Origin of the sequence: Syntrophothermus sp. (genome assembly GCF_013314835.1) — a bacterium.
In the GTDB taxonomy this organism is placed as follows: Bacteria; Bacillota; Syntrophomonadia; order Syntrophomonadales; family Syntrophothermaceae; genus Syntrophothermus; species Syntrophothermus lipocalidus.
Window position 1 is genome coordinate 1 of sequence record NZ_JABUEX010000018.1, and the last position, 51,787, is coordinate 51,787.

Annotated in this window: 49 protein-coding genes; 8 read left to right on the forward strand and 41 right to left on the reverse strand. The window is 50.8% G+C overall.

What is annotated here, in order from left to right; genetic code table 11:
* Window positions 1-22 precede the first annotated feature (22 nt).
* Genes HPY90_RS07160 through HPY90_RS07175 form a run of 4 tightly spaced genes read right to left on the reverse strand, consistent with a single transcriptional unit; the run spans window position 23 to window position 4,332 of the window.
* Window positions 23-1,378 (reverse strand): putative manganese-dependent inorganic diphosphatase, encoded by a 1,356-nt coding sequence (locus HPY90_RS07160; protein WP_287192929.1) that lies wholly within the window; start codon window positions 1,376-1,378, stop codon window positions 23-25.
* Between the two features lie 21 nt (window positions 1,379-1,399).
* Window positions 1,400-3,160 carry a B12-binding domain-containing radical SAM protein gene (locus tag HPY90_RS07165; protein ID WP_287192932.1) on the reverse strand — a complete coding sequence of 587 codons (1,761 nt, stop codon included), beginning with the start codon at window positions 3,158-3,160 and terminating at the stop codon, window positions 1,400-1,402.
* Between the two features lie 33 nt (window positions 3,161-3,193).
* A complete protein-coding gene (locus HPY90_RS07170; protein ID WP_287192934.1) occupies window positions 3,194-3,673 on the reverse strand; it encodes a hypothetical protein in 480 nt (159 codons plus the stop codon).
* Window positions 3,670-4,332, reverse strand: a complete 663-nt coding sequence (locus HPY90_RS07175; protein WP_287192937.1) for a hypothetical protein — start codon at window positions 4,330-4,332, stop codon at window positions 3,670-3,672. Before HPY90_RS07175 ends, HPY90_RS07170 begins: the two co-directional genes overlap by 4 nt.
* Window positions 4,333-4,677: 345 nt before the next feature.
* Between HPY90_RS07175 and HPY90_RS07180 the strand changes: the two genes are divergently transcribed.
* Window positions 4,678-5,415, forward strand: coding sequence for a HesA/MoeB/ThiF family protein (locus HPY90_RS07180; protein WP_287192940.1), 738 nt, complete (start codon window positions 4,678-4,680; stop codon window positions 5,413-5,415).
* A 4-nt stretch (window positions 5,416-5,419) separates the two neighbouring features.
* On the opposite strand, the gene murB is transcribed toward HPY90_RS07180, so the two are convergent.
* Entirely contained in the window at window positions 5,420-6,319 is a 900-nt protein-coding gene (murB, locus tag HPY90_RS07185) for a UDP-N-acetylmuramate dehydrogenase (RefSeq protein ID WP_287192943.1), read from the reverse strand.
* Between the two features lie 267 nt (window positions 6,320-6,586).
* Window positions 6,587-7,858 (reverse strand): nickel-dependent malate racemase, LarAH6 family, encoded by a 1,272-nt coding sequence (gene larAH6 / locus HPY90_RS07190; protein WP_287192946.1) that lies wholly within the window; start codon window positions 7,856-7,858, stop codon window positions 6,587-6,589.
* 190 nt (window positions 7,859-8,048) lie between these two features.
* Between larAH6 and HPY90_RS07195 the strand changes: the two genes are divergently transcribed.
* The 4 genes from HPY90_RS07195 to lexA all read left to right on the forward strand — a co-directional run bounded on the left by HPY90_RS07195 (window position 8,049) and on the right by lexA (window position 12,243).
* The gene (locus tag HPY90_RS07195) at window positions 8,049-9,452 is read left to right on the forward strand and encodes an FAD-binding oxidoreductase (protein WP_287192948.1); all 1,404 of its coding nucleotides are present in this window, start codon (window positions 8,049-8,051) and stop codon (window positions 9,450-9,452) included.
* A 43-nt stretch (window positions 9,453-9,495) separates the two neighbouring features.
* A complete protein-coding gene (locus tag HPY90_RS07200) occupies window positions 9,496-10,770 on the forward strand; it encodes a (Fe-S)-binding protein (RefSeq protein WP_013175266.1) in 1,275 nt (424 codons plus the stop codon).
* Window positions 10,771-10,829: 59 nt separating this feature from the next.
* On the forward strand, window positions 10,830-11,537 hold the full coding sequence (locus HPY90_RS07205) for a tRNA 2-thiocytidine biosynthesis TtcA family protein (protein WP_287192952.1): 708 nt from the start codon (window positions 10,830-10,832) through the stop codon (window positions 11,535-11,537).
* Window positions 11,538-11,613: 76 nt separating this feature from the next.
* Complete coding sequence (gene lexA, locus HPY90_RS07210; RefSeq protein ID WP_013175264.1) at window positions 11,614-12,243, forward strand: transcriptional repressor LexA; 630 nt, start codon at window positions 11,614-11,616, stop codon at window positions 12,241-12,243.
* An 83-nt stretch (window positions 12,244-12,326) separates the two neighbouring features.
* On the opposite strand, the gene glnA is transcribed toward lexA, so the two are convergent.
* Window positions 12,327-13,703, reverse strand: a complete 1,377-nt coding sequence (gene glnA / locus HPY90_RS07215) for a type I glutamate--ammonia ligase (RefSeq protein ID WP_502707196.1) — start codon at window positions 13,701-13,703, stop codon at window positions 12,327-12,329.
* A gap of 117 nt (window positions 13,704-13,820) precedes the next feature.
* Entirely contained in the window at window positions 13,821-14,996 is a 1,176-nt protein-coding gene (locus HPY90_RS07220) for an RNA-guided endonuclease InsQ/TnpB family protein (RefSeq protein WP_287192955.1), read from the reverse strand.
* Window positions 14,997-15,025: 29 nt separating this feature from the next.
* On the opposite strand from HPY90_RS07220, the gene tnpA reads away from it, so the two are divergent.
* A complete protein-coding gene (gene tnpA / locus HPY90_RS07225) occupies window positions 15,026-15,424 on the forward strand; it encodes an IS200/IS605 family transposase (protein ID WP_287192958.1) in 399 nt (132 codons plus the stop codon).
* 53 nt (window positions 15,425-15,477) lie between these two features.
* On the opposite strand, the gene HPY90_RS07230 is transcribed toward tnpA, so the two are convergent.
* From HPY90_RS07230 to HPY90_RS07300, 15 genes are all read right to left on the reverse strand, one after another.
* Window positions 15,478-15,957: a DUF456 domain-containing protein gene (locus HPY90_RS07230; protein ID WP_013175262.1), complete on the reverse strand. Its 480-nt coding sequence runs from the start codon at window positions 15,955-15,957 to the stop codon at window positions 15,478-15,480.
* A gap of 22 nt (window positions 15,958-15,979) precedes the next feature.
* Window positions 15,980-17,206 (reverse strand): methionine gamma-lyase family protein, encoded by a 1,227-nt coding sequence (locus HPY90_RS07235; RefSeq protein WP_287192961.1) that lies wholly within the window; start codon window positions 17,204-17,206, stop codon window positions 15,980-15,982.
* A 137-nt stretch (window positions 17,207-17,343) separates the two neighbouring features.
* A complete protein-coding gene (locus tag HPY90_RS07240; protein ID WP_287192964.1) occupies window positions 17,344-18,243 on the reverse strand; it encodes an AAA family ATPase in 900 nt (299 codons plus the stop codon).
* Window positions 18,244-18,357: 114 nt separating this feature from the next.
* A complete protein-coding gene (gene hfq, locus HPY90_RS07245) occupies window positions 18,358-18,609 on the reverse strand; it encodes an RNA chaperone Hfq (RefSeq protein WP_013175259.1) in 252 nt (83 codons plus the stop codon).
* A gap of 44 nt (window positions 18,610-18,653) precedes the next feature.
* Window positions 18,654-19,586 carry a tRNA (adenosine(37)-N6)-dimethylallyltransferase MiaA gene (gene miaA / locus HPY90_RS07250; RefSeq protein ID WP_013175258.1) on the reverse strand — a complete coding sequence of 311 codons (933 nt, stop codon included), beginning with the start codon at window positions 19,584-19,586 and terminating at the stop codon, window positions 18,654-18,656.
* Window positions 19,583-20,377, reverse strand: a complete 795-nt coding sequence (locus HPY90_RS07255; RefSeq protein ID WP_013175257.1) for a class I SAM-dependent methyltransferase — start codon at window positions 20,375-20,377, stop codon at window positions 19,583-19,585. The genes miaA and HPY90_RS07255 overlap by 4 nt, the downstream gene beginning before the upstream one ends.
* Window positions 20,378-20,599: 222 nt before the next feature.
* A complete protein-coding gene (mutL, locus tag HPY90_RS07260) occupies window positions 20,600-22,315 on the reverse strand; it encodes a DNA mismatch repair endonuclease MutL (protein WP_287192970.1) in 1,716 nt (571 codons plus the stop codon).
* Window positions 22,316-23,719: a histone deacetylase family protein gene (locus HPY90_RS07265; protein ID WP_013175255.1), complete on the reverse strand. Its 1,404-nt coding sequence runs from the start codon at window positions 23,717-23,719 to the stop codon at window positions 22,316-22,318. It abuts the gene before it with no gap.
* The gene (locus tag HPY90_RS07270; RefSeq protein WP_287192974.1) at window positions 23,719-25,392 is read right to left on the reverse strand and encodes a hydantoinase/oxoprolinase family protein; all 1,674 of its coding nucleotides are present in this window, start codon (window positions 25,390-25,392) and stop codon (window positions 23,719-23,721) included. Before HPY90_RS07270 ends, HPY90_RS07265 begins: the two co-directional genes overlap by 1 nt.
* Before the next feature lies 1 nt (window position 25,393).
* The gene (gene mutS, locus HPY90_RS07275; RefSeq protein WP_287192976.1) at window positions 25,394-28,024 is read right to left on the reverse strand and encodes a DNA mismatch repair protein MutS; all 2,631 of its coding nucleotides are present in this window, start codon (window positions 28,022-28,024) and stop codon (window positions 25,394-25,396) included.
* Window positions 28,025-28,199: 175 nt separating this feature from the next.
* Window positions 28,200-28,583, reverse strand: a complete 384-nt coding sequence (locus tag HPY90_RS07280) for a YlbF/YmcA family competence regulator (protein WP_013175252.1) — start codon at window positions 28,581-28,583, stop codon at window positions 28,200-28,202.
* 44 nt (window positions 28,584-28,627) lie between these two features.
* Window positions 28,628-29,971 carry a tRNA (N6-isopentenyl adenosine(37)-C2)-methylthiotransferase MiaB gene (gene miaB / locus HPY90_RS07285; protein WP_013175251.1) on the reverse strand — a complete coding sequence of 448 codons (1,344 nt, stop codon included), beginning with the start codon at window positions 29,969-29,971 and terminating at the stop codon, window positions 28,628-28,630.
* Between the two features lie 186 nt (window positions 29,972-30,157).
* Window positions 30,158-30,784: a DUF47 domain-containing protein gene (locus HPY90_RS07290; protein WP_013175250.1), complete on the reverse strand. Its 627-nt coding sequence runs from the start codon at window positions 30,782-30,784 to the stop codon at window positions 30,158-30,160.
* 96 nt (window positions 30,785-30,880) lie between these two features.
* Window positions 30,881-31,750: a DegV family protein gene (locus HPY90_RS07295; RefSeq protein ID WP_013175249.1), complete on the reverse strand. Its 870-nt coding sequence runs from the start codon at window positions 31,748-31,750 to the stop codon at window positions 30,881-30,883.
* A 17-nt stretch (window positions 31,751-31,767) separates the two neighbouring features.
* Window positions 31,768-32,646 (reverse strand): radical SAM protein, encoded by an 879-nt coding sequence (locus HPY90_RS07300; RefSeq protein WP_287193035.1) that lies wholly within the window; start codon window positions 32,644-32,646, stop codon window positions 31,768-31,770.
* A gap of 165 nt (window positions 32,647-32,811) precedes the next feature.
* Here HPY90_RS07300 and HPY90_RS07305 point away from each other — a divergent pair, with 165 nt between their 5' ends.
* Both HPY90_RS07305 and HPY90_RS07310 read left to right on the forward strand, forming a co-directional pair.
* Window positions 32,812-33,003: a small, acid-soluble spore protein, alpha/beta type gene (locus HPY90_RS07305; RefSeq protein ID WP_013175247.1), complete on the forward strand. Its 192-nt coding sequence runs from the start codon at window positions 32,812-32,814 to the stop codon at window positions 33,001-33,003.
* A 91-nt stretch (window positions 33,004-33,094) separates the two neighbouring features.
* The gene (locus HPY90_RS07310) at window positions 33,095-33,298 is read left to right on the forward strand and encodes a DUF1858 domain-containing protein (protein WP_287192984.1); all 204 of its coding nucleotides are present in this window, start codon (window positions 33,095-33,097) and stop codon (window positions 33,296-33,298) included.
* A 27-nt stretch (window positions 33,299-33,325) separates the two neighbouring features.
* Here the strand turns inward: HPY90_RS07310 and HPY90_RS07315 are convergent, their stop codons facing one another.
* The 18 genes from HPY90_RS07315 to HPY90_RS07400 form a co-directional block, all read right to left on the reverse strand.
* On the reverse strand, window positions 33,326-33,568 hold the full coding sequence (locus HPY90_RS07315; protein WP_041432762.1) for a hypothetical protein: 243 nt from the start codon (window positions 33,566-33,568) through the stop codon (window positions 33,326-33,328).
* On the reverse strand, window positions 33,568-34,797 hold the full coding sequence (locus tag HPY90_RS07320) for a Ger(x)C family spore germination protein (protein WP_287192988.1): 1,230 nt from the start codon (window positions 34,795-34,797) through the stop codon (window positions 33,568-33,570). The genes HPY90_RS07315 and HPY90_RS07320 overlap by 1 nt, the downstream gene beginning before the upstream one ends.
* On the reverse strand, window positions 34,794-35,894 hold the full coding sequence (locus HPY90_RS07325) for a GerAB/ArcD/ProY family transporter (protein WP_287192991.1): 1,101 nt from the start codon (window positions 35,892-35,894) through the stop codon (window positions 34,794-34,796). The genes HPY90_RS07320 and HPY90_RS07325 overlap by 4 nt, the downstream gene beginning before the upstream one ends.
* A 286-nt stretch (window positions 35,895-36,180) precedes the next feature.
* On the reverse strand, window positions 36,181-37,746 hold the full coding sequence (locus HPY90_RS07330) for a spore germination protein (RefSeq protein WP_287192994.1): 1,566 nt from the start codon (window positions 37,744-37,746) through the stop codon (window positions 36,181-36,183).
* Window positions 37,747-37,953: 207 nt separating this feature from the next.
* On the reverse strand, window positions 37,954-38,394 hold the full coding sequence (locus tag HPY90_RS07335; protein WP_287192997.1) for an MgtC/SapB family protein: 441 nt from the start codon (window positions 38,392-38,394) through the stop codon (window positions 37,954-37,956).
* Window positions 38,395-38,401: 7 nt separating this feature from the next.
* Window positions 38,402-38,845: an acyl-CoA thioesterase gene (locus HPY90_RS07340; protein WP_013175241.1), complete on the reverse strand. Its 444-nt coding sequence runs from the start codon at window positions 38,843-38,845 to the stop codon at window positions 38,402-38,404.
* Between the two features lie 159 nt (window positions 38,846-39,004).
* A complete protein-coding gene (gene guaB / locus HPY90_RS07345; RefSeq protein WP_287193001.1) occupies window positions 39,005-40,453 on the reverse strand; it encodes an IMP dehydrogenase in 1,449 nt (482 codons plus the stop codon).
* A gap of 88 nt (window positions 40,454-40,541) precedes the next feature.
* On the reverse strand, window positions 40,542-40,784 hold the full coding sequence (locus HPY90_RS07350; RefSeq protein WP_287193004.1) for a thioredoxin domain-containing protein: 243 nt from the start codon (window positions 40,782-40,784) through the stop codon (window positions 40,542-40,544).
* Window positions 40,785-40,980: 196 nt separating this feature from the next.
* A complete protein-coding gene (locus HPY90_RS07355) occupies window positions 40,981-41,856 on the reverse strand; it encodes a C40 family peptidase (protein ID WP_287193007.1) in 876 nt (291 codons plus the stop codon).
* A 210-nt stretch (window positions 41,857-42,066) separates the two neighbouring features.
* Window positions 42,067-43,545, reverse strand: coding sequence for a methyl-accepting chemotaxis protein (locus HPY90_RS07360; RefSeq protein WP_287193010.1), 1,479 nt, complete (start codon window positions 43,543-43,545; stop codon window positions 42,067-42,069).
* Between the two features lie 54 nt (window positions 43,546-43,599).
* Entirely contained in the window at window positions 43,600-44,559 is a 960-nt protein-coding gene (locus HPY90_RS07365; protein ID WP_287193013.1) for a PHP domain-containing protein, read from the reverse strand.
* Window positions 44,560-45,489 carry a dipeptidase gene (locus HPY90_RS07370; protein ID WP_287193016.1) on the reverse strand — a complete coding sequence of 310 codons (930 nt, stop codon included), beginning with the start codon at window positions 45,487-45,489 and terminating at the stop codon, window positions 44,560-44,562.
* A gap of 90 nt (window positions 45,490-45,579) precedes the next feature.
* Complete coding sequence (locus HPY90_RS07375) at window positions 45,580-45,840, reverse strand: stage V sporulation protein S (RefSeq protein WP_013175234.1); 261 nt, start codon at window positions 45,838-45,840, stop codon at window positions 45,580-45,582.
* Window positions 45,841-45,965: 125 nt separating this feature from the next.
* On the reverse strand, window positions 45,966-46,751 hold the full coding sequence (locus HPY90_RS07380; RefSeq protein WP_287193021.1) for a TIGR00282 family metallophosphoesterase: 786 nt from the start codon (window positions 46,749-46,751) through the stop codon (window positions 45,966-45,968).
* Between the two features lie 166 nt (window positions 46,752-46,917).
* Window positions 46,918-48,456: a ribonuclease Y gene (rny, locus tag HPY90_RS07385; RefSeq protein WP_041433436.1), complete on the reverse strand. Its 1,539-nt coding sequence runs from the start codon at window positions 48,454-48,456 to the stop codon at window positions 46,918-46,920.
* Between the two features lie 198 nt (window positions 48,457-48,654).
* A complete protein-coding gene (gene recA, locus HPY90_RS07390) occupies window positions 48,655-49,677 on the reverse strand; it encodes a recombinase RecA (RefSeq protein ID WP_013175231.1) in 1,023 nt (340 codons plus the stop codon).
* A gap of 69 nt (window positions 49,678-49,746) precedes the next feature.
* Window positions 49,747-50,307, reverse strand: a complete 561-nt coding sequence (gene thpR / locus HPY90_RS07395; protein WP_287193028.1) for an RNA 2',3'-cyclic phosphodiesterase — start codon at window positions 50,305-50,307, stop codon at window positions 49,747-49,749.
* A gap of 1 nt (window position 50,308) precedes the next feature.
* Window positions 50,309-51,583 (reverse strand): competence/damage-inducible protein A, encoded by a 1,275-nt coding sequence (locus HPY90_RS07400; protein ID WP_287193031.1) that lies wholly within the window; start codon window positions 51,581-51,583, stop codon window positions 50,309-50,311.
* Between the last annotated feature and the right edge of the window lie 204 nt (window positions 51,584-51,787).

Consider the following 51,787-nt stretch of genomic DNA (forward strand, 5'->3'; position numbering starts at 1 on the left):
AGAACTATCAACATAACCTTTTCTAGAACAGAGACTGTTCGGCCAGCACCTTGTATATCAGGGGAACCACCTGCTTTTTCCGCGACATCACTCCTTTTAGGAACACTGTTTCTTGCTCCAAAGGAAGGCTGAAAGCCGATGCTGCAATCTCTTTCCTTGGACCTGCCGCGAACAATTCGGTCCCCTCGGCGAAGACATCGGTAACCATCAGCAACAGCAAGTGATAACCCCGTTTATTACAAATTCCCTCCATTGCCTCCAGTATATCCCGTTTTCTCTTGCGCAGAGCATCTAGGTCGATGGTTTCTACTTGAGAAATAGCAAAAACCAGGTCCCCGTGTTGGTACTCTTTCAAGTCCTGCAAAACCGTGTTCTGAATAGGTTCATCCTCGACGCGAACCGCGCGGCGAAAGATTTCTTTCCCCCAGCTGTCCGGTTCCAACCCCGCTATCTTCCCTAAATACTTGGCAATCTCCTTGTCTTTCCCCGTGGTGGTAGGTGACCTGAATATCATCGTGTCTGATAGTATACCGGACAGCAGCAACCCCGCAACCGGGGGTTCAATCTCAACGCCATGTTGTCGGTAAAGCTCGGCTACTAAGGTGGATGTAGCCCCGACCGGCTCATTCCTGAAAAAAATCGGTGAAACAGTCTGGAGATCCCCTACCCTGTGGTGATCGATGATTTCCAGTATCTCCGCTTCTTCTATCCCCTCAACCGCCTGTTTCTTCTCGTTGTGATCCACCAATATGACCTTCTTACGTTTCATTTGCAGTAAATGGTGACGCGAGATGATGCCGGCCAAGCGGTTTTCCTCGTCTACCACCGGGTAGTTTCGGTATCTGGTAGCGAGCATTTGCTTCTTCGCTTCCTCTACCGTTTCCGACTTTTCAAACAGCACCAGGTTTTGAGTTTTCATTATCTCCGAAACTTTGGTTGAAAGGACTGAGGAAAGAACTGAAACCACCTTCTGCGGGTCTTCCTCTTCTTGTCCCAGCCGGTCTAAATAAATCTGGGCCACGTCCCCTACTGTTAACAAGCCCAAAAGCCTCGCTTTCGAATCTACTACCGGAAGCGTCTTTATGTTGTGAACCCGTATGAGGCGTCCCGCTTCCCGAAGGGTTGTTTCTGGAGGCACGGAAAACACGGCTTCATCTTCAAGTAAATCCTCCACTTTGGTCCCCACGTCGGTAACCAATTCTGGCGGCTCTAATGCGAAAAAGTCGAGTACGAACCTGGTTTCAGCATTCACCTCTCCCGCCGCTGCCGGGACAAAGGCCCCGTGGTTCAATTTTGATTTAAGCCGGGCATAGGCTATGGCCGAAGCTATGGCGTCTATGTCTGGATTCTTGTGCCCAATGACATACACTGGCTTCATGAGTTAAGCCCCCTTCCTTTTTCAACAGATCCGATCAGGAAACCCGTTTACACTTAGTTGGCCAAGGTCACAAGGATTGTCGCCTTTTCTAAAAAGAACTAAAAAATAGGGCCCCGACAGCTCGCGCTCTCGTAGCTCACTTAAAAAAAGCACGTCTTCCGTGAATACTTCCAGGTGAAGCTGGCGCTTCAGTTTACCCAGTGCAACATCCTGCATCGTTGAAAAGTATCTTAGCCTGTTATTTTCTTGCCGCAAAAAGTCATCAAAGAATTCTTTTTGCCCCGGTAGCTCGATCCTGGTTAGTCCGTCAGGTAGTTTCTGTGAATGATAATTCAAAAGGTAATCAAACTTGAGCAGTTCGTTCACAGGTCTGATCAGATCTGGCCTGCGCTGTGATACGAACTGCATTAGCATAGAGTATAAGCTGCTCTTGTTATGCTGCACCCGGTGCCACCGCTTGTCTTCCCAATACCCAGCAAACTCTTCGTAAAATCTGAAGGCATCGTCTTTCCACCCGTGTTTAATCATGTAACGCAGGCTGTGGGCGAAATCGCCGCTGTTATAATACTTCTCTACCAAGTCCTCTATGCGCTTAAGCCGGACCATTTCACCATAGGTTATGTAGGCATTCTGCAAGACTTCATACGGTGGCTCAAAACTGAACTTGTAACCGTACTCGTAGCTCTTGTCTCGTATAGCCGATCCTTTAAGCATCTTCAAGAACCCGAGTTGGAGGTGATCAGGACATAGACGGTAAACCTGATTGAAAGAATTGGCCACGGAATGGTAAGTTTCACCGGGCAAACCGGCGATAAGGTCCAGGTGAATGAAGATATTGCGCTGCTGACGGATGCTCTTGACGTTACTCTCCAGCAACTCCCAGTTCATAGGCCGGTTCACCGCCTGGAGAACCTCGGGATTGGTCGACTGAACCCCGATCTCGAACCTGAAGACCCCAAGGGGAACGGATTTAAGAAATTCGATTGTCCCCTGGTCAAGCCGGTCGGCTACGATTTCAAAATGACACGAGGTTTCTTTGGCCTCTTGGATAAGGAAATCCATTATCTCCCGCATCCGTTTCGGGTTGGCGTTGAAAGTGCGGTCCACAAACTTTATTTCCTTTGGTTTTATTTGGAGTAGTTTTCTCAAGTCTTCTTTAACTCTTTCTAAAGTAAACCACCGAACCCCACGGGTGGTAGACGAAATGCAGTAACTACAGTTAAAAGGACATCCACGCGAAGTCTCGTAGTAGACTATCCGCCCGTTGAGGTTTTCCGTTTCCTTCTCGTATGGGAATGGAATACTGTCAAGGCGAGTTATGGGATTCCGGTCTTCTGAATAAATGACCCTATTCCCCTCTCTCCAGGTTACGCCTCTTACCAGCCCCGATCCCCTGTTGTCCAAAGAACGGAGTAACTCTAAAAACGTTTCTTCCCCTTCACCCCTTACGATACCGTCGATGAAAGGATGGGCTTCCAACAGGTCCACAGAGTCGAATGACACCTCCGGGCCGCCGAGTATTACCACGCAGCCGGGCAAAACCTGCTTCAGGTCGCGTGTTAAGCGAAAGACCCCTTCTATGTTCCAGATGTAGCAGGAAAACCCTATGATATCGGGCTTTTCCCGGTAGATCTCGGCCATGATGTCGGGCAGGTACTCATTGATAGTAAACTCCCTCACCACTATGTCGGGAAAGTCCGATTCACAGTAAGACTTCAAATACCGAACAGCCAGGTTGGTGTGGACGAATTTGGCGTTAAGCGCTACCAAGAGAACCTTCACGTGTAGTCATCTCCTGTTCCATCATCGGCCCTGTCAGGCCTGTTTCAATCCCTCCCGGGGGCTTGTTTCCGTCCACCTGCGTGCTCTGTAACCCGCCATCAACAACAACGCCAGATACAAGGGCGAGAGCAAGAAGAGAGCGAAGAAGTAAGACTTGAACCCATCGTACACCGGGAACGAGAATAAAGACAACCATGGCAACGCCGGAGTATGCCACAACTGAAAAGCAAAGGTATAGTCGCCGGACACGATTCCGGTTCCCCAGTAATATTTGATGTTGGCCACAGTAAGGAAAAAACCCGGTGACTGGGCAACTATCCCGGCTAGCAGGGTTTTCAGTTCCCATCTCACGGGCTGACGACCTATCCTGACACCAGCCTGCCATATGACCCAAAGATACGTCAGCGAGAACAGCAGGTCCAGCCCAGGGAAATAGCTCGCCAACCAAACGATGAAGATGAAAAACAGGTGAATCACAAAAAGACGTAATCCCCACCCAAGCGTTTCTCTCATGGCATAAGCCCTTCCCTGGCCACTACAACTACGTTAGGACTGTTGTAGATGGAATCTGGAGTAATCCATAAATCCTGCCCGGAGTCGAGGTCAATACCCTCCCGGTGATAAGCTCCCCAGATGAATTTCGTGCAGTTCCAGTAGCGTTCGCCCGGCTTGAAGGCTCCAGGGTAAAACACCTTGCCCTCTTGCTGGCAAGCATACTCGACCGCTTTTTTGCGAGCTTGCTCCGAGGCCTTAACCCGCAGTATACATATCCAGTCGTACTGGTGGTAATGCTCCACGGCCTGCCTGGTTATCCCGCAGTCCACGTACCCTTCCATGACCTGTCCTTCACCCAGGTAAAGCCCGGCATGAGTAAAGTGCCCGTACGCCCCGCCCGGCTTACCCCCCAACAAGATATCTCCCGGCTGAAGCAACGCGAAATCTAGGCTATTTCCAGTTCCCCCAAAATGTCCACTCCCGACCCGTCCTTGGAAGGCATTGCGGACATATGCGGCGGCAACTGTTTCCGGTAGTCTCTTCACGTAACCGGTATTGACCGAAAGTATGGAGCAGATTAGCAAAACCAGGGTCAAGCTCAATACCACAAGGTAGCGCCTGAAAAACCAATCAGCAACCGCCTGATTGAAGCTAGACACCGCCCGCCATCGTTTCACTGCCAGACACCCCGATTCCCCGGTCTGTACTGCCAACATTTTAGCAGATTGGCGGCCAGAAGGAAGTGCCTTTCCACGCGTAGCTTGCTAAATACGACGTTCCAGTCCTGGTCCCTGCCCTATCACAGCCATCTCGTCGGCCATAACAAGAAATATATATTTGAACCCATTTGAGAAGTTCTTTGTGGCTCTGGCGCTACCATGCTTACCAGGTGTGTTATACTATTACTACTAATTACGACAATATAATTCCAAAGCCCTTGCTTCTAGCCGTGTCAGATCCCGTTAGATTCTCGAAAGAAGCGGCTGGACCGGTAAAGCCTGAAGAAAGGTGTCCTGAGTTTTATGGAAGAACAGCTACAAGAACGTTATCTCCGGCAGTTGGTCATGGATGAGGTCGGTAAAGAAGGACAGGTAAAACTTGCGAAAGCCCGAGTACTGGTAGTGGGAGCCGGTGGCTTAGGTTCTCCGGTGTGCCTTTATCTGGCCGCAGCCGGCATCGGGCATTTGGGAATCGTCGACAGTGATACGGTAAGTTTGACTAATCTTAACCGCCAGATACTCTATACTACTCCGGATCTGGGAAGACCCAAAGTAGAAGCCGCTAAAGAGAAACTGAACATGTTGAATCCCTCGATTGAAATCACTGTCTATCAGGTTCCGTTTTCCGGTGAAACCGCCATGAGGATGGCTCGATCATATGACGCCATGGTGGACGCTACCGACAACCTTAAGACCCGTGAGCTCATAAACAGGGTAGCTTTGCAAATAAGTAAGCCGTTTTTTCACGGAGCGGTCAGCCACTTTTACGGTCAGGTAATGACGGTCATCCCTGGAGCCGGCCCATGCTGGCGTTGTTTTATGGGAGACATTGCGCCCGAATCCGAACCCAAAGGAGTACCCGTCCTGGGCCCAGTGGCGGGAGTCGTGGGTTCCTTGCAAGCTCTCCAGGTCCTCAAATACTTCCTGGGGGCAGGTGACCAGCTCGTGGGTAAAGTGCTCATGTTCGACGGGTTACAGATGACGCTTGAAGCCTTAACCGTAGCCAGGGATTCGAATTGCCCCGCTTGCCAAGGTTACTAGTTTTTTAGGCTTCTCCCACTATCCGGATCTCCGGTTCCAGGTTTAGACCCGTACTTTCCCTCACCCTCGCCTGCACCAGTTCGATCAAAGCCAACACATCTTCAGCGGTAGCGCCTCCGGTGTTGATTATGAAACCGGCGTGTTTGGTGGAGATCTCAGCGCCCCCGATGTGGTAGCCTTTCAATCCTAGTTCTTCGATAAGAGGACCAACAAAGTAGCCCTCAGGGCGCCTAAAGACACTTCCAGCACTGGGAAATTCCAATGGTTGTTTTTGCCGCCTGCGCTCGGCAAATTCGTTCATCTTGGCTGTTATCTCCCGGGTATCGCCGGGTTTCAACAACATACGAGCAGCCAGAATCACGTAACCGTTACGCTGAAAGATACTCTTTCGGTAATCGAAGTCGCACTCACCTGATGTCAAAACGACAAGGTTGCCTTCGCTGTCTAGGGCCGTTACCTCGTATATGACGTTCTTCATTTCTCCATCATATGCCCCGGCGTTCATATAGACGGCCCCTCCCACCGACCCCGGTATGCCCTCCGCAAACTCGAGCCCGCTGAGCCCCTTCTCAGCCGCCAGTTGCGCTACGTGTGAGAGCAGCACCCCAGCCTCGGCATAGATGCTCTGTCCTTCCACTGCCAGGCCAGAAAGACGCTCTGCCAGCTTGATAACAACCCCCCTGATCCCTTTATCGCGAACCAGGATGTTACTCCCGCTACCAATGACCAAAAATGGCACGTCACGATTCCGACACCACGATATAACCTGATTAACCTGCTCAACACTGGATGGAAAGACCATACAGTCTGCCGGGCCCCCAATCCGGAAACTGGTATGGTTCTTCATCGGCTCATCCCACCGAACGTAGGCTTCGGGAATCACTTGCTTGATATCCTCATACATGAATCAATACATCCTCCTGAAACGGACTCGCACTAGAAATAAACAACGGGCTGAAACTTGAAACTCGTGTCAAATTCAATCTCCTTCCGGTCACGCTACATTATACGCAGCCCCAAATTTGCACAGACCCTCACGAAACCTTTGGGTGTCAGCACCACAGACACGGAAAAATGAAATCCCTTTGGGGCTTTCCTGGTTTATTGCACATATCAGCGCCCATCTCTGGGCATCTATGACCGACTGGCTGAACATCACTACAGTTCTGGCTTAGGCCCGTTCTCTTCTTTTGATCTTTATGCCCAAATTGGCAGCTTCTGGTATTATGATGGTCTTAAAGTCGCCTCGGTGTCCATCAATCGCTAAATGCCAGGCTTCCTCCAGACTGCCAGCAGGAATAAGAAAAGCTTTTTCTGCTTTCCAAGCTGGCATCCGGCTCACCAATATAACCCGCATCCGTTCCAAGAGCCGGCAGATCGCGAAAGCCTTGTGTCCCCCTAACTCGAACTCCCGACTAAACCGTTCCATAACATCTGCGGGTGAAGACGCTTCATCTAACCAGCGTTCAAAAACCGCTTCCCCCAGACCTTCCGTGCATTCGGCAACCAAGATAACCGCGCCCCCGTCCTTAACTGCTGGTGCCGCCGCGTCCAGTGCTTTTTGGGCCTGATAAAGGTTTATATCCTTGGGATACCCTCCGCAGCCGGCGATGACGATTTCGGCTGGCTCATCGAGCTCTACTATACGCGCGGCTTCACAGAACCTAACCGCCTCCAACCAGGCCTTTTCCATATCACCCGCTACTGCCAACTCGATGCGTTTGTCGGGAGTTGCTACTACGTTCAAGATAAAGTCCACGCCGACCCGATTTGCAGCTTCCGTCATAACCAGATGCACCGGATTGTCCTCGTAGTTACCCAAACAAGCCCTGGGATCGGTCATCATGGCGTGACTGCGGCTTATCAGGCTACGGCTTGCTACACCGGGGAGAACAGACTTTCTTCCCCCCGAATACCCGGCGAAATAATGCAGGCCAACCAGCCCGGTAGCAATCAAGAGGTCGGCTTCGGCTACTTCCCGGTTGACCTCAAGCTCCCACCCGTTCGCAAGGTACCCTAGGCTGACCAGATGCTTGTCACAATCGTGGTTTATTATCCGGTAACTATCACAAATCTCCCTTCCAAAGACGTAAAGGTTATCCTCATGGGTATGACCCCTGTGAATCCCCGTGGCCACGACTAGAGTTATAGCCTCACGGTCTGCTCCGCCTTCTTCTATTTCTTCAAGCAAAGGCGGTAACATCTCCCGGTAAGGGGTAGGTCGGGTAATGTCGTTTACTATAACGACTACACTACGGGGACGGCGTTTTCGCACCATATCTCTCAATCTCTCCGACCCGATTGGCTTCTTCAGGCAGCTCCTCACCATTTCCAGGCCGTCTACCGCCGGTTCGGGGTCCTGCCCGCGCAGAATCGCTTTTACCCGGTCATCGGGAATTTCCACTTCTTGATGCGTTTTCCCATAAGCCAGTCTTACTAACATACCACCAATCCCCTCCAATACACACGCCGTGGCAACTATACCTAATTATATAACAGGCGGTTTGGGCCTCACAAAGGTTAATTTCCAACCTCGTTTGCGCTGTTTGTGCTATAATATCGTAGTCAAGACCTATACGCTCCTTTCCGAACAAACGAACGAGGTCAGCAAATTGGGTAAAGGAGATGAACCGATGGACAAACGCGTCCTCAAGCAGGAAATGTTAAAGATTCTCCAGCCTGAGCAAGTATTGGCAGACGACCTGGATCTGATGTACTACTCGTATGACAGCTCTTTCCTTACCAAACTAGAAAGGGTGTACCCGGATATCGTGGTACTGCCTCGCGCCACCGAACAGGTGCAGAGAATCGTCCGCTTTGCTTATGAAAACAACATACCGGTGACACCTAGAGGCGCAGGCACAGGAGAAACCGGCGGCGCGGTAGCGTTTAACGGTGGTATAGTCATTGATCTTTCCACCTGGGACGAGATTGTAGAGGTTGACGTTTCCAACATGCAGGTGGTCGTGCGGCCCGGGGTCATACATGCGGACCTGAATAACCACCTGGCTAAGTTTAACCTGTTCTTCCCGCCCGACCCTGGCAGCAGCCTGATGTGCACCATCGGCGGAATGGTAGCCAACAACGCCAGTGGCCTGCGTGCCGTTAAATACGGGTGTACCGAACAGTACGTACTCGGTCTAGAAGTAGTGTTGCCGAACGGTGAAGTGATAACGACAGGCGGCATCAGATCTAAAGCTATAAAAAACGTGTCCGGACTGAACCTAACCAAACTCATGGTCGGGTCGGAAGGCGTTCTGGGTATTATTACCAAGATTCGCCTTCGTTGCTGGCCCAAGCCCAAGGCCCGTGGCATCGCCATGGCCGTTTTCCCCAAGCTCGACGATGCCCCGGCTACGGTCTTGGAAGTCTATCAGGCTGGCATACTGCCTTCAGGTATTGAAATACTTGATAAGTCAGCGATAAAAGCTGTAAACCAGTTTAAACCCGAGATCGGTTTACCTGAGGATGCAGAAGCCATACTTTTGTTCGAAGTTGATGGGAACCCGCCCAGCGTTGAATGGGAAGGGACCAACATAGTAGAAATCGCCAAAAGGCGCGCTACCAAGGTGGAATGGGCTACCGATCCCCAGCGAATGGCCAGCCTGTGGGAAGGTCGAAGTGTAACGGCGACCGCGGCGGCCAGGGTTCGTCCTGATGGCAGCCGGGTCTTTGCGGGCGAAGATATAAGCGTGCCGCTGTCGAGAGTAGCAGAAGCTCTGCGTGCCATTCGTTCACTCGGCGAAAAATACGGGATACCGGTAGTCAACTACGGTCACATCGGAGACGGTAACGTCCACACCGCACCGGTAATCGACCCGGAAAACCCGGCCGAAGCGGAAAAGGCCAATCAATTGGTTCACGAGATACACCTTTTGGCCATTGAGCTAGAAGGCTCCACTACCGGGGAACACGGGGTGGGAGCAGTACGCAGACAATATGCTGAGTTGGAACACGGGGAAGCTCTGAAGGTCATGCGCCTCATTAAGAACGCCGTGGACCCGAAAGGCATAATGAACCCAGGCAAGCTTATCTGAGATTATTTAGCCGTTTATATAACCGAGGGCAGGAGGAGTTAAAGTGAAATTTAAGGAGCTACCTCCAGTAAAAGAACAAATAAGAAAATGTGTACGTTGCGGCAGGTGCAGGACGGTGTGCCCTGTCTTCGCCGAAGTCAAAAACGAGACCGTGGCTCCTAGAGGTCATGTTTTTATGGTACAGATGTTGAGAGACGGGGTAGTCAAACCGGATTCAAAAGTCTATGAACACCTCAGTAAATGTTTGTTATGCGAAACCTGTTCAACTTTTTGTCCATCTGGCATAGACATACACGAACTCAATGCCGCTGCCAGGTCATTCATCACCGAAAACCAAAGCAATCCCGGTAAAAGACTTGTGTTTGACACGCTGTGGACCAGCCCAAAGCTTCTTCGGGCCTCCACGGCTTTTATGTGGAGTGCAAACGTCACTGGTCTGATGAAGCTGGCCCGAGCCTTGCACCTAACCAAGGTTCTACCCGGCGATCTTCCGAAAGCCGAACAGATACTGGACCGGGTCCCTTTCCGCTCGGCCCGCGACCAGCTGCACGAGACCATACCGGCTCAAGGGAAGAAGAAGCTGAGAGTAGCCTACTTTCTGGGCTGTGCTACCAATCTTTTGCATCCGGAGGTGGCCTTGGCTACGGTAAAAGTCCTCACCCAAAGTGGTTGTGAGGTAGTCATCCCCAGGGACCTCAAATGCTGCGGTCTTCCCCACATAGCCAACGGGAAACTCGGTACTGCCCGTTCCTTGCTTCTTCACAACTTTGAACTCTTGAGCAGAGCTAAAGTCGATTATATAGTCACTGACTGTGCTTCCTGCTCTTCGGCTCTATCCGACAAGAACGTAAGGTTTGTGCTGGGGCAGGAAGAAATCGATGCGAACCTCGCCTTGACTGCGGGTAAGGTAGTAGACCTCACCGCTTTTCTGGTTAACGTTCTTGATATCGGACCCGGCAACCTAGTCAAGCGATCTGAGCACCGTCTCACCTATCATGATCCCTGCCATCTGGCCAAAGCTCAGAATATCAGGAAAGAACCGAGGGAATTACTAAGGCTAGTTCCAGGGGTAGAACTGGTAGAAATGGCTGAACCCGACAGGTGTTGCGGCGGGTCGGGCACTTTTGCTTTGACCCACTACGACATGTCCATGAAGATACTAGATAAGAAAATGTCCGCTATCAGAAACACCGGCTGCGACACAGTAGCCACTTGCTGCCCGAGTTGCTCCATGCAGCTCGCTTACGGGTTCAGGCGAAGCCGGGTTAATGGCAAAGTCGTACATCCGGTCGAGCTCCTGGCCCAGGCTCTGCCTTAAAAGCCAGCGCCTTTCAGCGTGGGTTTTGGGGAATCCGGTGGGAGTTGAACTGGCTATCTATGGCACGTCTAGAAAAAGAATTATTCCACAAGGTTAAACGTGCGAATTTAAAGTATCAGATGATTGGTAACGGAGACCGCGTAGCCCTGGGTTTATCTGGAGGCAAAGACAGTCTCGCGCTCCTCCATGCCCTGATACAACTCCGGCGTTACACTCCCCTTCAATTTGACATCATTGCCATCACCGTTGACCTGGGGTTTGGTTCGGACCACAATGGGCTGAAACAACACTGCCGTGAACTAAATGTACCTTTAATCGTGGAACCGACTAACATAGGCAGAATAGTGTTTGAAGAACGTAAAGAAAATAGCCCCTGTTCCCTGTGTTCAAACCTTCGCAAGGGCGCGCTGCACCGCGTAGCCTTGGCCGAAAACTGCAACAAGGTTGCCTTAGCCCACCATTTGGACGATGCTGTAGTAACCTTCTTTATGTCTATGGCTTATGAAGGACAGGCCCGCTGTTTCAAACCCTCGAGTTTCTTGGATCGCACCGGTCTTACCCTGGTTCGTCCCCTGGTTTATGTACCAGAAAACCTGATAATCAGGCTTTGTAAAAAACTTAACCTGCCGGTTGAGTCCAATCCCTGCCCTGCCGCTGGCCAAACTAAACGAGCTCTCATACAGAAATGGCTAGCGGTGTTAGACAATCATCACCCTCAGGCCAAGCTTCACTTCTTGACAGCCATAGAAAAGCTCTACTGGCAATGAGCATCACACGGACGAACACTTGTTTCTGCTGGTAGCCTGTGGTATAATTTTGAAAACTGGGCAAGGGGGTATACCCATGGACAGAACCGACGTTACGACCGATCTCAACGAACGGGAGCAAACGATACTCAGTTTTATAAAAGAAGAAGTACGCCGCAAAGGCTACCCTCCCTCGGTACGAGAGATTGGCAAGGCAGTAGGATTGAAGTCCAGCTCTACGGTCCACGCCTATCTCTGCCAATTGGAGGAAAAAGGCTATTTAAGGAAAGACCCAGCAAAACCACGAGCTATCGAGGTACTTGACTCGGGCTCTGCCCTCTCTGACCCGCAGATAGTGGAAGTGCCGATAGTAGGTAAGGTTGCTGCCGGTACGCCCATTCTGGCTGCCCAAAATCTGGACGGATCTCTGCCCTTGCCCTTAGATCTTCTTGGATCGGGGGAGCATTTTCTTCTCACGGTTCAAGGCGACAGTATGGTAGAAGCTGGGATTCTGGAAGGGGATATTTTGATTGTGAAGTCCCAACCCCGGGCAGAAAACGGGGAAATCGTCGTGGCTATGATTGAGGATGAAGCAACGGTCAAACGTTTTTTCAAACGAGACGGGTACATCGAATTACGCCCCGAGAACAGTCACATGCAACCTATTATCGTAACTGGTCAAGTCGAAGTCATAGGAAAAGTCATTGGCCTAATTAGGAAATTCTAACCCAAATTGACGAAAATTAGGGACGGTTCTCATTTTGCGCAAATCACGCAAATTGGGGACCGTCCCTAATTTGACTGAAGGGATTAGAACTTTGCAAGATACTCCTCTATCTCCCATTCGTGCACGCGACCCCGGTAATCTTCCCATTCCACACGCTTCGCGTACATGAACCGGCTGAAGATGTGTGGCCCCAGAGCATCCTGGATTACCTCGTCGTTGCTCAGTTCTATTAAGGCTTCTCTCAAAGTACCCGGCAAGCTTTCAATTCCTGCTTTTTCCCGAGCCTCCAGGTCCATTTCGTAGATATTCTGGTTCACCGTTTCCGGTGGGTCCATCCGTTTTTCGATCCCATCCAACCCGGCCCGAAGAATAACAGCCAAAGCCAAGTAAGGATTACAGGAAGGATCCGGGTTACGTAGTTCCATCCTGGTCCCTATTCCCCGCCGAGCCGGGATCCTGACCAGCGGGCTCCGGTTGCGGTAGGACCAGGCGATATAAACCGGCGCCTCGTACCCAGGTACCAAGCGCTTGTATGAGTTGACCGTAGGGTTCGTTATGGCAGTCAAAGCCTTAGCGTGGTGGAGAATGCCCGCTATAAAATGAAGAGCGGTTTGGCTCAACTGGTCCGGGGTATTCGGATCATAAAACGCGTTTTGTCCCTCTTTGAAAAGCGAAATGTGTAGGTGCATTCCTGAACCGGCAATACCGTATATCGGTTTAGGCATAAAGGTCGCATGCAACCCGTGTTTCTGGGCTATTATTCTCACTACCGAACGGAACGTTACAATTTTATCCGCAGTATTTAAAGCTTCGTCATACTTGAAATCTATTTCGTGCTGGCCAGGGGCAACCTCGTGATGAGAGGCTTCAACTTCGAATCCCATTTTCTGCAAAGTCAGCACCATCTCGCGGCGGGCATTCTCCCCCAGGTCTACAGGTGCCAGGTCAAAATATCCGGCCCGGTCATGCGTCTTCAAGGTAGGCTTTCCTTCCTCGTCTTTTAGAAACAAAAAGAACTCCGCTTCTGGACCGACATTCATAGAAAAACCGTGCTCCGCAGCTCTGTTTAAAGCGCGCTTGAGTGCGTACCGGGGGCAGCCAACAAACGGGGTATTGTCTGGGTTGTAAACATCGCATATAAGACGCCCGATTGACATCTCCTCCCCTAAAGTCCAAGGAAAGATCATGAACGTATTGGGATCAGGCTTGAGATACATATCCGATTCCTCAATCCGGGCAAAGCCTTCGATAGATGACCCGTCGAACATCAGTTCTCCGTCCAAAGCTTTTCCCAACTGCTCCCGGGTTATGGAAACGTTCTTAGGAACGCCCATTATGTCGGTAAACTGCAGGCGGATAAACCCAACGTTATTCTCTTCAGCCAGTCGTATCACATCATCTTTTGTCACTAATCTCACCTTCCAGCATAATTTACTAAGATAGACTAACACAGATACCATGTATACTCAAGTGACACTCTCAATCCCCTAAAGGGGATGAGCTTCTAAGAAACGCCAGAAGATTGGCCTGTTTCTCACGAAACCCCATTGCTGGGTGGTTGACTCTTCTGGTTTTTCTTAGACCACTTTGGCCCGTGTCGCGGCGACTACTACGTTCCGGGTTTTCCCGGGTCGTAGATACGTGATCTTACTGGGGAACTCGATTTTTTCTCCATAGGCAATGCGGTGCATGTTGGTAGCACCGACTACATCCCGGTGACCAACGAAACCGCACTTCCTGCATTGCCATGTTCTGCCCTTGGGCTTTTGATGATGGCCGCATACCGGACACCGGCTGGAGGTTCCCCTCTCCGTCCCGGTGAAGCTCTCGATGCCGGCCGCTTTTGCTTTGTGTTTAAGATATGAAATGTCTTTCCCGTATTCCCATTGGCTCATGCGCTGGTTGTGTTTTCTTCCGCAGCGGTTGGTGCGAACGCCGTCAGGATTACCGATGTACAGCGTTGTGACGCCTTGTTCTTTGCAAAAATCAATGACTTTCCTGGTGCCTTTATGACGCAAATCCCTAATTTGGCGACTAGTTTTAACCGCAAGTTCGTTCTTAGCTTTCTGAAGTTTTCGCCAACGGCGGGAACCTTTTTGGCATCTGGCTTGCATCCTTGCCAGTTTGCCCAATTCTTTGTCCCGATATCGCTTAATAGAGCGAATACCTCTGCCGGATACCACCACAGCATGACCCGTGTTCGTTACCACAGCGGCTTGATGAATCTGCCCGAGGTCTACGGTTGCCTTAGCTTCCCCTATGGTTTTCTCGATCTCGACTGGAATGGCAACATGCAGTTCATACCCGTTGTTCCACACGATCTTGCAGGCACCGGCATTTTTGGGAAGATCGACCTTTAGCACGATTGACTTCCGACCGCGTCCCATAGGAAGAACAACTCGTCCAGCTTGAATGGATACGGCTTGTTCCGGCCAATACAAAGGATAAAACCTTTTCGTTTTGTAGGGATACCGCATTTTAGGGTTATTCTTTTTCACTTGGCGAGTAGTATCCACGTTGGCAAGGAAAGCGTGACATATCATCTGAATCGTTTGGCTATGAAGCGCATACCGCCCCTTGGCGGCTTTCTGGAGGTCGTCGCGGTTGGGCCATCTGCTCCCACTTTGTCTGGCCTCTCGGTGGATTTGACAACAGTCATTCCACACCCTGGCGGCTTCCATCTGAGCTTCACGAATTCGGGCTTTTACGCTTTGCGGTATGTTGTTCAGCCGGTAGATTCTTACTGTCTCCACATGGTATATTATACCAAAGGAGTGATGGTATGCAAAACGGGAAAACCCGGTGGACACATTATAATATAGCTTATCGATTTGTATGGATTCCAAAATACCGCAGGAGGGTACTTACAGGTGAAGTGCAAGCTGAAACGAAACATCTGATAGGCAAGTGGTGCGAACGACATGGACTTACGTTATTGGCAATAGAAACAGATCGAGATCATGTTCATGTTTTCGTTTCGGCACCCCCAAGGTTTAGCCCGGCACAGATCGCGGGACTTCTGAAAGGATACAGCTCTAAATGCCTGCGAGAAAAGTTTCCGAACCCAAAAAAGAAATGCGGAAAAGATCATCTCTGGACCCAGGCTTATTATGTTGGAACTGCTGGCAATGTTTCAGCGGAAGTTATTCGTAGATACATCGAGGAATGCCAGGGAAAATGACGGCGCTATCATCCCTATCCCCTAAAAGGGATGGGAATTCCCGCGCCGTGTTTTTAAAAAACGACAATAAGAAACCATATTATCATCACTAACCCTATCACTACCTTGGCTGCTACCCCGGTGAAGATACCGACAACAGTACCTACGCCTACCCGCCAGGCCTTGTTGACATCCCGCAATTTCACATATTCCCCGACGAAGGCTCCAATCCACGGCCCTAAGACTAATCCTACCGGTCCGCCCAACACCAGCCCTAATATCCCGCCAACAAAAGCACCCCAGATACCGGCCGGGCTCGATCCAAAAAACTTGGCTCCCAGCAATCCTGCAAGATAATCGACCAGAATACTGAGAACAGTCAGCCCCGCCATTATCGCCAAGAATTTTGGCGTAACCACCTTAAAGCCCTCGTACCACCCGTAACCGGCAATGGCGAGAAATACGACCGGTATTCCCGGCAAAACCGGCAAGAACGTGCCTGCCAACCCGATTAACATAAGCAGAATAGCGATTATCAATACCACTACATTCACTGATACAACCACCTTTCACATCTCACATAACAGACATAATACGCAAAAGAGCATACCGCACGTGCTGGTAGGTCAGACCCCCTTGCAAATAAGCTACGAAAGGAGACCGGCGTGGGCCATCGCATGATAGCTCTATAGACGAACCCTGTACAAACGTCCCGGCTGCCATTACAATCTCGTCTTCATATGCCGGCATAACACTGTACTCCAGCCTTACATCGCTGTCCACCGGGGAACTAGCCTGCACAGCCTGGCAGAACGCCCTGACCTTTTCAGGTGAATCCAGCTTAATGGCCTGGACAATGTCGCCCCGAGGCTCGTCCCAACGGGGCGAAACCTCGTATCCAAGTGCCTCCATTATGTACGCCGCTAAAACCGCCCCTTTTAAGGCTTCACCCACCACGTGCGGGGCTATAAACAAACCTTGATAAACCAGACGCTTGTCCCACATGCTGGGGCCCACTTCCTTTCCTAACCCTGGAGCCGTAAGCTGCGCTGCCACCTGCTCTATCAACTCTTCTCTCCCTACTACGTATCCTCCGCCAGGAGCCAACCCTCCTCCCGGGTTTTTTATGAGGGACCCGACAGTGAGATCCGCTCCAACGTGCGACGGTTCCAAGGGGTCGGTAAACTCACCGTAACAGTTGTCCACCAGACACACGGCATGAGGGGCAACGTCTTTCACCGCTCGAACCGTCCGCCGGATGTCCTCGGTGCTCAGGGCCGGGCGCCAGCTGTAACCACGGGACCGTTGAATAAGTACCACCCTGGTCTTAGAGGTGAACGCCTTGCCCAGCGCCTCTACATCAATCTTTCCTTCAGGGGTAAGAGCAACTTCACGATAGTTTATACCTCTTTCGACGAGGCTGAAACGAGTCTGCCCTTTCGCCCCGATAACTCTAACCAGGGTATCGTATGGCCTGCCACAAGCCGAAACCAATTCGTCCCCCGGCCTAAGAAGAGCAAAGAGACACAGGGATAAGGCGTGGGTTCCAGAGATTATCTGAGACCGAACCAAGGCTCCTTCCCCTCCGAAAACCGCGGCATATATGCTTTCGAGAACTTCTCGTCCCGTATCGTTGTAACCGTAACCTGTAGAAGAATGAAAATGATGTTCCCTCACCCTCGCCCTCTGGAAAGCTTCCAGTACCCGAGCTTGGTTAACAAATGCGGTTTCCTCTATCCTATCAAAGACCTCCCTGACTTTCTTCTCGGCCTCTATTACCAGTTCATGCTTACCATCTCTCATCTATTATTCTCACCTTCCAAGTATGGCTTAAAGCGGCTGATGGTTATCGGGTCGCATCTTGCGGATGACCTCTCCTTTGTACTAACAACCGCTACCAAGAGCGCTTTTTCAGGCATCTATAGCCCCTTTCCCCCGCTTCAAACCATGTCAGGCAAATCTTCGCTTTCCACCATCATCAGTTCCTGCCTGCTGACAACCGGCCTGGCCGCCAAGCGTAGAGCTTGCCATCTAATCGACTTTTCTACCAAATTGCGCACAAACCGGGCATTCCCGCTGACAACCCTTCCGCTCGAATGAAACTGGCTTAAAAGATGTTTCAGCTTCCATCGCGCCCGGCTAGAAACGAGGTAATCCCGCTCTGCAAACATATTTAAAGCTATCTCGAACAGTTCTTCAGAACTGTAATCTGGGAACTCCACCTGTATGGGAAAACGAGAATAAAGTCCTGGGTTTGCCTTTAGAAAGAACTCCATTTCATCCCGGTAGCCCGCTAATATAACCACCAATTCGTCCCGGTGGTCTTCCATTGCCTTGACCAGGGTAGCGATGCTCTCCCGGCCAAAATCCCTAGAACCTCCTTGGGCCAAGGTATAGGCCTCATCTATAAATAATATACCTCCTTGCGCTCTTTTAATCTGCTCCCTGGTTTTCTGAGCAGTATGTCCGATGTATTCGCCCACCAAATCAGCCCGCTCAACCTCTACCAGATGCCCTTTCGCCAGGGTTCCCAGTTCCCGGTATATTTTTCCCAAAATCCTCGCCACAGTTGTCTTGCCAGTGCCGGGGTTCCCTTTCATTACCATATGCATAGCCATAGGTTGCGCCTTTAAATTCTGTTCTAACCGTTTCTTTTGAATCACAGTGAACGCTATCAGTTCCCGCACCAGTTTCTTGACTTCTTCCAACCCCACCATACTATCTAGTTCTGCCAGAGCCCTGCGGCAAGCTACAGATAAGGACGGCAAGAACACTTGAAACTGGTCCGAGCGAGCCCCGCTGATTTTTTCGTCCTGAGCAAACCTCAGAGATATTTCCACCCTGTCACCGCTTTCCTTCCCTGGATTACCCGTAGGTGTCGGGTAATACCTATATATGAAGAACAGCCAAAAGCGGTTACACCCGTTAATTGAAAAACCCGGGCGCTTCCCGGGTTATTCATCGTCGCTCTTATTCACATCCGAACTGAGAATACTTATCTGCCTGACCGGTGCTATAGTGGATATCGCGTGCTTGTAAACCATCTGTTGCCTTCCTTCGAGTTCGATAATCACCGTAAAGTTGTCGAATCCTTTAACCGTTCCTTTTATCTGAAACCCGTTCACCAAGTACATGGTTACCGGGATTCTCTCCTTCCTCAGCTGGTTGAGAAACGCATCCTGTAGATTCAATTGGTTTCTGCTCATTATAACGACCCCCATTTCAGTTTGTTAGCTGATTCATTTTACAACTATTCTACAGCGATGGCCAGAGTCCTGCCAATATATTCACAAATTTTTCGAACTAATCCTTCTGCTTCCTTATACTCTGTAATATCTAACCAAAATATTCGTTTGTCTTTACGAAACCAAGTTAACTGCCGTTTGGCATAACGTCTAGTCTCTTTCTTAATTTCAGCCACCGCCTGCTCCAAACTCATGCCTCCTTTAAGGTATTGTAGTATCTGTTTGTATCCCAAAGCCTGCATAGAATTGAGTGGCAAATCGTATCCTTTGGCATACAGCGTCTTAACTTCTTCTACAAATCCCGACTCGATCATGGCATCGACCCGAGCTTCGATGCGCCGGTAAAGTTCGGTCCTAGCAGCACAAAGCCCAACTACCGCCAGCTGATAAAGCCCCTGGTTTCGGGTTTGAAATTGGGAAAAGGGCCTGCCGGTCAACCGGTATACCTCTAATGCCCTGATGATTCTTTTCCTGTCGTTTGGTTTGATAATACGGGTCGACGCTGGGTCAACACTCTCCAGCTCATTATAAAGCCTTTCCAGACTTTCGTCAGCTTCCTTCTCTAGCTGCTGCCGGATATCCGGATCCGCCAACAAAGGAGAGAATTCGTAGTCATCGACTACCGCCTGGTAATACAGCCCCGTCCCCCCAACGAGAATAGGAAGTTTCCCGCGGTTGTTAAGGTCCTGGATTACCTTCTTGGCTGCACGCTGGTAGTCGGCCACAGTATAAGGTGTGTCAGGATCCACTATATCGATCATGTGATGAGCAACCCGAGTCCTCTGCTCAGTCGAGGCCTTGGCAGTACCTATGTCCATACCCCGGTAAACCTGCATGGAATCACAGGACAATATCTCGCCTCCGAGTCTTTCTGCTACTTTCACCGCAGTCTCGCTCTTGCCCACGGCCGTAGGGCCAACGATGGCTGCCAGTTTCATACTTTTCCTCCTTTTTCTATTATGCCATAGGCCACTCGGCTCGACTCCCCTCCCACCACTTGCTCTATCCCCAGGCGGGCAAACTCCGCGCTGTCCCTTCTCTCCTTCATCACCACTCGGCGCCTGGCTACCCGTAGCGCTTCGTTCAATACCTCACCCGAAAGCGGGCGGTGATCGGCAAATAACCGTAACGGTGAAAGCGGCTGGCTTTGACTCACTGGAACCCTGAACATGGGGTCGAAATACACGATGTCATAACTTTGGCTGGGCTGGCGCCGGAGGAATTCCAGGTGATCTGCGTTAATCACCCTGACCCGCCTTATCGCATTCTGCAGCCACACCATATCCGTCCGGTAATACCTCATGCCGAAACTGACAATAAAAGCCAGAACCCTGGAGCTTTCCAATCCAACGACCTGCCCTTGTTCACCAGCTATATAAGACGCGACAATCGCGTCTGCCCCCAAGCCCAAAGTACAATCCAGGAATTTGTCATTCGCTCTCACCCCGACTACTCGCTCCATTACATCCACGGTGAGACCCTTGCGATGCTGAGAAATCCTGTTCTTAGCCATGCTGGGGTGGAAGAACAGGCGCCCTTGGGGCCCATATAATACCGGTCCTTCTGAGCTCCACACCACCACCCATAAAGCCCCGGTCTCTTTTCTTAATTTGTCTAGACCCCTGCGTCCCCGAGGAATGTACTCCCAGCCCGTCGCCGCCAGGAACTCGTCTAGCCCCTCGCTAAAAGCCTCCGACTGGGTCAAGGTTACCACTATCTTTTCTTTCAACCCTCCTCAATCACCCCTGATGACTACTCTGAGCCACAGATTAACACAGATTTTCATTGATTAGCACTGATGGTTATTAGACGCTGATTTACGCAGACCTTCACGACTTTGATGCAAGTCACCACTAGAGAATGAAAACTTCGGGTTCTTTAGCGGTAACCTAGAAAATCTTTGATTAAGGAAAATCTGTGCGCATCTGTGGCTAGTTTTAGGGACAGTGGTTTACACCCGTTTAAGCTTTTTTTCCACTTCTTTCACAGTCAGAACCGTAAAAGTCGGACGACCATGAGGGCAATGGTGATAATCGTCGCATGACAGCCAGTCCGTGAGCAATCGACTCATCTCTTCAGGTGCCAGACACGTCCCGGCCTTTATAGCCCCTTTACAAGCCAGGGCGGTCCAAACCTTCTCCCCCAGTGACCCGTCCTCGGTTCGCCCTTCAACCAACACCTCCAGTACCCTGTCCAACGCTTCTGCCTCCCGCCCCGAAACCGACGAGGGCACTGACCTGATGACAACACTGTTGTAACCCAAAACATCGAGGTTGAAACCGTATCCCCGAAGCGTTTCCAGGTTGTTTTCCAAAACCTCCATCTTAGAGGCTGGCAAACTGAGACTGACGGGGATCACCAACGGTTGGGTATTTTCCGGGGTTTGGTCTTTTCTCATCCTATCGTACAGCACCCGCTCGTGAGCTGCATGCTGGTCTACCAGCCACAATTCCTCGCCCGCCGAAACGATAACATAAGTGCGCAGCCACTGCCCTAAAACAGTGTAACCGCTTGGCAGTACCTGCGTCTTGTCCGCAAAACTAAAAACGTCACTCTCATCCGTCGGGGGAAGAAGATGCTCCATCTGAACAAGGTTAGTACTTAGAGCGGCGTACCTGCTGCCCAGTTCTGCCACCTTAGATTCGGACAGGCCTGACCCAAAACACGACTCACCCCGCGGCAAATCGTGACGTGTCAAGGCGAGGCGTACTGCCTGCCTTACCAGGTCAAAAATCCCTTTCTCATCTGCGAACTTGACCTCGGCTTTCTGAGGGTGGACGTTGACATCTACGGCATTTGGAGGAACTTGTATGAACAAAACAGCGGCCGGGAACTCCTTCCCTAACAGCAAACCTCGGTATGCTTCGTCCAAAGCCCTGAACAAGAGGGGGCTGCGCACCACCCGCTGATTGACGATAAGAATTTGATCTCGCCTGTTACTCCGGGTAAAGTCGGGACGCGAGACGAGTCCCCATAGCCCGATATCTCCCTCCAATTTCTCTACTTTAACCATCTTTTCCAGATAGTCGATTCCCAAAACCGCGGCTACCGTGTCTTCCAACCTATTATTGCCCGGGGTTTTGAACACCTGCCGTTTTTCATGGGCTAGACTGAAACTTATCTCTGGGCGAGATAACGCGAGTCTGGTTACCGTTTCGTAAACGTGGTTGGCTTCAGTTACCTTCGACTTCAGAAACTTCCTGCGGGCCGGAGTGTTAAAGAAAAGGGCCGACACCTTAACCTGGGTTCCCACGGGGCAAGGCCAAGGACTCACGTCCACCACTTGCCCCCCGGCTATACTAATCCTGCTCCCTTCCCCTTCCCGGCTAGCCGTCAATACCTCCACTTTGGCAACCGCCGCTATGCTGGGGAGCGCTTCGCCGCGAAACCCGAGGGTTCTTATGTTGTACAGGTCCGGCTTGCTAGCAATCTTGCTCGTGGCATGCCGGGTAAAAGCCAAGGCCAACTCTTCCTGTTCCATGCCATGCCCGTTATCACGAACCACGATCTCGTCTATGCCGCCGCCTTTGACACTGATTTCGATCCTGGTAGCACTGGCATCGACAGCGTTTTCCACCAGCTCTTTAACTACAGATGCTGGCCTTTCAATCACTTCTCCGGCCGCGATCAGGTTCACCAAGCTGTCTGGCAACACGTGAATTCGCATTTATAAAACCCGCTCCTGTTTTCTCGTCACATCGAATTGCCGGTAAACGTCGTCTACCCGATCCTGAAGATAAACAAAATCAAACCGCCGGTCAGGCGCGGCTATCATTTTTTCATACAGTTCAACCGCGTCCTTGTGGCAACGGGGACACCCCTGGACCGGAACACTGATGCAATAGACCTGATACCTTTCTCCCACCTGGTGCAGAGCCTGAGAATCTATGGTCCAATACCCGGGACAATCGGGGCACATGCGTAAGTTTTCTTGCTGCTCTTCATGGATGTAATCGGTGTCGTAGAATATCCGGCGGTACCGGCGGGCAAACTGGTCATGCTTTTCCCGGGCGGCTGCCACCAGAGCTTCCCGGTTATCGAAAACTGTAGTAAGCTCGCGGACAATACGTTCTAGTACCCGCATCCGGTCAGAAGACTCCCTGAACTTGTCTGCCTGATAGTCCGGTTCGTACAGGTTGGAGTAGTCGATACCGGCCATAGCCATGAGTATCCCTAAATTAACGTATGGGAGGGCAGTCTCGACCGAGTAACCTCCTTCTAAGACCGCTATGTCCGGAGCCAACCTTTCATTCAATACAGCATAGCCACGGGCTGAAAAACGCATATTAGCGAGTGGATCGGTATAATGGTTATCCTGGCCCGCGGAGTTGACGACCAGTTCGGGCTGAAACTTTTCCAAAACCGGTAGAACCAACTCCTCCAGAACGAAGTTAATACCGGTATCCGTAGTACCGGGCGGCAGCGGGACGTTCAGGGTAGTACCCAAGGCCAAAGGACCTCCTATCTCATCGGTAAAGCCGCTGCCTGGATAAAGAGTTCTCCCGTCCTGGTGGAATGAAATGAAAAGCACGTCCGGGTCATGCCAGTATATATCCTGGGTCCCATCCCCGTGATGCACATCTGTGTCCACTATAGCGATTCTCTTGATACCGTATTTTTTGCGCAGGTACTCGATCATTATCGGCTCGTTGTTGATGTTGCAGAACCCGCGGTTACCGTGAGTAACCCTCATCGAATGGTGTCCGGGGGGTCTTACCAAAGCAAACCCGTTCCTTACCTCGCCGTTCATGAGTGCGTCTGCAATCACCAGAGCCCCCCCAGCCGCAACCAGATGAGCCTCGGTTATCTGGGCTTCAATGCTGGGCACGCAGAAATGGACCCTGGCAATGTCCTTCAACTCGGCCAGCCGGGGTTGGTATTCCCTTATCTGGGGAAGGTCCATAATCCCCTCCTCAAAAAGCTGGTCCCGAGTATAGAGTAACCGTTCCTCCCTTTCCGGGTGGGTCGGAGAAATAGCCCAGTCAAAGGCGGGGAAAAACACGATGCCGGTTTGAGTCGGTTTACCTGCCTTTTCTCTGCTCTGCCAAAAACGCGGTTCCGACCTTTTCATTATTTCACCCCCTTGAACTCGTCGATAACGCCGGGAGCTATCTGAATGCCCACATCGAACAGCTTACCGACCGTGGACCAGCCGCGGATGACGTTGAATTGCTCTTCCAAGAAAAACTCCGACTGTCGAGCATAATGACCGATTCCCCGATCATTGGCCAGTTGCTCCAAGTGCTCACGGGCAAGTTTCTTGACATCTTCCAGCTGCACCCGCGAACCGATGGTCCCGCTGACTCCCCCAATATCTAAAGAGTAGGCCTGTCTCTGGGTATCAGCATGCAGCACAATCGAGAGAGTAGGCCTGGCTACCCCTGCCCCCAGGGCGTTGGCCACTGGCGAGTAACGGTGAATGAAAGCTTCACACCCGAGGCGACGGGCCAGAGTTGGGATAAAAGCTTCCGCCGCAGCTCCGATGCCGATAGCCCGATCGAGCGACACTTTACGCCTGTTTACTATCTCCCATACCCTGTAAGCCGGCTCCTGCTCCCATGACTTGAACATGTCTTTGACATTAGTTTCCAGAAGCTCTACAACCTTTTCTACGACCTGTCTTGCCAGCTCTTCCACAGGCAGCCGGGCTTCACCTGCTACTCGCTCCAGAGCGGCCTGTGACAAGTCAAGTCTTCCCAGTTTCCCACCTTCCAACAAGTTAAAGGCATCGGTCGGCGTAGCTCTCGGCCCGCCAAAACAGGCTGCCACCCCTTCCCGGTCAGGGCCGATGACTACCTCAGACCCATTCCATCTTACGGTGCTGTCGCCCCCTAACGCTACGGAACGAACAGCAAATGCACGGACGTGCGTGTATTTACCGTCTATAACTGCTCCTTTGGAAGCATACAGGGGTTTCCCTTCGAGGATTAAAGCCAGGTCGGAAGTCGTTCCACCGATATCCACAACAACCGAGGTCCTCTTGTCCATAGTAAGCGCGTAGGCTCCCATAGCACTGGCAGCAGGCCCTGAAAATACGGTTTCGCAAGGATACTTAACTGACACCTCCAACGGCATGGTTCCGCCGTCGGCTTTCAGGATATCGCAACCAGTGCCGATTCCGCGCTGGACCAATGCCTCCTGTATTTCCCTGGCAAACCTATCCCAGGTAGACCTCGTCATAGCCGTGTAGTATGTAGTAACCGCCCTGCGCAAGAAATTCAACTGCCCCGAGACCTCGGATCCCAAAAACACTTCGAAGTGAGGATATTGTTCCATCAAGATCTCTCGAGCCTCAGCCTCCAACGAATTATTCCGCTGCGAAAACTTTCCCACTACCGCCACTTTTCTGATGCCGTGCCCCGCGATGTCTTTGCCAACCTCAGCCACTTGAGTTCTTTTAATCGAACTGATGACTCGACCCCGGAAGTCGACAGCTCCCTCCACTGTATAGCTGTTGGGTGCGAGGTCCAAATGCTGCAGATTGAGCCCGGGGCCTGGAATCAGTACTAAAGCCGTTCTTTCACCTTTTCCAGTCGCTAGTAGGTTAGTAACTAGGGTTGTGCTGAGAACCACCCGCTTGATACGCGTGGGGTCGGTGCCTTTGATTAACTCGTCGAGAACGGCCAGGATGCTCTCCTTCAAGTTTTCTTCGTCCGTAGGCTGTTTTACCGAATTGATGACTTCCCCCTCTGCTAAAAGCACCCCGTCAGTGAATGTTCCGCCCACATCGATACCGACTAGCACTTCAACCACCTCCTCGCTTGTTCCTCTTTCCCTTCTTGCTGGGCGCCACCAGCTGTTCGCGCCACCGATACAACAACTGCAGAGCCTCAAGCGGTGTCATGTCATCCAGCTCTAGCTGTTTAAGTTCTTCCACCAGCGGGTGCTCTTCCTGAAACAAAGCGAGCTGGACAACGTTGGACGCGTTAATCGCTTCGACTTTATCGACGCCTCCTTTGCTCTCCAGACTTCTCAGTATCTCTCCTGCCCTCTGTATGACCCCAACTGGCAGGCCGGCCAACCCCGCAACCTGGATACCATAACTTTTATCCGCCCTGCCCAGGATTACTTTTTTCAAGAAAATCACGGCCCCTGCGCTTTCTTTAACGGAAACCGACAGGTTGAAAACGCCGGGCAATACTTCATCCAATCCGGTCAGCTCGTGGTAATGAGTTGCAAAAAGGGTTTTGGCTCCTATATGGCTACATATGTGCTCCAACACTGCCTGCGCTATACTCATTCCATCAAACGTGCTCGTACCCCTGCCGATCTCGTCCAAAATAACCAGACTCTTTCGAGTAGCGTTTTTTAAGATATGGGCAACCTCCACCATTTCTACCATAAACGTGCTCTGACCGCCCACGAGGTCATCGGAGGCCCCGACCCTCGTAAACACCTGGTCAACAACCCCTATACGGGCTTCTGTGGCCGGTACGAAGCTTCCTACCTGCGCCAAGATGGTAATAAGTGCCACTTGGCGCATATAGGTGCTTTTGCCGCCCATGTTGGGACCGGTAATGATAGCCAACCGACGTTCCTTATCGTCGAGATAGGTATCGTTGGGAACGAAGCTCTCGCTTCCCAAAAACCTTTCCACCACCGGGTGCCGGCCATTCTTAACAAAAATGACATCCGAATCGTCCACCAAGGGTCGTACGTAGTCGTGACGGAAAGCGGTCTCAGCCAGGCATGCTATAACATCGAGTTTAGCAAGTGCACCTGCTACCTCCTGCAAACGTGAAACGTGGCAGGCCACTTCTTCGCGCAAAACCTGAAAAAGCTCCTGTTCCAGAAGAACCAACCTTTCCCTGGCGCTGAGGACCTTTTCTTCATAGTTTTTCAGGTCGTCCGTAATATACCTTTCGGCATTGACCAGGGTCTGCTTGCGCACGTAATGGGACGGAACCAGGTGAACATTGGGCTTGGTTACTTCTATAAAGTAACCGAATACGCGGTTGAACCCTAACTTCAATGACTTTATTCCGGTTCGTTCCCTTTCGCCCTGTTCATATTCCAAAAGCCATTCTTTTCCTTCAAAAGCCAGCTTCCTTAGCTCGTCCACTTCCGGGTTGCAACCGGGTTTAATGATGCCCCCTTCTCGAATAGAAGCCGGAGCGTTCTCGTCTAAAACGGAATCTAATAGCCGGTAAACATCCTCCAGAGTATCCAACTCTAGAATCTTCTTCAAGAGATGAGTTCGTACTTCCGGTAACAAAGCCTTAAAAGCGGGCAAATTTATCAATGAATTTTTCAACGCCAAAAGCTCGCGGGGACTAGCTACGCCGCTTCCGATTCTTCCCGCCAGCCTTTCTATATCATGGACGTCTCCCAAAATTTCTCTTATCCTCTCCCGCAACGAAAACGAGTTGTACATCTCTTCCACAGCATCCAAGCGTTCGTTTATGGCCTTCACGTCAACCAGCGGCTGCTCAAGCCATCTCTGCAGGAGCCTCCGTCCCATGGCAGTCCGGCAACAGTCGATCACCGCCAAAAGCGATCCTTCTCTTTTACCATCCTTCAAGTTGCGCGTAAGCTCCAAATTGCGGCGGGTGTTCACGTCCAACCCCAAATACTCACGGGGTTGGTACGTCCTGATCCGGCTGAGGTGCTTCAACTGAGCCCGGCAGGTCGATTCAAGGAAAGCGACGATAACCGCCGCCGCGATCACCGCTGCCGGGCATGACTCTAACCCTAACTCGACTAGGTCTTCGACCTCAAAAAATTCCCTGAGTTTCGCTTCAGCCCAAGCATACTGGTAGTACGTCGGGTCCATCTCGGTAACAACCGAATTCTGAAACTTTTCCGTGAACTCGTAGAGTATTGACTCCCGCTGGGTCCAAGCTGGGATCAAACACTCGGCGGGGCGGAGCCGGTAAAGCTCGCTTAATACCAGCGAAGAAGCCTCGGGACCACTGACTTCGGTTGCCTGAAAATCACCGGTGGACACATCGATGACGGCCAAGCCGATAGCCGACTCGTTCTCCGCCAAGGCAACCAGGTAGTTGTTTTCTCCTGCCTCCAGCATGGAAACATCAACTACCGTCCCCGGCGTTATGACCCGTACCACTTCCCGCTTGACCAGGCCTTTGGTTAAAGCCGGGTCTTCGACCTGTTCGCATATGGCCACGCGGTAACCCTTGGCGATGAGCCTGCTTATATAGGTATCCGCGGCGTGGAAGGGAACCCCGCACATGGGAACCTTGACACCAGAACCTCCGTCTCTGGCAGTCAATACTATCTCCAGTATCTGCGCGGCTATTTCCGCGTCTTCGAAAAACATTTCGTAAAAGTCGCCCAGTCGGAAAAACAGAATGCAGTCCGGGTACTGTTCCTTGATAGCCCGGTACTGCTCCATCATCGGCGTGAGTTTTGTCATGTCTGTACCTCCCCATCAGGGCAAGGCTTTTCTTTCTTCCGCACTATCATTACTCTTTCCAGGTTGCGTTTTTATCGGTTCCGGACATAAGCAGCAGGCGACGAGGCTTAAAACCGGCCTGGTTTATAAAGAAAGACTTAGGAAGATACCTAAGCCTTTCCATAACCCCTTGTTTTTACTCGCAACCACCGCCGCAGGAACTGCATCCTCCACCACACCCTGTTTGCCCGGAAATTCCCTGGTTAAGCGTAAAATAAACGGCCCTCATTAAATTGTCGAACTTCTCTTGAGCTTCTATCATCTGTAATATCAAAGTGTTACTCTTTAAACCCTCTTCCGTGGACTTCAGTTGAAGGTCATCGAGCTCCGTGAGGTTCTCACCTCTTTTTTCTTTCTCCAGAATCATCCCCCTTATTTCCTGATACTCAAGTAACAAGTCCCAGGCCTCCGGATCCTGCCTAACATTATCCCGAGTTCTCATTACTTCCCGCCATTCCCGGCACCCGGCGATCGAGTTCCCCAGTTCCCATGCCATCCTGATAATCTGATCCTGATTCAAAACGAGTCCTCCCTTCATTATTTTACACTTACAACACTGCTATCCTAGCCTTCGACCGCTTCCCCCAAAAGGGTAAAGGTCTTGGCCTCGCGCACCCTCACCATGACCAATCGGCCAGCCAGATCCGGCTTTCCTTCAAACACGACGATACGGTTGGTCCGAGTCCTTCCGGTCAGCTTGCGGGGATTAGTCTTGCTGGGGCCTTCCACTAAAACTTCGACATCTTTGCCTTCGAATCGCCGGTTTGCCTCGAGAGCTATGTTATACTGAATTTCATTAAGCTGCAACAGCCTTTCTTTCTTAACCTCCAATGGAACCTGATCCGAAAGTCGAGCCGCTTTGGTACCCGAACGGGGCGAATACATGAAAGTAAACGCCGCATCGAACCTAATTCTCTTGACCATATCGATGGTATCTTCAAAATCACGGTCTGATTCTCCCGGAAATCCCACGATGAGATCGGTGGTCACCGCCACCCCAGGGACTATTTCCCGCATCTTGTGCACCAGATCCAAGTAATACTCCCGCGTATACCCGCGGTTCATAGCCTTCAGTATCCGGTTGCTGCCTGCCTGTAAAGGGGCATGGATGTGTTCACAAACCTTTCTGCAGGAGGCTATAGTACTGAGCAGACGTTCCGAGACATCGCGGGGATGCGAGGTGGTAAAACGAATCCGCTCTAGCCCTGGTATCTCATTGACCAACTCGAGCAAGGAAGCAAAGTCGGTTTCAGGCTCCAGTCCCTTACCGTAAGAGTTGACATTCTGCCCCAGGAGGGTAACCTCCTTCACTCCCTGTTGGACCAGATCCTTAACCTCATCGATAATATCAGACGGCTTTCTGCTCCTTTCCCTTCCCCGGGTAAACGGAACTATGCAATATGAACAAAAGTTGTTACACCCGAACATAATGTTGACAAAGGCGCTGACCCCGCCGGTACGTCGGGCCGGGAGTCCCTCAACGATGTCCCCCGCCTCGGGCCAGACATCGATAACTGGCCTCTCCACGCCGGCTTCGGCCTTTTCTACCAGTCTCGGGAGTTCGTGCAGGTTGTGGGTCCCGAAGATGATATCCACTACCCCTCCCTCGCCCAGCTTTTTTCTGACCTCTTCCATTTGGGCCATGCACCCGCCGAATCCAACCAAGAGATCTGGCCTCGCCTTCTTGAGTCGTTTGATTTCTCCCAGTTTCCCGTAAACCTTGTTTTCCGCCGAGGTTCTCACGCTACAGGTGTTAAAAATAATCAAATTCGCTTCTTCCGGACTGGCCGCCTCCACATAACCGCTCTTTTCCAGAAGCCCGGCGATGGTTTCGGTATCGCGCTCGTTCATCTGGCAGCCATAAGTTAATATACTGTATTTTTTTCTTATGTCTTCTTTAGTCCTCACTTTACAGCCCCTATACCGTGATCTAGTCTGGTTGTCCCCTGTATTATAATGTAACCTCTAACCGTAAACAACTCACGACGGCTACACGAATTCCCAGGGAAAGCACAGGCGTATTCGACAGAACCAACCTTATCAGCCCGTATCACTCCTGTACCTTCATTGCAAGGTAGCTTTTTCCCGCCCGTTCTACGAGTATTTTATGCATATGTTGGTAATGAGCTCGCCCACATCGTGGCAGTAATCCATGGCGGTCTCGACGTGTTCGTACACTTCTTTATACTTTATCACCTGTACGGGATCTCGTTCGTGTTCGAAAAGATAAGCCATCGCATTCCTGTACATGGAGTCCTCGCACCGCTCAAAAGTCGTGATGTTAGAACAGCACTTTAATATGTCTTCCTTATGTTTGCTGATGTCGTCTAACATAGCAAAAGCCTTCTCTTGCTCAACCAGCGCTTGGCACAGGAGATTCACCATTTCCCTCACCGTGTCGTTAGGTGGTGCTGCCTTGTACAAAATCATGCGGTCGACTATCCCGGAGATGAAATCTAAAGTTGACCCTAGTTTCTGCACCAGCTGAAAAGCATCCTCACGATCAAACGGAAGCATGAAGCTGGTGTTGAGTTTTACTATCAGTTCCTGAATGATGCGGTCGGCTTCGTGTTCTAAGCACGATAGTTCAGCCAACTTAGCATCGAGCCCGGTGTAATCGTACACTACGGATCTTAGTATCTCCCCTCCCCTCACCACATACCGGGCCGTCTCCTGGAACAATCGAAACAGGTGCTCGTCCTTTCTGCCAAACAGTCTCAATCAGTGTCCCCCCAGACCTTCATAACCCTAGGCGGTATCACCGCCAAAGAGTATTAAAATACCCCCGTGGCCGCCTTTTCTGCAGCAAATAAACCGTTATCTGTGATTGTTATTACCTAGCTCTTCCCCGTAGAAGAAGATTGCGAGCGTACCTGGCCCTACGTGAGAACCAACAACCGGCCCGATCTCTCCCATTATCACTTCGCCCGCCTTGAATTCGTTCACAAAAACGTCACGAAAACGGGCCGCATCCTCCGGACACATTGCATGGCTGATGCCTACGGTCTGCCCTTGTAAATCCCTTCCCATTTCCTCGACCATGCGCACCAGTCGGCGGATCGCGCTTTTTCTGCCTCTCACCTTGTCGATAGGTTCGATGTAACCCTGAGGGTTTACCCACAAAATCGGCTTTATATCTAACATGCTGCCGACCAAGCCCTTAGCCCGCGAGAGCCTTCCTCCCTTTACTAAATACTCGAGGGTGTTTATAGTAAAAACACACCTAAGCTTAGCGCGCAGTTTGAGGATTTCGTCGACGATTTCATTCCTCGCCCTACCAGATTCCGCCATCCGCGCCGCCTCAAGAACCAGCAACCCTTCGCCAGCCGAGGCCTTCAAGGAATCGATGACGGTTAACCGTTCTCGACCAGGTAGCGTATCTCTGACCATCTCAGCAGCCTGCACCGTCCCTGTCATCCCTGATGACAAATGAATAGCTATTACCTCCGACCCATCGGCCAGGCACTCTTCGTAAACGGATCTCATCTCCTCCATGGTCGGCTGTGAGGTAGTCGGTAATACATGAGAAGAGGCCATCATTTCGTAAAAGGAATTTGTGGACAATTCCCCCGGCTGGAAAGTTCGGTCGCCAAAGCTTACCAGCATATGCACCATCTTGATACCATACCGGTCGATGAGCTCGACCGGCAGATCGCAGCAGTTATCAGTTACTATCTTGACCCTCATAATAGCCCCCTTTATCCCTACAATCCTCTCATATACTCCGGCCTCAGGAAGCGTTCATCCTGCTTCTGAAGAATACTGTCCAGAAGCCCCAATATCGATTCCTTATCCCGCCGCAAAGTACCTTTTATCGGCAGGTAGTTGGAGGCGTGATTGCTCCTGAACTCGCACCCGTCTACCTCCAACCCCTGAATGAGAATCCTCATCTCCTCTAAAATCTCGAAGGGATCCAGTAACTTGAACTTACCCTGCTGCACCCGCCGGTGCAGCACTGTTCCCGGGACCACCATGAGGGTAAGGGCAGCCAGAAAATCCGGATTGATCTCGTTACAAATGCGGGCTGTCGCGGCTGCGTGTTCCGCGGAACGCTCTCCTGGACCGGCCAGGCCTAGTAGCACAGTCGCGGACAGCTTTATCCCTGACCTGACTATCTTCTGCCCGGCTTTCACCATTTCCTCGTAAGTTACTCCCTTGTTGATCTCTTTCAAGAGACGTTCGTCTCCGGTTTCGATGCCCAGGTAAGCAATGGTCAAGCCAGCCTGTTTCAGCATTTGCAGCTCTTCTTCTGTTTTTTGCAGGATACTCTGCGGACCAGCATATATACCGACATGATAAAGGCCAGGAAAAAGCCGGTAAAGGTAGTTAATTATTTCTAACAATTCCTCTGTTTGCATAGCCAGGGCATCCCCGTCCGCCAAGAAAACCTTCTCTAAGTCGCCGTAGTAAAGCTTGGCCATCCGGATGTCGGCTTTGATTTCCTCCAGTGACCTCACCCGGTACTTCTTGTCTTTATACATACCGCAAAAAGTACAGCCGTTGTGGGAACACCCTACAGTACACTGAAGTATATAGCTACGCGCCTCACTGGGTGGGCGGTAAATACTGCCTTCGTAACGCATCATCAACACTCCTAAATTCAAGAAGATTTATAGCCTCTATTTATCTTACACAAAATTCTTTCTTTTGGGAAACACATAAAGGGCAGATAAAATTATCTTGTTTAAATGCTAGATTTCTTAACGACAATATATTCAGGGGCGGAGGTTGATGAAAGGGGGGTTTAGATGGCACGAAACCGCGGAATAATGTCCGAGCAGCTGAAATACGAGCTGGCCAAAGAACTGGGAGTAGACCAGATTGTAGCCACCCAAGGCTGGGGAGAAGTGACCGCCCGCAACTGCGGTAACCTGGTCAAGTTGGCCATCGAACGCGCTGAAAGGACAGTAGCTCCGCAGCCGGCTCCCAAACCGTATTAGCCTTCGCTCCCTGCCAGGGGCCAAGCCCCTGGCACCGTTTTCTTGCTTTTGCTATAATTAGTTTGTAACAACAATACGCGAGGTGACAAGTATGGTCGACAAAAACACTATAATCAAAGACGTTTTAAAAGAAGTACCAGGTGCAGACAGGATCTTCTTAAAACACGGCGTACATTGTTTCGGTTGAATGGGAGCTCTCTACGAGACGGTTGAGCAGGGTGCTCAAATGCACGGGGTTGACGTAGACGCTCTGGTTAAAGACCTGCAGCAAGAAGCAGCGAAGAAAAAGAAATGAGAGGCCTCGAGCCTCTTTGTTCTTTCTCTAAATCCGCAGCAATAGACTCTTGACTGCGGCAAAGTATGGCCGGAAAACCAGGTCGATGACCTTTGTTACCCGGAAGGGACTCACATAGACTATGTCCATTACGATTATGCCCAACCCCGCAATTATGAGAAGAGTGTACACCGTCATCTCTTTCCACAGCTTGTTTTTATACAAGTGCCCAAAACTTCCTTCGATCAAAGCCAAAACTAACACGGCCAGAACCGCCAAAACAACCTTCATCAACGTTCCCCCTTACGGGCGCCCGGAGCTTCTATAGACAGCCCGCGCTGGCGTAGCGTGGTCTTGGTTTCAACTTCTACCCTGATCCCCGGAAACATCTCCCCCCAGAAAGCGGCAAGTTTTCTCCACTGGTCCGGGTCTTGCCTTTTTAACTCTTCCCCGAATCCGAAAACATCTGCCTTCCAAACCCGGGCCTGATCCAGGGCTGACATGATTTCCTGCTTTATGCAGCTGTTGGCGCAAACCTCTAATTCTTGAAGATCCGAAGGCATCATCGCTTCCTCTCGGCTTCCAAAGTTTTCTGCTAAATTGCAGAGAGTCCTGATCTTCACGCGAAACACCGGCAAACCTGCTGAATCTCTGTCAACCACAATCCGGCTCTCGCTTTTCACAACTGTCAACACAACAGCCTGCTTACCTGTCCCTCCTGAACAAGGAACGGTTATTTCCCTTTCCTTTACCTTGCCCAATACCCACATCAAGCCTGCAGTTTCTTTTTCATTGAAAAATCCCAGCAACCGTCCCTGTCTATTATCAAAGACCGCCAGGCCCGATACTTCTATGGCTTTGGGAGTCTTGCCCGGGACCTTTAGGTCTTCGGAGCTCACGCTGGTTTGAGGCACAACCGACACTGCCGGCGCCACAGGACAAGTGGAGCCGGTGCTCAGCCAGTACACAAAATCGTTCAGGGTTACAGGCAGGATTGCTTCATGCCCTCCTTCTAAGTCGAAAATGTTGCTTATGGCAATACCGGTAGCCCTGAAAGTCGGCATTTCAACCTCCATCACCTGTTTAGCCGGGCCTCGCGCAATTGCCAGATACATGTTGCGCCGGGTAGACCTGTCTCTTAGCGGCCGGTCTAAGAAACGGGCAATACCGCTCCTAGCCGCATCTTCTCCGATGACATAGACCCGGGCCTGCCCGTAAAACAGTTTTTTCGGTATTTTGTTCAACATGGCAACTGATGCATCGCGAACCGATTGACCTTTTCCCGTTATTGTCCAAAAGGCTTTGGCCGCAGATCCCCCACCTCCACCTCCCTGTCCGGGAAGCAGAGCCACAGGATTGGCTATCTGTAAAGTGAGCATGACCTCCTCTTGACCTTTTTCTCTAACCACGTCCGCTGCCACCGCGACTACCAAAGCTAATTCATTGATCTCCCTTCGGTCCCAGCAACCACCGGTTAACAGCAAGCACACTGCCAGGACGACAGATACGTGTCTTCTCATGTTGCCCTCCGTTTAGACCGCAAACGCAAACAGGCTACCACATACAAAAAGAGAGGAATCACCAACTCGAAAGACAGCAGTGCATAGGCTGCCCAGACATTGGTCAAAAAATCGGTAAACTCGGCCACGCTTTGTAGCTCGTTGTCCGCCAGGGCCACAAACAAAACGGCAGCCGGAAACAGCAGGAACTGGTATTGCTTGCATCCCACCAGCTGCGATGTGCCCAAAACGAAACAGTACATGAAAATACATAACTTGACGAAGTTCCCTAAAATCCAGGTAAACACGATCAGTACCTCCACCCGATCCAAGACTTTGCCCAAGTTGATCATTCTGGCTAGCGAGAAAACCGGGAGCTCCAACTGTCCGGTTTGGACCCCGCCGAAAGTAGCTACTGCTGCAACTTCTATAGCCGCTAAGATAAGCCCCACCAGGACAACAACCAGCACCAGGTTACGGGTAGAACGCTGTAAGCCGCTCAAGGCCGGCAAAAACATAGATGCCATAAAGACTTCTCCTCGCCAGGAAGCAGAAACGAAAGACGATGCAAGCAAAGCCCCTATAGGGTGATCAGCTATGGGCAGCAGGCGCCTAAAATCCATACTGGGGATAGGAAGTACGATGACGGCAATAATGGCAAGGAGGATTATCGGCAAGAGCACCTCGTTTACCCGAGTCCAGACCTCTAATCCGCTACGTACGGCGTAAAAGACCAAAGCGATTCCCGTCACTGTAAACACAGCAGTCGGAGTCTCGGGCATGACCGCTATGTTCAAAAGCATTCCCAGTTCCCGCAAAACAAAAGCCCCAATCAGCAAAAACCAAACCGCGTATAGAGCTCCCAAGAGCTTTCCCAACGGTTTCCCTATGATCAAGGGAATATATTCGAGCAGGGTTAATCCGGGGAAGAGGCGGCCCAGAGCCATGATGACCAGCACGTTGATAATGCCCCAAATGGTTGCGATTGCAGCCGTGAGCCAGGCATCCTGCTCCACGGACCGGGTTGCGATTTGGGGAACGAAGTATATGACCGTTGCCAGCAAAGCAGTCGTCATCAGCCAAGCCAGCTGCCGTTCAGAAATCTTACAGTTCTCCATCACTGTCCTCCAGTCTGTCTTGAAGAGTAGCCACAGATGGCCACAGATTTATAGCGATAAACACAGATATTCCTTTTAACTCAAGAATATCTCCGGTCACTACTTTGAACAGACTTTTCGTTCTCTAATGGTGACTCCTAGCGGTGTCGCCATTAGACAATGAAAACTTCGGTTTATCCAACGGTGACCGCAAAAATCTTCAACCAAGGAAAATCTGTGTTCATCTGTCACCATCTGTGTGTATCTGTGGCTACCCCTTGTGGCGGACACGAGATTTATGTCAACACTATGGAGAAGTCCTGGGGTTAGGTTTAGGCGCCTGAGGAGGCGGGGTTTGGGACCTAGTGAGATCTTCCCCTGCGATTAGTTCAGGACGGGCCTTAATGTCCCACCAGGGAGCGCGGTAGACAGCGTCTTTCATTTCCCGCAACCTTAGGGGAGCCCAGGGCGCCATGTAAGGTACCCCGAAAGATCTGAGCCCGACCATGTGGATAAAGAACGCCAGAAAGCACAAGGCAATGCCGTACAGTCCCAGTACCGCTCCCGCCACCAGCACGACCAACCGGACCAACCTGATCCCGGATGCCAGTTCATAGCCTGAACCCAAGGCGAAGTTACATATGGCAGCCCCGGCTATGACTATGACCAGGGCCTGCGAAACCAAACCGGCCTGCACCGCGGCCTGTCCCAGTATTAAAGCCCCTACTATGTTCACCGCTGCACCCACTACCCGGGGTAGGCGCACACCTGCTTCCCATAAAAGTTCGAAGGTAACGAGCATAACCAGAGCTTCTACGAAAGCGGGAAAAGGCACCAGTTCCCGGGCCCCTGCTATCGAAAAAACCAGAGGTATAGGTATCATTTCCTGGTGGAAGGTTGTAATAGCCACATAGAAGCCGGGGAGAGAGCTGGCTACCAACAGAGCTAGGTAACGCAGCATGCGAATGAGCCAAGTGGCCACAGGATTCATGTAGTAGTCTTCCGCAGTCTGCAGGAATTCTTGAAACAAAGTAGGTGCAGTCAGGACTTGAGGGCTGCCGTCGACGATGATGGCAAACCTGCCTTCCAGTAAGTCGGCTGCTACTTTGTCAGGGCGCTCGCTGGTCTTTATTAAAGGGAACAAGGTGTAGGGGCGGTCCTGGATTATTTCCTTCAAGACCGAGCTATCGAGTATCCCGTCGATATCCACCCTCTTGATTCTCTCCCGTACCTCGTCTATGACCGATGGCCTGGCCAGGTCCTCCACGTACATGAGGGTTACTAGGGTGTTAGATCTCCGGCCTAGAATGAAGTTTTCCGACTTGAGCCGCACATCTCCCAGCCGGGATCTGATCAAGGCCGTGTTGATCCTTAACGGCTCAAGAAAACTGTCCCGCGGTCCGGCGACCACCGACTCCAAAACCGGCTCCGTCATGCCTCGCAAAGGAGGTAACTCGGCATCCAGCATGAGTCCCACCGGGCATCCATCAATCAACATCACCATTTTGCCCATCAGAACCCATCTCTTGAGTTCTACCATATCGATTACCCGGGAAGTTGAATAAAAGGGGAGACAATGCTGGTTGAGCCAGTCTACTAGCTCCCGGGGCGCAACTTTACGTACTTCATCCCGCGGCACGTCCAGCATTAGGGAGCGAAAAATATCGTGACTGACACGATTATTTATCAGTCCGTCCACCCAAACTGCCAGGCAGCCTATGCCCGCTACGTAAAACTGGCGGAAAACTATATCCGTTGTATTGGCAAACTCGTGCCGCAGGCGCTCCTCGTTCTCTTTTAAGCTTGAGCTGATCTCTTCAAAGTCGTGCGGGAGCGGCACCTGTTTCGGACCACTGGATGTCCTGTTTTCCAATGCCTTGCGCCGGAAGAAGATGGTCCTTTCCCCCTTTGCTGCTGTTGGTACCACGTTTTCGAAGGTATTTTGCCCGTATCAGGGTCACTGCTTTCCTGGCATTTTCTGGCGAAGATTTGTTTTAGACGCTGATTAACGCAGACTCGCGCTAATTTTGAAGAGGCAAAAAGAAGGAAAGTTCAAGAGTGAACGAGGCGAGGTAGGAAATCAACGGATAGAATTATCTCTGTAATGAACATAATAGTCTGAACCGAATACCACGGCGATGACCATGATCAAAACCGCACCTGAAAGCAATAGACGCCCCATACCTATTAACATACCTAGGATTGCGCTGACCCACACCGCAGCTGCTGTCCACAGCCGTTTCATTTCTCGGCTGTCAGTAATCCAGATCAAACCCGTACCCATAAACCCCAAGGCCGATACCACTTGAGCCGCTATACGGCCTGGATCTGCAAACCAGGGGTTTCCTAATCCTTTGAAAAATTCCGCCGAAACGATAGTCACCAGGGCAGCGCCGATAGTAATCAGTATCATGGTACGGGGCCCAGTGCTTTTGGTTCGCGACTTGGTCATAGCCCCCATGCCCGTACCGATTACTACACACATCAGCATCTGGAGGAAAAAGAGCCCAAAAATCTCCATAATATCCTTACTGGCCCCCGGTACTGGTAAAATAGGGACGGCTCCGTTTAGTTAGCAATCCCCACATCTCAGGTCGGAAACGGTTGAGACGAATAGGTCTGCCCGTCGCGCCATCTACAAAAGCATGCAAGGTTTCACCGGATGCAATCGAGTATCCGTGTTCGGCTTCAACTATCTCATAGGCAAACCTTATCTTTACGGGACTCATCTCCGTAATCACAGTTCTTACCACCAAGGTATCCTCGAACCGAGCAGGGTGGCGATAATGACAGCGGGTTTCCAATAAAGGGCACGAGACACCCTCAGACTCCATCCGGCTATACGGAAGGCCTATGTCTCTCAATAAGGAGGTTCGGGCTACTTCGAACCAGATTATGTGATTTGAATGGTGGGCGATGCCGAACTTATCGGTCTCAACGTACCTAACGGTCAGAACAGTTTCGTGATACATTCTACACTTCCCCTGCCCCAAAAACTGGCCATAGACCTCCACGATACTAGAAAGTGTCACCAACTAGAGGATGAAAACTTCGAGTTCTCCAGCGACAACCGAAAGATCTTGAATTAAAAAATCTGTGTCCATCTGCGACCATCTGTGCAAAATCTGTGGCTAGACTTTATAGTTCGGAGCCTCTTGCGTGATTATGACATCATGGGGATGGCTTTCCACCAACCCGGCATTGGTAATACGGATGAAACGCGCCTTGGTTTTGAGTTCTTCGATATTCCTAACCCCGCAGTAGCCCATGCCTGCCTTCAATCCACCTACCAGCTGGAATATAGTTTCCGAAACCGGTCCCTTGTAGGGTACCCGTCCCTCAATTCCCTCGGGTACGAGCTTGGGTTCGTTTTCCTGGAAGTAACGGTCGCTACTCCCTTGAACCATGGCCCCTAAGGATCCCATACCCCGGTATACCTTGTAGCTTCTCCCTTGCAGGATTATAACTTCACCGGGGCTTTCCTCAGTGCCTGCCAAAAGGTTGCCCAGCATCACTACATCTGCACCGGCAGCCAATGCCTTGGTGATATCGCCCGAATACTTGATGCCACCATCGGCTACAATGGGTATGTCGTAGCGCCGTGCCACCTGAGAACAATCGTATACAGCCGTAATCTGCGGCACACCGATACCGGCTACGATTCTGGTGGTGCAGATTGATCCCGGCCCTATCCCGACCTTAACCGCATCAGCACCGGCCTTAATCAGGTCCTCGGTTCCCTCGGCTGTGGCTACATTACCGGCCATGACCTGAAGTTCAGGCCAATCTTCCTTGATGGCCTTTACCGTCTCGATGACCCCGCGAGAGTGACCGTGGGCGGTATCCACCACTATCAGGTCCACACCTGCTTTGTACAAGGCCTCAACCCTTTCCATGGTATCGGCGCTCACTCCCACCGCTGCCCCGGCTAAGAGCCTTCCTCGCGCATCCTTGGCAGAATTCGGGTACTTGCGGGCTTTCTCGATGTCTTTGATCGTGATCAATCCCTTGAGATTGAAGTCTTCGTCGACCAATGGGAGTTTTTCCACCTTATGCCTTCGCAGTATCTCGCGGGCTTCGTGCAGGGTCGTGCCGACCGGAGCGGTAATCAGGTTTTCTTTGGTCATCACCTCACCTATCTCCTGGTCCCAGTCATCTTCGAACCTTATGTCCCGGTTCGTGATTATCCCGATCAGGCGCGTCCCTTCGGTTATCGGCACCCCAGAAATATGGTACTCTTCCATGATGCGGATGGCATCCCGGACCTTATCCCGCGGGCTTAAGGAGAAAGGATCGCTTATGACGCCGTGTTCAGATCTCTTGACGCGGTCCACCGCTTTGGCCTGGGCTTCGATCGACATGTTCTTATGAATAACACCTATGCCGCCCTCGCGCGCAACAGCGATTGCCATTCTGGCATCGGTAACTGTATCCATGCCCGCACTCATGATGGGAATATTCAGTTTAAGGACTCGGGTCACGCGCGTAGAAACATCTACGTCTCTCGGCAAAACCTCGGAAGGCCCCGGCACCAGGAGAACGTCGTCGAAAGTGAGTCCTTCTTTCACAAACCTATCCATCGTATCAGCCCTTCCTTCCTGAAGTTTGTGTTATATTATAACACAGTTGTCAACCAGTATCGTACCGACCAAAAAAATGGGCAGCAATTTAGTCGCCGCCCATTATCGAACCTATACCATATCTTAAGAAGTGATCCTTAAGCCTTTCGGCCGTTTCCGGGTTGATACCAAAACGGACTGCTATTTCTTGGCTTGAACAGTCGTTTCGGAAACAATTTACCAAAGCGTCATGGTCGATACCGAGTTCCTCAGCCATCTCTTTCAAGGAAGGGCGCATGCTCCAGGGAGGATACCGGCCCTTACCTTTGAACATACTCTCACTGTAGTCCATCGGCCTCCCTCCTTTCGAGCCTAGTTTTCCCTTTCGAGTACAACTAATATCAATTGCCTGAACCGCTAAACGCTCTTTGATAACCAAAAGAAAGAGCCACTCCTAGACGGACGTGGCTCCGATCCATCGCCGACATACCTTTACTGTTACCGTTTGTAACACCAGCGCTTTGGTCAAACTACCCGGGCACCGGGATTCAAGGTAACACCCTCCTGGCTCCCACGTAGTCAGAAGCGTAGGAGTCATCGCTGAGGCTGGTAATAGTTATGCCCTTGTTGGTACTGGCATGAACGAACTTGCCGTCCCCTACATAAATCCCCACGTGATTGATGCGGCTAGATCCCCCGGTCGTAAAGAACAACAGGTCTGCAGGAGCAAGCTCGGCCCTGTCTACCGCAACTCCGAGGTTAGCCTGGGCTATTGAACTGTGAGGCAAGCTTACGCCGTTTTGTCCGAAGACATACATTACGAACCCCGAGCAATCAAAGCCAGCCGCCGTAGTTCCTCCATAACGGTAAGGTGTTCCCAGGTACTGCATAGCCGTATTTACGATATTACGGGCTAAAGCCACCCCCGCTTCAGACCCCCGGGCCGGAGGCTGTTGCACTGGGGTTTTGGCAACAACGGGTGAAGTAGTAGCGGCCACATTAGCGGTAACCACCAGCTTATCTCCCGGTTTCAACTTGTCCGACTGTAACCCGTTCAGTCTCATCAGTTCCTGAACCGTCGTCCCGCAACGGCGGGCGATGGACCAGAGCGAGTCTCCTTTCTGCACCACATATTCCTTAGTAGAGATACTCCTATTGCTTCCTCGACTAACCGGATTGCGTGTGCTTGCACTGGAAATTTCACTCGTTGCTGACGGTAATCGTAGCTTGTCCCCGATTTGTAACCGTTCTGACTTCAGATTGTTCAAAGCAATCAGTTTATCAACCGAAGTCCCATACTTCTTGGCTATTCCCCACAGGGAATCTCCCGATTTAACCACGTAATACTGGCTAGCAAGAACCACCGGTCCCCACGTAAGAGTCAGACAAAAAGCAATAATCATCCCCAAAAACCATTTCTTCATTACTTACAAAATCCTTTCTTCCAATTTTGATTGCTACCTGTAAATTCTACGTCTTTTTCGTATATCCTCCTCTGGCTCCGGCCCCGTGGCGAAAATGCGACATAAGTCCTGCTATTTCTCATATTTAGACCGGTGCTTTACCCCTCAAATCAAAAGGAGCCTCGTCTGAGGCTCCTTTTTGATCTTTATGCACCCAACCATTCCACCGCTTTACAAAGACTTAGCCATCTCAGTCAGCTTCTCCGCCATACTCGCCATTTCCATGACCGAAGCCGTGACCTCCTCGGTAGCTGCCGCTTGTTCCTGGCTCTGTCTGACGCTGTTTACCGAGGCTTCTCCGGCTTTTGCTACCTTGTCCTCGATTTCCCGGGTCAACTTCCGGATCTGTTCCGCCGTCTCTTTCGACTGGTCGGACAGCTTTCGTATCTCTTCTGCCACTACCCCGAAGCCGCGCCCGTGCTCTCCGGCCCGGGCTGCCTCTATGGCAGCGTTCAATCCCAACATCTTGGTCTGGTCGGCTACGCTACGGATAAAGTTCAATATCTCGTTGATCTGTCCTGAAATGCCCTGCACATCTTTTATCGTCTCCGCCAAATTGCTTTCGTTGACGTTTATCTCACTGGCCGATGCCGCTATTTCTTCCATCACGCTGGCGATTTCTTGAACATTGGTCTTCAGATTAGCCGCCATTTCCCTGAGGTTATGGGCCAGCATCCGGGGCGTGGCTATGCCGAAGGTCCCAATCAATTCGTCGGTTTCTTCATCGAACAAAGGAATACCTATTATCCTGAAGTTGCCATAACGTTTGGTTGCGATTTCGTCCACTACCGTGGATCTCGCCTTTATTACCTTCCATCCGGCATCTCCTTCTCTGATAGGAGTCCCGACGGTCATCTCTTTGATGCTGAACTTGTCACTGGCCATGCTGTGGGTTATTTTTTCTAGGTCAGTCATCATCACCTGGGCACCCTCAACATTAGATTGGATAACGATCGGCGCGAAAATATCGAAAGCTTTGGCTACGGGGTGTACCTTGGGTATCATGACCCCGTATGTACCCACTACCCGGTCTGACCCGTCATCGGCAAACAGCGGGTTGACCCAGATCTTCAAGGCGATACCGTACACCTTGGGGTCTACGACCCCCTTCGCCTGCCTACCGGTGTTGATGCACTGTTGAACGTACCCTCCCTGCAAAAGTCTCTCGCCAACCTTGACCCCAGGAATGTCCAGGTCCTTAGCCATGACGAAGTCATAGCGTTCCAAGTCGGTGGTGAAATAAACGACACCTCCTTCGTAAGTCTGCGTCAGGAATGGTGCCGAAGTCTTGAAAGCTTCCTTCTTACTGTTGGCCTTTCTGACTATTTCCTCATGCGCTTCGGTCAAGGTCATCAAAAGATTGGCGATATTGGAATCGATTACTGCACATGCGTCGCTCTTTTTCTCGTATATCATTTGCCGTACTTTCTCGCTACCAGTTGCTTCGATCACAACATCAAGCCCGGGTTGTTTCAAAAGCGCTTCCATATCGGTGTAAACTGGAACTCCTTGCTCCCGGGCCAGTTGCAGAGCTGGAGCATTAGGATTAACGTCACACACCCCTACCACCTTGAATGCCTCAATACCCAAAAACGCCCTAAGAATCGAGGTACCGCCTTTGCCTCCTCCGACTATGCCCACACCCGTCATTTAAACCTCTCCTCCCCCGTAAAGACTGCCTCACCACTTGGCCTACTGCCCGCCTTATTCTAAACTTCGCGTGTTAAATTGGTCTATTCGCTGTTTTTGGTAAGACTCCTTCTTGTCATCAACCCCGATTTCCATATTTTCGTTCGTTTTCGATTTCAGGGCCTTTTCTTTAATACTTTTCGCTGCTGAGCGGGATACGCCACAGCAACCTAGTTTCCCCCGGTACTCCTCCGGCGTTCCATGATAGTCAGATCCGCCCGTTATCAACAAACCTCCTTTTCGGGCCATTTCCAAGTACCGCTCGATGTCCTTCTCGCTGTGTTCCGGGTAATATACCTCGATGCCCTCCATGCCCAAAGCCAGCAACCGTTCGACCAAGTCGTCATTCTGGATGAGACCGGGATGAGCCAGAACCGGTACCCCTCCTGCGCCCTTAATAAGCTGAACTGCCTCCTCAGGTAAGAACTTGTAACGGGGCACGTAGGCTGGCTTTCCCTGCCCGATGAGTTTTTCAAAAGCTTCCCTGATTGAAAACACGTATCCTTTTTCCATCAAGGCTTGGGCAATATGAGGCCTTCCGATGAGTCCCCCTTGGGCTAATTCTGATACCCTTTCCACCGAAATCTTGTAGCCCATCGCATTCAGCTTCGCTACCATCTTCAGGTTCCGTTGGAAGCGGGCTTGTCTTATCTCTTCCAGGCGGTTCAAAAGCGGCTCATAACGGGGATCAATGAAGTAACCCAAAACGTGCACCTCATGCGGTCCCACGTCGGTATTCATCTCGATGCCAGGTATGAACCAGAAGGAGGAATGTCGCGCCCGGGCATATGCCCACGCCGCTTCCACGCCTGCCACTGTATCGTGGTCGGTTAAGGCCATGCCTTCTAAACCGGCGGCAACAGCTTCTTCTACCAGTTCCGGCGGTGTCAATAACCCGTCTGAGGCGGTACTGTGTACGTGCAGATCCAACACTATCTTCTGTTCCCCTTCAACCAAAGACTCTATTCCTTGCAATCAGAGCAACACCTGTTCTATGAAACCTAGAGCGTTACTTTGTAGTATTTTTTCAACTTCAGCCGCAGAAAATCCTCTTCCCTCTAAAGCGGCTTCCAGTTTGCCCCACTCTCCCACGTCTTTCAATACCGGTTCATCCACCCCATCGAAGTCAGAACCGAGGGCTACATGGTCTACCCCGATCAATTCACTGATGTAAACTATGTGGTCAACAAAGTCACTCAGGTCATGCCCGGTTCCCGCCGGTTTTATGAAATCAGGCACCAAGGTGCATCCTACTATTCCCCCGTGTTGAGCTAGGCTGATTAGCTGTTCGTCGGTGAGGTTACGGGGATGATCACACAGACGCCGCGAGTTGGCATGGCTGACTATAACCGGCCTCGATACCATTTCCAACACGTTGAAATAAGCCCGGGACGATATGTGGGCAAGATCTATTACGATTCCCAGTTCTTCGGCCAGCCGAACCACCTCTCTTCCCACCCTGCTCAGGCCCCCGCCACTGGCATCGTCCAGTACCCCATCAGCCAAAAGGTTACGGTGGTTCCAGGTCAAACCGATGCTCCTCAGGCCCAGATGGTAAAACACGCGTAACAAGCCCGGGTCCTGTCCCAGAGCTTCTCCACCTTCCAAATGGAGAATTATGCCGATATGCTGCCCGTCGCGATGAGCCACGAAATCGCCAAATGAACTGAGCAAGTATACTGAATCTGAATGAAGATTTAGCTCCACATAGAATTTGTCCATCTGGTTAAGCACTGCTCTAAGACTGCTGTCGGCCGTCCCCGGTGCAAAAAGAGAACAGAACTGGACTATTACCCCAGATTGCCGGGCTCTTTTGATATCAAACTGGCCTCGATTCGAATATAAACTCTCGTCGTTCTCCCATATCTTTGACAATACGTCGCAGTGACAATCAACGATTCCCAAAACCCATGCCTCCCTTAAAAAACAAAAAACCCGCTTATAATTGCGTTACAAGCAGGTTTTCAGGTCAAAATTGTCACGAAAGCAACCTTGTTACCGCGGCTCTACTATTAGCTTGATAGCCGTCCTCTCTTCCCCGTCTATTATAATATCGGTAAATGCAGGTATGCAGATTAAATCCATTCCGCTCGGAGCTACAAATCCTCTGGCGATAGCTATTGCTTTGACCGCTTGATTGATAGCCCCGGCCCCAATAGCTTGGATCTCTGCTGCGCCCTTTTCCCTCAAAACCCCAGCCAACGCTCCTGCCACAGAATTTGGGCTTGATTTAGCTGAAACCTTTAATACCTCCATTTGAAAACCTCCTTCAGTCTAGGTTGGTTCGGTGCTAAAAGGTTGCTCTCCTTTAATTATATTCTAAGCCTTTTAACTAATTCCTCCTTTGCATTTAAAATCTTTTGGATAATATTACATGTAAATTATTCTTCAGAATAGTAACGTATCCGCTTAATAGTTTTGACTGTAAAATTTTCCGGGTCGAAGCGCAACAAAACCGCATCCAGTTGGGATCTGCCACGAGCGACCGTCAGCCGTACGGGCCGCTGCGTAAGAAACTTGTGTAAAGCTTCCTCCTTGACCATTCCTAGTATAGAGTCCATAGGTCCTGTCATCCCTACGTCTGTGATGTAGGCAGTTCCTCCCGGAAGTATTCGTTCATCGGCAGTCTGAACATGGGTATGAGTACCTATCACCGCCGATACCTTCCCGTCTAAATACCATCCCATAGCCTGTTTCTCAGAGGTGGCTTCAGCATGGAAGTCTACAATTATGACGTCCGAAGTACCTTTGACCTCGTCCAGTATCCGATCCGCGGTCCGAAAAGGGCAGTCCAGGTTATTCATAAACACCCGCCCGGAAAGGTTTACCACTGTAACGCGTGTACAGTTTCCCGAAATATAAGTATGATAGCCTTGCCCCGGGCAATCTCCCGGATAGTTTCCCGGTCTCACGATCCGCGGCTCATTGTCGATAAAATCAAAAACCGCTTTATTATCCCACACATGGTTGCCCATGGTTAAAACATCAATTCCGGCTCCGACAAGCTCATCTTTTATAGGGCCGGTTATCCCTTTACCTCCGGCAGCGTTCTCGGCATTAGCAATAACAAAGTCTACTTTATGCTCCCTGATTATAGAGGGTAACAGCACCTTAACCAGGTTCCGACCCGGCCTCCCTACGATATCCCCGATGAACAAGATGTTCATGTAACCCCTCCCCCAGGCCTCGGGCTCTTGATCCCGCTTCCCGGCAGTCAAAATCCAATGGTACTGATTTCCAAAATATTATACCTAATTCCCGGCATAATATACATCTTATATGCAACACATACAAACACAAGGGCCTCTTGGTTGAGGCCCATATTCTCGCTATTTATTTGGCGTAATCCACCGCTCTGGTTTCCCGTATGACTACAACCTTTATCTGCCCAGGGTAATCGAGATCCTGCTCTACCTTCCTCGCTATTTCCCGAGAAAGGTTTATAGAAGCCAGGTCATCGATTTCCTCCGGCTTCACCATTATACGCACCTCACGACCCGCCTGGATAGCATAGGCTCTCTCGACCCCAGAAAAAGAATCTGCCAGCTTCTCTAACTTCTCTAGCCGCTTGATATAAGCCTCCAAGGTCTCGCGGCGTGCGCCTGGTCGTGAAGCCGATATGGCGTCTGCGGCCTGAACCAAAACCGCTTCGATGGTTTCAGGCTCGATGTCGCCGTGATGAGCTGCAATGGCATGAAGTACCTCTTTACTTTCTCGATACCTCTTGGCCAGTTCCACACCGATTTCGATATGAGAACCACTCACTTCGTGGTCGACCGCTTTGCCTATATCGTGGATCAGGCCTGCCCTCTTAGCCAAAACCGCGTCCACTTCCAACTCCGCTGCCATGACTCCAGCCAAATGCGCTACTTCAATCGAGTGTTTGAGTACGTTTTGACCGTAACTCGTCCTGTACTTAAGTCTGCCCAGCAGTCTAATTATCTCGGGGTGCAAACCGTGAACACCGACTTCAAATGCCGCTTGTTCTCCTACTTCTCGAATCTCCTGCTCGATCTCCTTAGTCGCCTTTTCTACCATCTCTTCGATTCGCGCGGGATGAATTCTGCCATCCGCGATAAGCTTTTCTAAAGCTACCCGCGCTATCTCCCTGCGAATCGGGTCAAAAGAAGATAGGATTACGGCCTCGGGGGTGTCATCTATTATCAGATCTACCCCGGTAAGGGTCTCGAAGGTACGGATATTGCGCCCTTCTCGTCCAATAATACGCCCCTTCATCTCGTCGTTGGGAAGCGCAACCACCGATACAGTTGTTTCAGCAGCTACGTCAGCCGCGCACTTCTGTATAGCAAGGGTTACAACATCCCGAGCTCTTTTCTCCGCTTCCTCTCGAGCTTCGGCTTCCACTTCCCTGATCAGGGCAGCAGTCTCCTGCCTTATCTGTTCTTCTACGTTGCGGAGTAAAAGCTCCTTAGCCTGCTCCGAGGATAACCCTGAAAGCCGTTCCAGCTCTTTCAGCTGCTGGCTCAAAATCACCTGCAAGTCTGCCTGGGTCTTTTCGATATCGATCTCCTTTTCGCGAAGCATCTGCTCCTTCTGCTCGATATTCTCCAATTTCTTGTCAAGTGTTTCTTCTTTCTGAATTATCCTCCGTTCTATTCTGTCGAGTTCACGCCTTCGCTCCCGGTTGTCCCTCTCTGCTTCCTGCCTTGCCCGGTGAATTTCGTCCTTTGCTTCTAACAATATTTCTTTCCGCTTCGCTTCAGCTTCCTTTATCGCTTCTTCCAGTATGCGTTTGGCTTCTTCTTCCGCAGCACCGAGCTTACTTTCAGCTACATTTCTTCTTAGAACGTATCCTGCTCCGATTCCAGCTATCAACGCTACTACCGCAATTATGATGGAAGTAAATTGAATCCCTGTCACCTCCTGTTCGGTTTAAACTAATTATTATGGTGTTTCCTAATGTGCACTGCCGGACAGAAGACATAAAGAAAACCGAGTCAGAACTCGGTCAAAACAGAAGTTCCTCCAGCTACAGTATTAAACTTTTGATGGTAGAACTTCTCCAACCTTAGGTTTAATTTTATTAAGTCCTAGAATTAGTGTCAAGTTTTAACTCTGGTCCACCTCGCGTGTTTCCCGAGGGCCGATCAAAGCAGTTCTAATCCTGGATTCCACCTCTTTAAACACATCGGGATTGGCCCGCAGAAAATCTTTTACATTCTCGCGGCCCTGCCCTATTCGCTCGCCCTCGTAAGAATACCAGGCCCCGCTCTTTTGCAAAATCTTCAGCTCCACACCCAGATCCAACAGATCGCCTTCTTTGGAAATACCTTCCCCGTACATTATATCGAACTCTGCCTGCTTGAAAGGCGGAGCCACTTTATTCTTCACCACCTTCACCCGGGTTCTGCTGCCAACAGTTTCTGTCCCCTGTTTTATGTTATCGACCTTCCGGACTTCTAGACGCACAGAAGCGTAAAACTTCAAGGCACGTCCTCCCGGTGTCGTCTCGGGGTTACCATACACAACCCCAACCTTTTCCCGTATTTGATTAATGAAAATAGCACAAGTTCTCGATTTGCTGATTGTGCCGGTAAGTTTACGAAGAGCCTGGGACATGAGGCGCGCCTGTAAGCCTACGTGAATATCCCCCATTTCACCTTCCAACTCGGCTTTGGGAACCAAGGCCGCGACTGAATCTACAACCAGCACATCTACAGCCCCACTGCGTACGAGGGCTTCTGCGATCTCTAGAGCTTGTTCCCCAGTATCTGGCTGAGATACTAATAAGTCATTGATATTGACTCCCAGTCTCTTAGCGTACAGAGGATCCAATGCATGTTCGACGTCAATAAAAGCGGCAATACCGCCATCTTTCTGGGCCTCGGCTATTACATGCAGAGCTACTGTGGTCTTCCCCGATGACTCGGGCCCGAATATCTCAACTACCCGTCCGCGTGGCAGTCCCCCAACGCCTAAGGCCATATCTAGGGAGAGGCATCCGGTGGGTACAACGGCGACATTCATGGCTGCGGCTTCTCCCAGCTTCATGATGGAACCTCTTCCGAAATCCTTCTCTATTTTTCTTATCGCCGATTCAAGAGCCTCTAGCCGATCCGACCTCTCAGACATACCTAACCCTCCTCAAACATATGTTCGTCTAATGGCATTATATTCCTCTCTCCCTGGCCTGTCAAGTTTTCACCCGTTAAGCCGTATCTTCTCCAAGACAGAATACGTGGGACCTTTTGAACTTAGCTGACTTTGCATCAAACGGATTTCCTCTACCCTGAGCCGCGAAAAATCGGTTTCATAAGATAACTTACGCAACAAAGATACGAGTTCTCGAACATTTCTTTCCGACCTGACTCTTCCCAGAGTCAGGTGGTATTTACGGTTGTTTTCGGGCTCATACCCGAGTTCCGCCAAATAGGCGTCTACCCTTTCTCCCAGCCAAAAAGCCTTTTCCAGTTCCCCCTCAAGGCCGATCCATATCACTCGTGGTCTTCGTTCATTGGGGAAAAACCCGGCTTGGTCAGGTTTCAACGTAAAAGGCGGCGATTCTTCTCCCACTCGGCGCAATGCGTCTATGATCTTAGATACTTCATGTTCCTCTACTTCCCCGATAAACTTTACCGTGAGGTGGTAGTTATGAGGCTCAACCCATTTTACATCCGCTCCTACCGTCAACAATTCTGATTTAATGGCCCCGACTTGTTTTCTCAGATCTTCTGAAACAGGTATTGCGACGAAGATTCTCACCTTATCCTCTCCCTGTCAAGTATCTCCGCAACCAATCCAAAGCGCTCTTTGCCGTCAAGGTCCTTATCGATTCTCTTCCCCCTGTTAAACGTAATTCCTTAGTAAGAACCCGGTTGGCATCTGCCAAACCCATGTATACAAGGCCCACCGGTTTCTCAGGAGTCCCCCCGTCCGGCCCGGCGATCCCCGTGATACCTATGCCGATGTCTGCGCCGGAACGCGATCTTATACCCTGCGCCATCTCCCCTGCGGTCTCGGGACTAACAGCACCAAAACTAGCCAGAGTCGAAGGGCTGACCCCAAGTATTCGTATCTTCGCCTCGTTAGAATAAGAGACTACTCCACCCCAAAAAATATTCGAGCTGCCCGGCAGATCGGTCACCATTTTGGCCAACAATCCCCCGGTACAGGATTCGGCAAAAGCTACCCGAAGTCCTCTTTCTCGCAACATGCAAGAGACCACCGCGGCTAGAGTATCGTTGTCATAGCCGAAAACGTTCTGCCCCAAAGTCTTGACGAGGCCCGTTTCAAGGGCGGCAAGTCTTGTTTCTACCTGTTCATGGTCTTCCCCCTCACAGGTTATCCTGACGTGGATCTCGCCTTCTTCCGCCAAAAGGGCAATAGAAACCCCTCGCGGTTCATCCAAGAACTCCTTTATCATCTCTTCCACTTTTGATTCTCCTGGCCCTATGACTTTTATTACCCGGGTTTTCACAAGACCCGTCTTTTCCCCGAGTTTTTGCCTTAATAAAGGTTCAACTTCTTCCGAAAACATGGGCTGCATTTCCCTGGGGGGACCAGGCAAGAGAATTACGGTCCTACCGTCTTTTTCTAAGAACATACCGGGGGCTGTTCCACGGGGATTGGAAAGAACCCTGGCTTCTGGAGGGAACATGGCCTGGCGCAAGTTGCTCTCCGGCATGTCTCGGTTCCTCCGTTTGAAAAACTCTCTTATCCTGGCCACTTCCTCCGGTCGCAACTCCAAGCTGCACCCCATAACTCCGCAAGCCACTTCCTTGGTGAGATCATCTCGGGTTGGTCCTAGTCCTCCGGTTGCGATTACTATATCTGCTATCTCTAATCCGAGTTTAAACGCTTTTTCTAGACTTGACCGGCTGTCGCCGACTACCGACTTGCCTACAACCCTGATTCCCATAGAAGCAAGACGACGGGAAATGAAAACCGAATTAGTCTCTACCACATCTCCCAAAAGAAGCTCGGTCCCTGTAGAAATGATATAGGCCTGAGTACTCAAACTAATCACCTCATTTAACATGATTAACCATCCACAGATGCACACTGATGCGCACAGATTAACACAGATAGATATTGAGCTTAAGAAGCGACTTTATAATCCCGTTCGCTAAAGACCAGTTCTCCAGGGCTTGCTAAAGAACCTTACAAAAATTTATTAGCCCTATACTAATTATTCTAACCCCAAAAAACAAGAGGTAGGCATCCCTACCTCTGTCACTTACAT

What these genes read in the sequence shown, in the direction of transcription:
- HPY90_RS07160 (WP_287192929.1), bottom strand. Translation starts at nt 1,378, where the DNA reads ATGAAGCCAGTGTATGTCATTGGGCACAAGAATCCAGACATAGACGCC.
- HPY90_RS07170 (WP_287192934.1), bottom strand. Translation starts at nt 3,673, where the DNA reads ATGAGAGAAACGCTTGGGTGGGGATTACGTCTTTTTGTGATTCACCTG.
- HPY90_RS07180 (WP_287192940.1), top strand. Translation starts at nt 4,678, where the DNA reads ATGGAAGAACAGCTACAAGAACGTTATCTCCGGCAGTTGGTCATGGAT.
- murB (WP_287192943.1), bottom strand. Translation starts at nt 6,319, where the DNA reads ATGTATGAGGATATCAAGCAAGTGATTCCCGAAGCCTACGTTCGGTGG.
- larAH6 (WP_287192946.1), bottom strand. Translation starts at nt 7,858, where the DNA reads ATGTTAGTAAGACTGGCTTATGGGAAAACGCATCAAGAAGTGGAAATT.
- HPY90_RS07195 (WP_287192948.1), top strand. Translation starts at nt 8,049, where the DNA reads ATGGACAAACGCGTCCTCAAGCAGGAAATGTTAAAGATTCTCCAGCCT.
- HPY90_RS07205 (WP_287192952.1), top strand. Translation starts at nt 10,830, where the DNA reads ATGGCACGTCTAGAAAAAGAATTATTCCACAAGGTTAAACGTGCGAAT.
- lexA (WP_013175264.1), top strand. Translation starts at nt 11,614, where the DNA reads ATGGACAGAACCGACGTTACGACCGATCTCAACGAACGGGAGCAAACG.
- glnA (WP_502707196.1), bottom strand. Translation starts at nt 13,703, where the DNA reads ATGGTATCTGTGTTAGTCTATCTTAGTAAATTATGCTGGAAGGTGAGA.
- tnpA (WP_287192958.1), top strand. Translation starts at nt 15,026, where the DNA reads ATGCAAAACGGGAAAACCCGGTGGACACATTATAATATAGCTTATCGA.
- HPY90_RS07235 (WP_287192961.1), bottom strand. Translation starts at nt 17,206, where the DNA reads ATGAGAGATGGTAAGCATGAACTGGTAATAGAGGCCGAGAAGAAAGTC.
- hfq (WP_013175259.1), bottom strand. Translation starts at nt 18,609, where the DNA reads ATGAGCAGAAACCAATTGAATCTACAGGATGCGTTTCTCAACCAGCTG.
- miaA (WP_013175258.1), bottom strand. Translation starts at nt 19,586, where the DNA reads ATGAAACTGGCAGCCATCGTTGGCCCTACGGCCGTGGGCAAGAGCGAG.
- mutL (WP_287192970.1), bottom strand. Translation starts at nt 22,315, where the DNA reads ATGCGAATTCACGTGTTGCCAGACAGCTTGGTGAACCTGATCGCGGCC.
- HPY90_RS07265 (WP_013175255.1), bottom strand. Translation starts at nt 23,719, where the DNA reads ATGAAAAGGTCGGAACCGCGTTTTTGGCAGAGCAGAGAAAAGGCAGGT.
- mutS (WP_287192976.1), bottom strand. Translation starts at nt 28,024, where the DNA reads ATGACAAAACTCACGCCGATGATGGAGCAGTACCGGGCTATCAAGGAA.
- HPY90_RS07295 (WP_013175249.1), bottom strand. Translation starts at nt 31,750, where the DNA reads ATGAGGGTCAAGATAGTAACTGATAACTGCTGCGATCTGCCGGTCGAG.
- HPY90_RS07300 (WP_287193035.1), bottom strand. Translation starts at nt 32,646, where the DNA reads ATGCGTTACGAAGGCAGTATTTACCGCCCACCCAGTGAGGCGCGTAGC.
- HPY90_RS07305 (WP_013175247.1), top strand. Translation starts at nt 32,812, where the DNA reads ATGGCACGAAACCGCGGAATAATGTCCGAGCAGCTGAAATACGAGCTG.
- HPY90_RS07315 (WP_041432762.1), bottom strand. Translation starts at nt 33,568, where the DNA reads ATGAAGGTTGTTTTGGCGGTTCTGGCCGTGTTAGTTTTGGCTTTGATC.
- HPY90_RS07320 (WP_287192988.1), bottom strand. Translation starts at nt 34,797, where the DNA reads ATGAGAAGACACGTATCTGTCGTCCTGGCAGTGTGCTTGCTGTTAACC.
- HPY90_RS07325 (WP_287192991.1), bottom strand. Translation starts at nt 35,894, where the DNA reads ATGGAGAACTGTAAGATTTCTGAACGGCAGCTGGCTTGGCTGATGACG.
- HPY90_RS07335 (WP_287192997.1), bottom strand. Translation starts at nt 38,394, where the DNA reads ATGGAGATTTTTGGGCTCTTTTTCCTCCAGATGCTGATGTGTGTAGTA.
- HPY90_RS07340 (WP_013175241.1), bottom strand. Translation starts at nt 38,845, where the DNA reads ATGTATCACGAAACTGTTCTGACCGTTAGGTACGTTGAGACCGATAAG.
- guaB (WP_287193001.1), bottom strand. Translation starts at nt 40,453, where the DNA reads ATGGATAGGTTTGTGAAAGAAGGACTCACTTTCGACGACGTTCTCCTG.
- HPY90_RS07350 (WP_287193004.1), bottom strand. Translation starts at nt 40,784, where the DNA reads ATGGACTACAGTGAGAGTATGTTCAAAGGTAAGGGCCGGTATCCTCCC.
- HPY90_RS07355 (WP_287193007.1), bottom strand. Translation starts at nt 41,856, where the DNA reads ATGAAGAAATGGTTTTTGGGGATGATTATTGCTTTTTGTCTGACTCTT.
- HPY90_RS07360 (WP_287193010.1), bottom strand. Translation starts at nt 43,545, where the DNA reads ATGACGGGTGTGGGCATAGTCGGAGGAGGCAAAGGCGGTACCTCGATT.
- HPY90_RS07375 (WP_013175234.1), bottom strand. Translation starts at nt 45,840, where the DNA reads ATGGAGGTATTAAAGGTTTCAGCTAAATCAAGCCCAAATTCTGTGGCA.
- HPY90_RS07380 (WP_287193021.1), bottom strand. Translation starts at nt 46,751, where the DNA reads ATGAACATCTTGTTCATCGGGGATATCGTAGGGAGGCCGGGTCGGAAC.
- recA (WP_013175231.1), bottom strand. Translation starts at nt 49,677, where the DNA reads ATGTCTGAGAGGTCGGATCGGCTAGAGGCTCTTGAATCGGCGATAAGA.
- HPY90_RS07400 (WP_287193031.1), bottom strand. Translation starts at nt 51,583, where the DNA reads ATGTTAAATGAGGTGATTAGTTTGAGTACTCAGGCCTATATCATTTCT.